The sequence below is a fragment of the Teichococcus aestuarii genome (assembly GCF_003116135.1).
Classification (GTDB): Bacteria; Pseudomonadota; Alphaproteobacteria; order Acetobacterales; family Acetobacteraceae; genus Pseudoroseomonas; species Pseudoroseomonas aestuarii.
Genome location: NZ_PDOA01000001.1, coordinates 331,375 through 388,678 on the forward strand (window position 1 = coordinate 331,375; position 57,304 = coordinate 388,678).

Annotated in this window: 46 protein-coding genes (1 of these 46 cut by a window edge); 15 read left to right on the forward strand and 31 right to left on the reverse strand. The window is 71.7% G+C overall.

From position 1 onward, the window contains the following. Positions 1-237: 237 nt before the first annotated feature. Both secF and secD read right to left on the reverse strand, forming a co-directional pair. On the reverse strand, positions 238-1,215 hold the full coding sequence (gene secF / locus CR165_RS01615; RefSeq protein ID WP_109515199.1) for a protein translocase subunit SecF: 978 nt from the start codon (positions 1,213-1,215) through the stop codon (positions 238-240). Between the two features lie 13 nt (positions 1,216-1,228). Next, positions 1,229-2,815 carry a protein translocase subunit SecD gene (gene secD / locus CR165_RS01620; protein WP_109515200.1) on the reverse strand — a complete coding sequence of 529 codons (1,587 nt, stop codon included), beginning with the start codon at positions 2,813-2,815 and terminating at the stop codon, positions 1,229-1,231. A gap of 129 nt (positions 2,816-2,944) precedes the next feature. On the opposite strand from secD, the gene CR165_RS01625 reads away from it, so the two are divergent. The 3 genes from CR165_RS01625 (at position 2,945) to CR165_RS01635 (ending at position 5,547) form a co-directional block, all read left to right on the forward strand. Then, on the forward strand, positions 2,945-3,898 hold the full coding sequence (locus tag CR165_RS01625) for a Gfo/Idh/MocA family protein (RefSeq protein ID WP_109515201.1): 954 nt from the start codon (positions 2,945-2,947) through the stop codon (positions 3,896-3,898). Positions 3,899-3,987: 89 nt separating this feature from the next. Further along, on the forward strand, positions 3,988-5,346 hold the full coding sequence (gorA, locus tag CR165_RS01630) for a glutathione-disulfide reductase (protein WP_109515202.1): 1,359 nt from the start codon (positions 3,988-3,990) through the stop codon (positions 5,344-5,346). Positions 5,347-5,358: 12 nt separating this feature from the next. Further along, positions 5,359-5,547 (forward strand): hypothetical protein, encoded by a 189-nt coding sequence (locus CR165_RS01635; protein ID WP_109515203.1) that lies wholly within the window; start codon positions 5,359-5,361, stop codon positions 5,545-5,547. Positions 5,548-5,622: 75 nt separating this feature from the next. Here the strand turns inward: CR165_RS01635 and CR165_RS01640 are convergent, their stop codons facing one another. After that, positions 5,623-6,450, reverse strand: a complete 828-nt coding sequence (locus CR165_RS01640; protein WP_109515204.1) for an RNA methyltransferase — start codon at positions 6,448-6,450, stop codon at positions 5,623-5,625. Positions 6,451-6,533: 83 nt separating this feature from the next. Further along, positions 6,534-6,923 (reverse strand): CopM family metallochaperone, encoded by a 390-nt coding sequence (copM, locus tag CR165_RS01645; protein ID WP_109515205.1) that lies wholly within the window; start codon positions 6,921-6,923, stop codon positions 6,534-6,536. Between the two features lie 191 nt (positions 6,924-7,114). Here copM and CR165_RS01650 point away from each other — a divergent pair, with 191 nt between their 5' ends. Beyond that, positions 7,115-7,990: a protein-methionine-sulfoxide reductase heme-binding subunit MsrQ gene (locus CR165_RS01650; RefSeq protein WP_109515206.1), complete on the forward strand. Its 876-nt coding sequence runs from the start codon at positions 7,115-7,117 to the stop codon at positions 7,988-7,990. A 3-nt stretch (positions 7,991-7,993) separates the two neighbouring features. Here CR165_RS01650 and cysS read toward each other — a convergent pair whose 3' ends face one another. The 3 genes from cysS to CR165_RS01665 form a co-directional block, all read right to left on the reverse strand. After that, positions 7,994-9,427: a cysteine--tRNA ligase gene (gene cysS / locus CR165_RS01655; RefSeq protein ID WP_109515207.1), complete on the reverse strand. Its 1,434-nt coding sequence runs from the start codon at positions 9,425-9,427 to the stop codon at positions 7,994-7,996. Between the two features lie 106 nt (positions 9,428-9,533). Further along, positions 9,534-11,426, reverse strand: a complete 1,893-nt coding sequence (locus CR165_RS01660; RefSeq protein ID WP_109515208.1) for a putative bifunctional diguanylate cyclase/phosphodiesterase — start codon at positions 11,424-11,426, stop codon at positions 9,534-9,536. An 82-nt stretch (positions 11,427-11,508) separates the two neighbouring features. Beyond that, positions 11,509-12,408 carry a LysR family transcriptional regulator gene (locus tag CR165_RS01665; RefSeq protein ID WP_109515209.1) on the reverse strand — a complete coding sequence of 300 codons (900 nt, stop codon included), beginning with the start codon at positions 12,406-12,408 and terminating at the stop codon, positions 11,509-11,511. 130 nt (positions 12,409-12,538) lie between these two features. On the opposite strand from CR165_RS01665, the gene CR165_RS01670 reads away from it, so the two are divergent. The 7 genes from CR165_RS01670 to CR165_RS01700 all read left to right on the forward strand — a co-directional run bounded on the left by CR165_RS01670 (position 12,539) and on the right by CR165_RS01700 (position 19,237). Then, positions 12,539-13,492, forward strand: a complete 954-nt coding sequence (locus tag CR165_RS01670; RefSeq protein WP_109515210.1) for an N-carbamoyl-D-amino-acid hydrolase — start codon at positions 12,539-12,541, stop codon at positions 13,490-13,492. A gap of 5 nt (positions 13,493-13,497) precedes the next feature. Continuing rightward, positions 13,498-14,346, forward strand: a complete 849-nt coding sequence (locus CR165_RS01675; protein WP_109515211.1) for an amino acid ABC transporter permease — start codon at positions 13,498-13,500, stop codon at positions 14,344-14,346. After that, positions 14,343-15,110: an amino acid ABC transporter ATP-binding protein gene (locus CR165_RS01680; protein WP_109515212.1), complete on the forward strand. Its 768-nt coding sequence runs from the start codon at positions 14,343-14,345 to the stop codon at positions 15,108-15,110. Before CR165_RS01675 ends, CR165_RS01680 begins: the two co-directional genes overlap by 4 nt. Before the next feature lie 13 nt (positions 15,111-15,123). After that, the gene (locus CR165_RS01685) at positions 15,124-15,948 is read left to right on the forward strand and encodes an ABC transporter substrate-binding protein (protein WP_109515213.1); all 825 of its coding nucleotides are present in this window, start codon (positions 15,124-15,126) and stop codon (positions 15,946-15,948) included. Next, positions 15,935-16,834, forward strand: a complete 900-nt coding sequence (locus tag CR165_RS01690; protein WP_109515214.1) for a polysaccharide deacetylase family protein — start codon at positions 15,935-15,937, stop codon at positions 16,832-16,834. The genes CR165_RS01685 and CR165_RS01690 overlap by 14 nt, the downstream gene beginning before the upstream one ends. A gap of 64 nt (positions 16,835-16,898) precedes the next feature. Continuing rightward, positions 16,899-17,756, forward strand: a complete 858-nt coding sequence (locus CR165_RS01695; protein ID WP_109515215.1) for a transporter substrate-binding domain-containing protein — start codon at positions 16,899-16,901, stop codon at positions 17,754-17,756. Positions 17,757-17,839: 83 nt separating this feature from the next. Continuing rightward, positions 17,840-19,237 carry an amidohydrolase family protein gene (locus CR165_RS01700; RefSeq protein ID WP_109515216.1) on the forward strand — a complete coding sequence of 466 codons (1,398 nt, stop codon included), beginning with the start codon at positions 17,840-17,842 and terminating at the stop codon, positions 19,235-19,237. A gap of 93 nt (positions 19,238-19,330) precedes the next feature. On the opposite strand, the gene CR165_RS01705 is transcribed toward CR165_RS01700, so the two are convergent. The 17 genes from CR165_RS01705 to CR165_RS01780 all read right to left on the reverse strand — a co-directional run bounded on the left by CR165_RS01705 (position 19,331) and on the right by CR165_RS01780 (position 47,925). Then, the gene (locus tag CR165_RS01705; protein WP_109515217.1) at positions 19,331-20,317 is read right to left on the reverse strand and encodes a Bug family tripartite tricarboxylate transporter substrate binding protein; all 987 of its coding nucleotides are present in this window, start codon (positions 20,315-20,317) and stop codon (positions 19,331-19,333) included. A gap of 92 nt (positions 20,318-20,409) precedes the next feature. Beyond that, positions 20,410-21,498, reverse strand: coding sequence for an ABC transporter ATP-binding protein (locus CR165_RS01710; RefSeq protein WP_109515218.1), 1,089 nt, complete (start codon positions 21,496-21,498; stop codon positions 20,410-20,412). 23 nt (positions 21,499-21,521) lie between these two features. Beyond that, complete coding sequence (locus tag CR165_RS01715; protein ID WP_109515219.1) at positions 21,522-22,355, reverse strand: carbohydrate ABC transporter permease; 834 nt, start codon at positions 22,353-22,355, stop codon at positions 21,522-21,524. Next, positions 22,352-23,281, reverse strand: coding sequence for a carbohydrate ABC transporter permease (locus CR165_RS01720; protein ID WP_219929658.1), 930 nt, complete (start codon positions 23,279-23,281; stop codon positions 22,352-22,354). The genes CR165_RS01715 and CR165_RS01720 overlap by 4 nt, the downstream gene beginning before the upstream one ends. A 17-nt stretch (positions 23,282-23,298) precedes the next feature. Beyond that, entirely contained in the window at positions 23,299-24,576 is a 1,278-nt protein-coding gene (locus CR165_RS01725; protein ID WP_109515221.1) for an ABC transporter substrate-binding protein, read from the reverse strand. A gap of 295 nt (positions 24,577-24,871) precedes the next feature. Beyond that, positions 24,872-25,048: a hypothetical protein gene (locus CR165_RS24815; protein ID WP_181377961.1), complete on the reverse strand. Its 177-nt coding sequence runs from the start codon at positions 25,046-25,048 to the stop codon at positions 24,872-24,874. A 489-nt stretch (positions 25,049-25,537) separates the two neighbouring features. After that, positions 25,538-27,634, reverse strand: a complete 2,097-nt coding sequence (locus CR165_RS01730) for an ELWxxDGT repeat protein (protein WP_109515222.1) — start codon at positions 27,632-27,634, stop codon at positions 25,538-25,540. 435 nt (positions 27,635-28,069) lie between these two features. Then, entirely contained in the window at positions 28,070-28,861 is a 792-nt protein-coding gene (locus CR165_RS01735) for an SDR family oxidoreductase (RefSeq protein ID WP_109515223.1), read from the reverse strand. Positions 28,862-28,951: 90 nt separating this feature from the next. Next, the gene (locus CR165_RS01740; RefSeq protein ID WP_109515224.1) at positions 28,952-29,206 is read right to left on the reverse strand and encodes a hypothetical protein; all 255 of its coding nucleotides are present in this window, start codon (positions 29,204-29,206) and stop codon (positions 28,952-28,954) included. Between the two features lie 241 nt (positions 29,207-29,447). Then, a complete protein-coding gene (locus CR165_RS01745; RefSeq protein ID WP_109515225.1) occupies positions 29,448-30,482 on the reverse strand; it encodes an extracellular solute-binding protein in 1,035 nt (344 codons plus the stop codon). A 135-nt stretch (positions 30,483-30,617) separates the two neighbouring features. After that, the gene (treY, locus tag CR165_RS01750; RefSeq protein WP_109515226.1) at positions 30,618-33,290 is read right to left on the reverse strand and encodes a malto-oligosyltrehalose synthase; all 2,673 of its coding nucleotides are present in this window, start codon (positions 33,288-33,290) and stop codon (positions 30,618-30,620) included. Continuing rightward, positions 33,287-35,329 (reverse strand): 4-alpha-glucanotransferase, encoded by a 2,043-nt coding sequence (gene malQ / locus CR165_RS01755; protein WP_109515227.1) that lies wholly within the window; start codon positions 35,327-35,329, stop codon positions 33,287-33,289. The genes treY and malQ overlap by 4 nt, the downstream gene beginning before the upstream one ends. After that, on the reverse strand, positions 35,326-37,092 hold the full coding sequence (gene treZ / locus CR165_RS01760) for a malto-oligosyltrehalose trehalohydrolase (RefSeq protein ID WP_109515228.1): 1,767 nt from the start codon (positions 37,090-37,092) through the stop codon (positions 35,326-35,328). The genes malQ and treZ overlap by 4 nt, the downstream gene beginning before the upstream one ends. Beyond that, positions 37,089-39,221 carry a glycogen debranching protein GlgX gene (gene glgX / locus CR165_RS01765; RefSeq protein WP_109515229.1) on the reverse strand — a complete coding sequence of 711 codons (2,133 nt, stop codon included), beginning with the start codon at positions 39,219-39,221 and terminating at the stop codon, positions 37,089-37,091. The genes treZ and glgX overlap by 4 nt, the downstream gene beginning before the upstream one ends. Positions 39,222-39,225: 4 nt before the next feature. Continuing rightward, positions 39,226-41,391: a 1,4-alpha-glucan branching protein GlgB gene (gene glgB, locus CR165_RS01770; RefSeq protein WP_109515230.1), complete on the reverse strand. Its 2,166-nt coding sequence runs from the start codon at positions 41,389-41,391 to the stop codon at positions 39,226-39,228. 3 nt (positions 41,392-41,394) lie between these two features. Continuing rightward, positions 41,395-44,679 carry a maltose alpha-D-glucosyltransferase gene (gene treS / locus CR165_RS01775; RefSeq protein WP_109515231.1) on the reverse strand — a complete coding sequence of 1,095 codons (3,285 nt, stop codon included), beginning with the start codon at positions 44,677-44,679 and terminating at the stop codon, positions 41,395-41,397. Between the two features lie 3 nt (positions 44,680-44,682). Then, positions 44,683-47,925 carry an alpha-1,4-glucan--maltose-1-phosphate maltosyltransferase gene (locus CR165_RS01780; protein ID WP_219929659.1) on the reverse strand — a complete coding sequence of 1,081 codons (3,243 nt, stop codon included), beginning with the start codon at positions 47,923-47,925 and terminating at the stop codon, positions 44,683-44,685. Positions 47,926-48,145: 220 nt separating this feature from the next. On the opposite strand from CR165_RS01780, the gene egtB reads away from it, so the two are divergent. Beyond that, entirely contained in the window at positions 48,146-49,342 is a 1,197-nt protein-coding gene (egtB, locus tag CR165_RS01785) for an ergothioneine biosynthesis protein EgtB (protein WP_245906046.1), read from the forward strand. Positions 49,343-49,347: 5 nt separating this feature from the next. Next, positions 49,348-50,295 (forward strand): L-histidine N(alpha)-methyltransferase, encoded by a 948-nt coding sequence (egtD, locus tag CR165_RS01790; RefSeq protein WP_109515233.1) that lies wholly within the window; start codon positions 49,348-49,350, stop codon positions 50,293-50,295. A gap of 58 nt (positions 50,296-50,353) precedes the next feature. On the opposite strand, the gene CR165_RS01795 is transcribed toward egtD, so the two are convergent. From CR165_RS01795 to CR165_RS01810, 5 genes are all read right to left on the reverse strand, one after another. Next, positions 50,354-50,992: a PA2169 family four-helix-bundle protein gene (locus CR165_RS01795; RefSeq protein ID WP_181377962.1), complete on the reverse strand. Its 639-nt coding sequence runs from the start codon at positions 50,990-50,992 to the stop codon at positions 50,354-50,356. A 205-nt stretch (positions 50,993-51,197) separates the two neighbouring features. Then, positions 51,198-51,500, reverse strand: coding sequence for a hypothetical protein (locus CR165_RS24370; RefSeq protein WP_146201809.1), 303 nt, complete (start codon positions 51,498-51,500; stop codon positions 51,198-51,200). A gap of 19 nt (positions 51,501-51,519) precedes the next feature. Continuing rightward, positions 51,520-51,732 (reverse strand): hypothetical protein, encoded by a 213-nt coding sequence (locus CR165_RS01800; RefSeq protein WP_109515235.1) that lies wholly within the window; start codon positions 51,730-51,732, stop codon positions 51,520-51,522. A gap of 62 nt (positions 51,733-51,794) precedes the next feature. Further along, entirely contained in the window at positions 51,795-52,085 is a 291-nt protein-coding gene (locus CR165_RS01805) for a con-10 family general stress protein (protein ID WP_245906048.1), read from the reverse strand. Positions 52,086-52,269: 184 nt separating this feature from the next. Further along, a complete protein-coding gene (locus CR165_RS01810) occupies positions 52,270-52,473 on the reverse strand; it encodes a hypothetical protein (protein ID WP_109515237.1) in 204 nt (67 codons plus the stop codon). Positions 52,474-52,636: 163 nt separating this feature from the next. Here CR165_RS01810 and CR165_RS01815 point away from each other — a divergent pair, with 163 nt between their 5' ends. After that, positions 52,637-53,044 (forward strand): PRC-barrel domain-containing protein, encoded by a 408-nt coding sequence (locus tag CR165_RS01815; protein ID WP_109515238.1) that lies wholly within the window; start codon positions 52,637-52,639, stop codon positions 53,042-53,044. A gap of 85 nt (positions 53,045-53,129) precedes the next feature. Here CR165_RS01815 and CR165_RS01820 read toward each other — a convergent pair whose 3' ends face one another. Further along, a complete protein-coding gene (locus CR165_RS01820; protein ID WP_109515239.1) occupies positions 53,130-53,699 on the reverse strand; it encodes a sigma-70 family RNA polymerase sigma factor in 570 nt (189 codons plus the stop codon). Between the two features lie 214 nt (positions 53,700-53,913). Between CR165_RS01820 and CR165_RS01825 the strand changes: the two genes are divergently transcribed. After that, positions 53,914-54,873 (forward strand): crotonase/enoyl-CoA hydratase family protein, encoded by a 960-nt coding sequence (locus CR165_RS01825; RefSeq protein WP_109515240.1) that lies wholly within the window; start codon positions 53,914-53,916, stop codon positions 54,871-54,873. A gap of 63 nt (positions 54,874-54,936) precedes the next feature. Here the strand turns inward: CR165_RS01825 and CR165_RS01830 are convergent, their stop codons facing one another. Further along, positions 54,937-57,304, reverse strand: the 3' portion of a protein-coding gene (locus tag CR165_RS01830) for an ATP-binding protein (protein ID WP_109515241.1). The gene runs 206 nt beyond the window's last position; 2,368 of the gene's 2,574 nt are visible here — the last part of the coding sequence; the start codon falls outside the window, past its right edge — the gene reads right to left on this strand; its stop codon occupies positions 54,937-54,939.

A 57,304-nucleotide genomic window follows, 5' to 3' on the forward strand; every position in this document is an offset into this window, starting at 1 on the left:
GGGAGAAGGCACCAATTCAGCGCCCATTGCCGGGGGGGTGCCCCCCGGCCCACCCGCGCCGTGCAGGTTGCGCGGCCGGATGCCGGAGCGGCGGGGCTGGCGCTCGAGGAAGGGGCGAAGGCGCCGGCGTGCAGGGCGCCGGCGCTGTCCGGCTCGGGGCGGATCGAAGGGCAGGGTGTGCCCGCCGCCGTTGGCCCCGGCAGGGCCAGCGGCGGCGGGTACGCTGCGGGCGCTGCCTCAGCGGCGCGGGGCGGCGCCCGGCGGGGCTGCCGGCGCCGGCGCCTCGGTGCCCCGCCGCAGCCGGTTCTCGCCCAGGAAGAGCAGGATCGGCGCGGCGATGAAGATGGAGGAGGAGGTGGAGGCGATGATGCCGAACACCATCGTCCAGGCGAAGCCGGAGAGCGCGTCGCCGCCGAACAGCGCCAGCGGCAGGGCGGAGAGCAGCAGCGTCATCGAGGTGCCGACGGTGCGGTTCAGCGTCTCGTTGATCGACTTGTCGATCAGCTGGCGCAGCGGCATCGTCTTGTACTTGCGGAGGTTCTCGCGCATCCGGTCGTACACCACGACCTTGTCGTTGATCGAGAAGCCGATGATGGTCAGCACCGCCGCCACCGTGGTCAGGCTGAACTCGATGCGGGTGATGGCGAGGAAGCCCACCACCTTGGTCGTCTCCAGCACCAGGGTGACGATGGCGCCGACGGCGAACTGCCACTCGAAGCGGAACCAGATGTAGACCAGCATCGCCAGCATCGACATGCCGAGGGCGATCAGGCTGTTGGCGAACAGCTCGGCCGAGACGCGGTTGCCCACCGCCTCGGTGCGCAGGATGCGCGCGCCCGGCGCCGCCTGCTCCAGCGCGCCGCGCACGGCGTTGACGGCGGCCTGGGTGGCGCCCTCCTCGCCCTCCTGGCCCTGCACGGGCAGGCGCAGCAGCACGGTGCTGTCGTCGCCGAACTGCTGCAGCCCGACATCGCCGAGGTCGAGGCCGCCCATGGCGCCGCGCAGGGCGCCGAGGTCGGCCGGCCCCTGGGTGCGGATCTCCATGATGATGCCGCCGCGGAAGTCGATGCCCTTCTCCAGCCCCGGATAGAAGGCGAGGCCGAGGGAGAGCACCGAGAGCAGGGCGGAGAAGGCGATGCCCAGCACGCGGCCGCGCATGAAGGCGATCTGGGTGTTGTCCGGGACGATCCGGAACAGCGGGCGGGAGAGGAACATGGGGCGCGTCTCCTCAGACCGGCAGGGTCTTGGGGCGGCGGGAGCGGTACCAGGCGGAGACCATCAGCCGCACCAGCACGGTGGCCGACCACATCGAGGCGATGGTGCCGATGGCCACCGTGACGGCGAAGCCGCGCACCGGGCCGGAGCCCAGCACGTAGAGGCAGGCCATGGCGATCAGGTTGGTCAGGTTGCTGTCCATGATGGTGCCGGAGGCCTTGGTGAAGCCGGCCTCGAGCGCGCTGATCGGCGGCCTGCCTGCCTTCACCTCCTCGCGGATGCGCTCGTTGATCAGGATGTTGGCGTCCACCGCCGTGCCCAGCGTCAGCACGATGCCGGCGATGCCGGGCAGGGTGAGGGTGGCGCCGAGCAGCGACAGGGCGGCCACCAGCAGCAGGATGTTCACCACCAGCGCCAGGTTGGCGAACCAGCCGAACAGCCCGTAGGCGAAGCCCATGTAGCCGATGACGAAGGCGGCGCCGACTGCCAGGCTGAGCAGGCCGGCGCGGATCGCGTCCGCCCCCAGCTCGGGGCCCACGGTGCGCTCCTCCACCACGGTGAGCGGGGCGGGCAGCGCGCCGGCGCGCAGCAGCACCGCCAGGTCGTTGGCGCCCGCCGCGTTGAAATTGCCGCTGATCTGGCCCCGCCCGCCGGTGATCGGCTCGCGGATGACGGGGGCGGTGATCACCTTGTTGTCCAGCACGATGGCGAAGGGGCGGCCGACATTCTGCCGGGTGATGTCGGCGAAGCGGCGGGTGCCCACGGAGTCGAAGGTGAAGTTCACCACCCATTCGCCGTTGCGGCTGTCCTGGCCGGCGCGGGCGTCGGAGAGGTTGGCGCCGTCCACCTCGATGCGGCGGCGGACGGGGTAGCGCGTGCCCGGCTGCTCGCCCTCCAGGAACTCGACGCCCGGCGGCGGCACGGCGGCCTGCAGATTGGCGTTCTCGTCCAGCAGGCGGAAGGTCATGCGGGCGGTGCGGCCCAGCAGCTCCTTGATCCGGTTGGGATCCTCGACGCCGGGGAGCTGCACCAGGATGCGGCTCTGGCCCTGGCGGGCGATCAGCGCCTCGGCCACGCCCGTCTCGTCGATGCGGCGGCGGACGATCTCGATGGACTGCTCCACCGCGCCGCCGGCCCGCGCCCGCAGCGCGGCCTCGCTGAGCGTGGCGGTGATGGTGCCGTCCGGCTGGCTGGCCAGCTCCACATCGGGGGCGGTGGCGCCGCCGCCCACCGGCACCGGGTTGGCCAGCTCGCGCAGCGCAGCGAGCGCCGCCTGGGTCTGCGCCGGGTCCCGCACGCGCAGCGTCAGGCTGTTGGCGGCGGGCTGCGCCTGCAGGTTCAGGTAGCCGATATTGGCCTGGCGCAGCCGGGTGCGGGCGCCATCGGCCAGGCTTTCCAGCCGCTCGCGCACCACCGCGTTCAGGTCCACCTCCAGCAGCAGGTAGGAGCCGCCGCGCAGGTCGAGGCCAAGCGAGATCTGCCGCGCCGGCAGCCAGGACGGAATGGCCGAGCGCGGCACGACATTGGGCAGAGACAGCAGAACACCCAGCAGGATGACGCCGAGAATGGCGGCGACCTTCCACCGCGCGAAGTACAGCATGGCCGAGAAGGCCCCCCAAGCTAGAGGGTGCGGAAAATGCTGCCCCGCCGCCGCCGATGCAACCCACCATGCATCGGCGGCAACTCTCTGCTACATCCCGCCGCCTCGGACAGAGGGATCGGGCAGGGCATGCGGCTGAAGCTGGGCGTCATCGGGGCGGGGCATTTCGGGCGGTTCCACACGCTGAAGGCGGCCGGCGCGTCCCGCCAGGAATTCCCCCGCGTGGAGTTCCTGGGGCTGGCCGACGCCGACCCGGCGCGCGCTGCCCAGGTGGCGGCCGAGGCCGGCACCCGCGCCTGGGAGAGCGCCGGGGCGCTGATGGCGGCGGCCGATGCCGTGATCATCGCCGCCCCCACCGCCTTCCACCACGGACTCGGCATGGCGGCGCTGGCGGCGGGCTGCCACGTGTTCATCGAGAAGCCGATCGCCGCCACGCTGGCGCAGGCGGACGCGCTGGTGGCCGAGGCGGCGGCACTCGGCCGCGTGCTGCAGGTGGGGCATGTGGAGCGCTACGGCGCCGGCATGGCCACGCTGCGCGGCAGCGGCGGCGTCGGCCGGCCGCTCTACATGGAGGCGGTGCGCGTCGCCCCCTTCCGGCCGCGTAGCCTGGACATCACCGTGATCCTGGACCTGATGATCCACGACCTCGACCTCGTGCTCTCGCTCGCGGGCGCCGACCTCGTGGGGGTGGAGGCCTTCGGCGCCACGATGGTCTCGGAGCGGACGGATTTCGCCAACGCCCGGCTGCGCTTCGCCAATGGCGCCCAGGCCACCATCACCGCCAGCCGCGCCAGCCTGGCGATGGAGCGGCGGCTGGTGGTGCATGGCACCGAGGGCGTCGCGCGGCTGGACTTCCTGGCGCGCGAGATGACCCTGGTGCGCAAGGGGCGGGGCGCGCCGCTGGAGCAGCTCCCCGGCCACGGCATCGAGACCCTCTCCTGGCAGGACCACGACAACCTCGAGGCCGAGCAGGCCGCCTTCGTCGCCGCCTGCCTCGACGGCGCGCCGGTGGTGGTGGACGGCGTGGCCGGGCGCGCGGCGCTGGATGCGGCGCTGCGCGTGGAGGCGGCCTGCGCGGGGTGAACGGGCCAGCCCCGCGTGCGGGAACGGGTTGACGCGGGCGCCGGGGCGCCCCTTCTTGCAGCGGCAGCATGGCAGAGGGGTCCCGCCGCATGAGCGCCTATGATTTCGACCTGTTCGTCATTGGCGGCGGCTCGGGCGGCGTCCGGTGCGGCCGCATCTCGGCCGGGCACGGCGCCCGGGTCGGCGTGGCGGAGGAGCGCTTCTGGGGCGGCACCTGCGTCAATGTCGGCTGCGTGCCGAAGAAGATCATGGTGCACGCCGCCGAATACGGGCAGTGGGCCGAGGAGGCCCCCGCCTTCGGCTGGCGGAACCAGAAGGGCGAGCACGACTGGGCCACGCTGGTGGCGGCGCGCGACGCCGAGGTGGCGCGGCTGAACGCCATCTACGCCCGCCTGCTGGGCAATGCCGGCGTCACCACCTTCAATGCCCGCGCCACCTTCCTCGACCCGCACACGCTGGATGTGGGCGGGCAGCGCATCACCGCCGAGCGCATCGTCATCGCGGTGGGCGGGCGGCCGCAGCGGCCGGAGATCCCCGGCGCCGAGCTGGGCCTGGTCTCGGACGATCTGTTCACCCTGAAGGAGCGGCCGCGCCGCATCGTGGTGGTGGGCGGCGGCTACATCGCGCTGGAATTCGCCTCGCTGCTGCGCGGCCTGGGCTCGGAGGTGGACCTGCTCTACCGCCAGCCGCTGCCGCTGCGCGGCATGGATGGCGACCTGCGCGAGGCGATGGCCGAGGCGCTGGGCCACCAGGGCATCCGCCTGCACCCCGGCCAGATGCCGGCGCGGCTGGAGAAGGCGGGGGAGGGCGTGCGCCTGACCATGGAGGACGGGCTGGTGCTGGAGACGGACCAGGTGATGTTCGCCACCGGCCGGGTGCCGCACACCGACGGGCTGGGGCTGGAGCGCGCCGGCATCGCTCCCGGCCGCTCGGGCTGCGTGCCGGTGACGCTGGAGCAGGCCACCGCCCAGCCGCACATCTTCGCCATCGGCGACGTGACGGACCAGCTGAACCTGACCCCCGTGGCCACCGCCGTGGGCCATGCCCTGGCCGACACGCTGTTCGGCGGCCACCCGCGCACCGCCAGCTTCCAGAACGTGCCGACGGCGATCTTCACCTCGCCCCCCGCCGCCACGGTGGGGCTGAGCGAGGAGGCCGCCGCCGCGCAGGGGCCGATCGACGTCTATGTCGCCCGCTTCACGCCGATGCGCCACACCATCAGCAAGGCGGCGCGCAAGACGCTGATGAAGCTGGTGGTCTCCCGCCGCACCCGCCGCGTGCTGGGCGCCCACATGCTGGGCGAGGATGCGGCGGAGATCATGCAGGGCATCGCGGTCGCCATCGTCGCCGGCGCGACGAAGGAGGATTTCGACCGCACCATCGGCATCCACCCCACGGCGGCGGAGGAGTTCGTCACGCTCCGCACGATCACCCGCCAGGTGGGGTGAGGGGCCGCGGCCGTGGACCCGCTGACACGGCTGCTGTTCTTCCTCTCGCGGCTGGTGCGCCGCCCGCCCTCCCGCCGCGTGGCGATGGTGATGCTGGCGGCCCTGGCGCTGGCGGTCGGGCTGGTGCTGGTGGAGCGGCTCTGGAGCTGGCCCGCGGCGCTGACGACGGAGCGCGTGCCGATCCGCCGCCTCGGCGGCTAGAGCAGCCATGTTTTCTAGAGCAAGAAATCCGACTGGAGGATTCCATCAAGTCGGATTTCTTGCTCTGGGGCGGCCCTATTCCGCCCCGGCCCAGGGCAGCGGCGGGTCCTGCTCGGCCGGGCGGCCGCGCTTCATCCGCCCGCGCGAGAGTTCCGTGACCACGCCGTGCAGGGTGCGCAGCTCCTGCTCCGTCACCTCGCCGCGCTGGAACCAGTGGCGCAGGTTGCGCACCATGCCGGGGCGCTTGGGCAAATTGTCGAGGAAGCCGCAGGCATCCAGCTCGGCCGTCAGCCGGCCGAGGAAGCCCTCCAGCTCGCCCTTGGTGGCCACGCGGGTCTCGTTGGTCATCAGCTGGCGGGGCGGCGTGCGGTCCACCGCCGCGTTCCACCACTCATAGGCCAGGATCATCACCGCCTGCGCCAGGTTGAGCGACATGTGCTCCGGGTTCAGCGGGTAGCGCACCAGCGTGTCGGCACAGGCCATGTCGTCATTCTCGAGGCCCGCGCGCTCGGGGCCGAACAGCACGGCGCTGCGTAAGGCGCGGCCCTGGCAGATCTCCACCAGCTCCTCCGCCGCGCCGCGTGCCGTGCGGACCGGGATGACGACGTGGCGCGGCCTGGGGCAGGTGGCGAAGACGCGGTGGCAATCGGCTACCGCGTCGGCCACCGTCTCGTGCACCGTGGCGGCGTCCAGGATGCGCTGCGCGCCGGAGGAGACGAACCAGGCCCGCTCCTGCGGCCAGCCGTCGCGCGGGGCGACGAGGCGCAGGTGGAACAGCCCGCCATTGGCCATGGCGCGCGCCGTGCTGCCGATGTTCTCGGCCAGCTGCGGGCGCACCAGCACGATGATCGGGCTCTCGCCCGGCATGGGCTTCAGGTCGGCGCCACCGTCGCGGCCGGTCATGGGCGGGTCATCCTTCGGGTCTCGCGCGCTTCGCGCACAGGGCGCCCCCGATAGCCGCCCACGGCCCGCCGCGAAAGGGCCGATCAGCGGCGCGGCGGGTCCACCATCGTGCGCAGCAGGGCGATCTCCCGACCCTGCTCCTGGATGATCTCCTCGGCCAGCCGGCGCAGCACCGGGTCCTTGCCGTATTGCAGCTGCACCCGGGCCATGTCGATGGCACCCTGGTGGTGCGGGATCATGGCGCGGGCGAAATCCTTGTCCGGGTCGCCGCTGTACGGGATGTCCATGTCCTTGTGCATCTTCGCGTTCGCCGCCTTGAGCGCGGCGGTGGCGGGCGAGTCCGCCGGGGCAGGGGCAGGGGCGGCGGCGGCACCGTGCTGGTGGGCGTGCTGCGCCAGGGCGGGAGCGGTGAGGATGGGGCCGGCGGCGAGCAACGCGGCCAGGGCGGGCAGGAGGAGGGAAAGGCGGGGCATCGGCTGGGTCACTCCGGCAGGGAATCCTGCCGCAGAGATGGGGGCTTCCCCCCATGGGAAGGCAAGAGGCGCGCCGATCAAGCCAGCTGGCGCGGCGCGTGGCACTCCGTGACAGGCCGATACACCGCCGCAGGCTGGCGGCGTGCCCGGCCATGCCCACATGCTGCCGGCACCCCAGCGCCGGAGCCCGCATGAGCAGCCTCGCCCCCGCCTTCTCCCCGCCCTGGCAGGACCGCCAGGGGGCCTTCTCACCGCTGAAGGCGGCGGTGCTGGCGGCGCTGTTCCTGCCCGGGCTGTGGCTGGCGGCGCAGGCGGCGCAGGGCGCGCTCGGCGGGCGGCCGATCATGGAGGCGATCCACACCACCGGGCTGTGGGCGGTGCGCATCCTGTGGCTCTCCCTGCTGGTGACGCCGCTGCGGCAACTGTTCCGCTGGCCGCGGATCATGCTGGTGCGGCGCATGGTGGGGCTGGGGGCGCTGGCCTATGCGCTGCTGCACCTGGTGCTCTACGCCGCCGAACTGAAATGGGACCTGCCGAAGCTGGCGAGCGAGATCGTGCTGCGCATCTACCTCACCATCGGCTTCGTGGCGCTGCTGGGGCTGGCGGTGCTGGGCGTCACCTCCACCGATGGCTGGGTGCGGCGCCTGGGCGGGCGGCGCTGGCAGGCGCTGCACCGGGTGGTCTATGCCCTGGCGGCGCTGGCGGTGGTGCATTTCGCCCTGCAATCCAAGATCGACGTGACCGAGGCGGTGCTGATGGCCGGGCTGCTGCTCTGGCTGCTGGGCTACCGGCTGCTGGCGCCGAAGGGCGGCGCGCCGGGGCTGGGGCGGCTGGCGCTGCTGGCGCTGGGTGCTGCGCTCGGCACCGCGCTGGTCGAGGCGGGCTGGTACGCAGTGGCCACGGGCGTGCCGCCGCTGCCGGTGCTGCAGGCCAATCTCGACATCGATTTCGGCCTGCGCCCGGCGCTGTGGGTCGGCATTGCCGGGGCGGGGGCGCTGGCGCTGCGGGCGTTGTTCCGGCTGCGCGAGCGGCTGGCGCCGCCGCGGCCGGCCCGCCGCGGCGCCTGAGACTCAGGCGCGGCGCCAGGTGGTGCCGCCGGGCCCATCCTCCAGCACCACCCCCTGGGCGGCGAGGGCGGCGCGGATGCGGTCCGCCTCCGCCCAGTCCTTCGCGCGGCGCGCGGCGAGGCGGGCGGCGATGGCGGCCTCGATCGCCGCCGTGTCGTCCGCCGCGCCGCCCTGGCGCCAGGCCTGCGGGTCGGTGCCGAGCAGGCCCAGCACCCCCGCCGCCGCGCGCAGCGCCGCCGCCGCCTGGCCGGAGCCCGGCTGCCAGGTCCGCCCGATGCGCGAGAGCAGGTTGGTGGCCGAGCCGCCCACCGTCGCCACATTCTCCAGCGTGCGCAGGTCGCGCAGGCGGGTGATGGCCAGCGGGGTGTTCAGATCGTCGGCCAGAGGTTCGAGCGCCCATTCGGCCATCTCGGCCACCAGCGCGTCGTCCTCTTCCGGGGCGGGCAGGTCGCGGGCGAGGAGGGCGTAGAAATCGTCCAGCTCGGCGCGGGCCTCGTCGAGCCGCTCCACCGTGTAATCCAGCGCGGCGCGGTAGTGGGTCTTGAGCAGCAGCAGGCGGAACGCCTCGCCGGCCCAGGCGCCGCGCTCCAGGATGTCCCGCACCGTGCGGAAATTGCCGAGCGACTTCGACATCTTCTCGCCATCGACGAGCAGCATGCCGTTGTGCAGCCAGTATTTCGCGAAGCGGCTGCCGGGGAAGGCGCAGACCGACTGCGCCAGCTCGTTCTCATGGTGCGGGAAGAGCAGGTCGTGCCCGCCGCCATGGATGTCGAACTCCGTGCCGAGATAGCGCCAGGACATGGCGGAGCACTCGATGTGCCAGCCCGGGCGGCCGCGGCCCCAGGGGCTGTCCCAGCCCGGCAGGCCATCGGTGGAGGGCTTCCAAAGCACGAAATCGCCGGGCTCGCGCTTGTAGGGGGCCACTTCCACGCGGGCGCCGGCCAGCATCTCCTCGGTGGAGCGGCCGGACAGCGCCCCGTAGCCGAGATAGCTGGAGACGGAGAACAGCACGTGCCCTTCCGCCGCATAGGCATGGCCGTTGGCGATCAGCCGCTCGATCAGCGCCACCATGCGGTCGATGTTGTCGGTGGCGCGCGGCTCCTCATCGGGCGGCAGGCAGCCCAGCGAGGCCATGTCCCGGTGGAAATCGGCGGTGGTGCGGGCGGTGATGGCCGAGATCGGCTCGCCGCTCTCCTGGGCGCGCGCGTTGATCTTGTCGTCCACGTCCGTGATGTTGCGGACATAGGTGACGCGCGGGTAGCGCCGGCGCAGCAGCCGCGTCAGCACGTCGAACACCACGACGGGCCGCGCATTGCCCAGATGCGCCAGGTCATAGACCGTGGGCCCACACACATAGAGGCGCACATGCTGCGGGTCGAGCGGGGCGAAGATCTCCCGCCGGCGCGTGGCGCTGTTGTGGAAGGCCAGTTCGGTCATCACTCTGCCTTATCGGGGCTGGTTATGGGAAAGCGTAGGGGGAAGCCGTGGGGCTGTGCGCCAGATCGGCGCCCCGCGTCAACCTTCCTGCCTCTCCTCCGGCCGCTCAGGCGGGGCGGCGGAGCCGGGCATGCAGGGCGGCGAACTGCTCCGGCGGCATCGGCCGGCCGAAGAGGTAGCCCTGCACCTCGGCGCAGCCCTCCTGCCGCAGCACCTCCGCCTGCTCGGCATTCTCCACCCCCTCGGCCAGGGCGCGGATGCCGAGGGTCTGGCTGATGTTCACCACGGCGCGGATCACGGCCTTGGCGTTCGGATCCTGCGCCATGCGCTGCACGAAGCTGCGGTCGATCTTGATCTTGTCGAAGGCGAAGTGGTGCAGGTAGCTCAGGCTGGAATAGCCGGTGCCGAAATCGTCCATGGCAATGCGGACGCCGATCTTCCGCAGCCGCTGCAGGGTGGCCAGGGTTTCCGGCGTGTCGTGCAGCAGCACGCTTTCGGTAATCTCCAGCTCCAGCCGGTGGGCGGGCAGGCCGGAGGAGCGCAGGGCACCCTCCACCGCCTCGCAGAGGCCGGGCTTGCGGAACTGGATGGTGGAGACGTTCACCGCCACGCTCATCCGCGCCGGCCAGCGGGCGGCCTCGCGGCAGGCGGTCTCCAGCACCCAGGCCCCGACCGGCACGATCAGCCCGGTTTCCTCCAGGAGGGGGATGAACAGGTCTGGCGGCATGTTGCCGTGGCCGGGGCGGTGCCAGCGCAGCAGGGCCTCGCCGCCCGAGACCTGCCCGCTGCCAAGGTAGACGAGGGGCTGGTAGTCGAGGCGGAACTGCTGCTGCGCATGCGCCTGCCGCAGATCCTGTTCCAGCAGGCGGCGCTCCCGCAGCTTGCGGCTCAGCGCGGGCGAGTGGAAGTGATAGCCGCCCGCGCGTGACTGCTTCGCCTGGTACATGGCCATGTCGGCGTCGTGCACCAGCTGCGCCGGCTCGGTCGCGCCGCCGGCCCGGCTGAGGGCGATGCCGATGCTGAGCCGCACCGGACGGGCCCGGCCTTCCAGCATGATGGGCTCGTTCATCAGAGTGAGCAGGCGGCGCGCCAGCCCCTCGGCCGCCTGCGGCTGATGGCCGGCGGTCTGGATGATGGCGAATTCGTCGCCGCCGATCCGGGCCAGGGTGTCGCTGGCGCGCATCCCCTGGCCCATACGCTGCGCCACCTCCCGCAGCAGCCTGTCGCCGGCGGCATGGCCATGGGTGTCGTTGACCTCCTTGAAGTCGTCGAGGTCGATGACCAGCAGCGCCACCACCCTGCCTTCCCGGTGCGCCGCCAGCAGCGCGTGGCTCAGCCGGTCCTGGAAGGCCAGGCGGTTGGAAAGGCCGGTGAGGGTGTCATGCGTGGCGAGGTAGGAGGCGTGGCCGAGGGCCTGCCGCAGCATCCACATCGGCAGCAGGCGCAGCAGGACGAAGATCATGCCGCCGAGCAGCAGGCAGAGCAGCAGCAGCAGCGCCGCCTTTTGCAGGGCCGGGCGCAGCGAGCGCGTCACCTCCACCTCGGCCTGCGGCCCGGAATCCCTCGGCACGGCGGCACGCCTGGTCAGGAGAGGGCGCGCCAGCGGCTCCAGCGGCGTGGCCTCCGCCAGCAGGCTGCCATCCGCCTGCAGCAGGCGCACATGCTCCGCGGCCATGGATGGGCTGGCATTCTGGCGCAGGATGCCAAGCGCGCCGCGATGATCCTCCTGCTCGATCAGCCAGGAGCGGCGGGCCAGCTCGTTGGCCAGATAGCCGGCCCGCGTCTCCAGCCGGCCGGCCTCGTGCGCCTGCAAGGCCAACAGGTAGCTGGCTGGCGGCACCAGGGCCACCGCCAGCGCCGCCAGGGCGGCCAGGGCCAGCATCAGGCTCAGCAGCGGGCTCGTCTCGTCGGCGCTCCGCGGCGGAAGTTCCAGGGAGTGGCGGCGCCGGGTCCGGATGCGCAGGCGCTGCAGCAGAGGCAGGGCGGAGCTGTACTGCACGGCATCATCCTGTTGCCGGCGCCGGCGAAGGGAGAGCAGGGCGCCCGGTGGATGAGTGTTGAGCAATTCGCTGAACGAACTATTAACCGGCGGCGCCGTCACCGGTATTCCCCAGCATGGCGTGAAGCTCCTGCAACAGCCCCTGCGCCGTCTGGGAAAGCGGCAGGCCCACCGCCCAGAAGGCGAGGGCCCGGGCCGGGACCGCCGGCTCGAAGGGCAGCACGGCCAGGGGGCGGTGGCGGCTGCGGGCGGAAAAGGGATCGACCACCGCCACGCCCACGCCGGCTTCCGCCATGGCGCAGGCGGTGTCCGCGTAGCGCACCTCGACGGCGGCGGAGAAGGGCTCCCGCGCGGCCTGGAAGGCGGCGCGCACCGCGCGGCCCATGCGCGTGCCGCCTTCCAGCGCGATCAGCGGCCAGGCGCGCAGCAGGCCCGGGGTCACCAGGCTTTCGCGCGCCAGCGGGTGGTCCGGCGGGCAGACGCAGACCATGCGCGCCTCGGCCAGCAGGCGCGTGGAGAGGCCCGGCCGCTCCTCCAGGCTGAGGCCGAAGCCCAGCTCGGCATCGCCGCCTTCCACCCCTTCCACCACCTCGTCCAGCCGCCGCACGTCGAAGGTGATGCGCAGCCCGGGCTGGCGCGCCAGCATCCGCCGCATCGCCCGCGGCACCACCCCGTGCCCCAGCGGCGGGGTGGAGAGCAGCCGCAGCCGGCCCCGCTTGTCCTGCCGCAGCGCGCGCAGCCGTGCCTCCAGCGCCGCGTGCTGGGCGAAGAGCGGCTCGGATTCGGCATGGATCACCCGCGCCGCCTCGGTGGGGAAGAGGCGGTTGTTGACGCGCTCGAACAGCGGGAAGCCGAGCTGCGCCTCCAGCTGCTTCACCGCGTTGCTGACGGCGGGCTGCGACATGCCGAGCAGCCGGGCCGCCGCCATGGTGGTCTGGTGCCGGATGACGGCGCGGAGGATCTCGAGCTGGCGCAAGGTCATGGTTTGGGCAGTGTATAACCAGGATGAATAGATCGGCGCGATTCATCATAATCCAGGCGATTGCGCTGCCTTAAAAGCGTGCGACGATGCCGGCCATCGCCGCTTTGCGGCCCCCCGGATGAGGTTCCCGATGCCCCGTATCCTGCGCGTCGCCGCCGCCCAGATGGGCCCCAACCAGCGCGCCGACAGCCGCGCCCAGATCCTGGCCCGGATGATCGCTCTGCTGGAGCAGTCCGCCGCCCAGGGCGCCCAGCTGGTGGTCTTCCCCGAGCTGGCCTTCACCACCTTCTTCCCGCGCTGGCTGCTGAGCGAGGCGGAGCTGGAGGCGTATTTCGAGAGCACGCTGCCGGGCCCAGACACGCAGCCCCTGTTCGACCGCGCGCGCGAGCTCGGCGTCGGCTTCTATGTCGGCTACGCGGAGCGCACGGCCGATGGCAAGCGCTTCAACAGCGCCGTCACCGTCGGGCCGGATGGCGCCATCCTGGAGAAGTACCGCAAGGTGCACCTTCCCGGCTCGGTGGAGCCGCGCGAGGGCTCGCGCTTCCAGCAGCTGGAGAAGCGCTACTTCGAGTATGGCGACCTGGGCTTCCCCGCCTTCCACGGCCCCGATTCCTGGGGCGCGCCGGTGCTGGGGATGCTGGTCTGCAATGACCGCCGCTGGCCGGAGGCCTGGCGCGTCTATGGCCTCCAGGGGCTGGAGATGCTGCTGGTCGGCTACAACTCCGCCGCCTACGACCCGAATGGCGGCAACACCGAGGATGCCGGGCTGCGCACCTTCCACTCGCAGCTCGCCGCCCAGTCCAACGCCTACATGAACGCCGCCTGGGCGGTGGCCGTGGCCAAGGCAGGGGATGAGGACGGCTCCGGCCTGATCGGCGGCTCCTGCATCGTCGACCCCAATGGCCGCATCGTCGCCGAGGCGAAGACGCTGGGCGACGAGGTGGTGGTCGCCGATTGCGACCTCGACCTCTGCGCCCAGGGCAAGGAGAAGATGTTCAACTTCGCCCAGCACCGCCGGCCGGAGATGTACGGGCTGATCACCAGCCGCACCGGCGCCGTGCCGCCCGCTCGCAAGGCGGGCTGACGCCGATGGCGCAGGGACGGCCTCCCTCCACGCTGCCCGACATCGCCCACTACACCCATGTTCCCAACCGCCACTGGGGGCGCTGGGCGGCGGTGGCGGTCATCGTGCTGCTGCTGGCCGGGCTTGCCCGCGCCTTCGCGGTGGGCGACATCGAGTGGCGCTTCGTCGGCAGCTTCTTCACGGCGCCCGCCATCATGGCCGGGCTGTACAACACGCTGTGGATGACCTTCGGCGCCATGGCGCTCGGCATCGCGCTCGGCGTCGTCACCGCGGTGATGCGGATGTCGCCCAACCCGGTGCTGCAGGGCGTGGCCATGGGCTACACGTGGCTGTTCCGCGGCACGCCGGTCATCCTGCAGCTGTTGCTCTGGTTCAACCTGGCGCTGATCTTCCCGCGCCTCGGCTTCGGCGAGTTTTCCGTCCGCACGGTGGACGTGATGACGCCGGCGCTCGCCGCGCTGCTCGGCCTCGGCATCAACCAGGGCGCCTACACCTCCGAGGTGATCCGCGCCGGCATGCTCTCCGTCGATGCCGGTCAGTATGAGGCGGCGAAGGCGATCGGCATGACGCGGCTCAGGGCGCTGCGCCGCATCATCTTCCCGCAGGCGATGAAGGTGGTGATCCCGCCGCTCGGCAACGAGTTCATCGGCATGGTGAAGCTGACCTCGCTGGCCAGCGTCATCCAGTTCGCCGAGATCCTGCACGCCGCGCAGAACATCTACTACGCCAATTCCCGCGTCATCGAGCTGCTGATCGTGGCCGCGCTGTGGTACCTGATCATCGTCTCGGTCCTGACGCCCTTGCAGATGCTGCTGGAGCGCCGCTTCGCCCGCGGCACCGGAGGCACCCGATGAGCCCGCCCCTCGTCTCCATCGTCGATGTCCGCAAGAAGTTCGGTGACTTCCAGGCGCTGGACGGCGTCTCGCTCGATGTCCAGGCCGGGGAGGTGCTGTGCATCATCGGCGCCTCCGGCTCCGGCAAGACCACGCTGCTGCGCTGCGTCAACCAACTCGTCACCATCGACAGCGGCGCCATCTGGGTCGATGGCGCGCTGACCGGCTGGCGCATCGAGGGCACGCGGCTGCACGCCCTGCCGGAGAAGGAGATCGCGCGGCAGCGGCTGGCCACCGGCATGGTGTTCCAGCGCTTCAACCTCTTCCCGCACATGACGGCGCTCGAGAACATCATCGAGGGGCCGGTGCAGGTGCAGGGGCGCAACCGCGCCGAGGCGGTGCGCGAGGCCGAGGCGCTGCTGGCCCGCGTCGGCCTGGCCGACAAGGCCGGCGCCTACCCGGCCAACCTCTCGGGCGGGCAGCAGCAGCGCGTCGCCATCGCTCGCGCCCTGGCCATGAAGCCCAGGCTGATGCTGTTCGACGAGCCGACCAGCGCCCTCGACCCCGAACTGGTGGGCGAGGTGCTGGCGGTGATGAAGGAGCTCGCCGCCTCCGGCATGACCATGATCGTGGTGACCCACGAGCTGGGCTTCGCCCGCGAGGTGGCGGACCGCGTGGTGTTCATGGACCGTGGCGCCATCGTCGAATCCGGCCCCGCCGCCGAGGTGCTGGGCAACCCGAGGGAAGCCCGCCTCAAGGCCTTTCTCTCCGCCGTCATCGCCTGAAGGAACAGAGCGCATGTTCAAGAAGCTTCTGCTGGCCGCGACCGTGCTGGCCCTTCCCGTGGCGGCGCAAGCCGCCGAGCTGCCCGCGCGCATCAAGTCGCGCGGCGCCATCATCGCCGCCATCGTGCCGAACTACCCGCCGCTCGAGATGCGCGACCCGCAGACCAACCAGCTCACCGGCTTCGACGTGGAGCTGGGCAACGCCCTGGCCGAGAAGCTGGGCGTGAAGATGCAGTGGCAGGAGACCAGCTTCGACCAGATGCTGGCCTCGGTGCGCACCGGGCGGGTGGACATCATCCTCTCCGGCATGTCCGACCTGAAGTCCCGCCAGGAGACGGCGACCTTCATCGACTACCTCCGCTCGGGCAGCCAGTTCTTCACCCAGGCCAGCCGCGCCGCCGAGTTCCCGAACGCCGAGGCGCTCTGCGGCAAGCGGGTGGGCGCCAGCCGCCGCACCGCCCTGCCCAACGACATCAAGGGCTTCAGCGACGCCAATTGCGTGGCCAAGGGCAAGCCGGCCATCGAGTACGTGCCGACCGAGGGCTCGGCCGATGCGCGCACCCAGCTCCGCCAGGGCCGCATCGACGCCGCCATGCAGGGCGGCGAGACGCTGCCCTACATCATGGGCCTCGAGCCCAACACCTACGCGCCGGTGGGCGAGCCGGTGCGCTACACGCTGATGGGCATCGCCACCGGCAAGGAGGAAACCCAGCTCCAGCAGGCGCTGGCCGAGGGGCTGCGCGGCCTGATGGCGGACGGCACCTACGCGAAGCTGGCCGAGAAGTGGCAGCTTTCGCCCTCGAAGATCCCCGAGGTGCAGATCAATGGCGGGGAGTGACGCGGCGCTGAAGGCAGGGCTCGACGCCCTGCCGCTGCTGCCGGCCAACCGCGCGCCGCTGGCCCCCGAATACCCCTGGCCGGGGGCCCAGGCGGCGGCAATGTTCCTCTCCTTCGACGTCGATGCCGAGAGCGCCTGGACCGCCAAGGACCCCGCCCGCTACGGCGAGTTGGTGACCATGTCCTTCGGCGGCTACGAGGCGCGCATCGGCACGCCGAAGCTGCTGGAGATGCTGCGGGGCCTGGGGCTGAAGGCGACCTTCTTCATCACCGGCTGGTCGGTCGAGGCGCACCCCGCCATGTGCGAGGCCATCCTGAAGGATGGGCACGAGATCGGCCACCACGGCTTCCACCACCTCATGCCGCAGCCGGGCGACCCGATGCTGGTGGAGGAGGTGGATCGCGGCCTGGAGACCCTGAAGCGCCGGCTCGGCGTGGTGCCCAAGGGCTACCGCGCCCCCTCCGGCGAGTTCTGCGAGGAGCTGCGCGTCCTGCTGAAGGCGCGCGGCCTGCTCTACACCTCCTCCTTCCGCGACGATGTGCGGCCCTACCGCCACCTGCTGGCCGATGGCACGCCGGGGCTCGTCGAGCTGCCCGTCACCGCCAGCTACGACGACTGGCTGCTGGGCCTGTCGCAGCGCTACAGCCGCCACACCATCCAGCCGCGCGAGGCCGTCTTCTCCATGTGGAAGGACGAGCTGGACGAGATCCGCGACTGGGGCGGCATGGTGACGACCGTGCTGCACCCGCAATGCAGCGGCCGCCCGATGCGGCTGCGCCTGCTGCGCGAGTTCCTGCAATACGCGCAGGGCTGCGGCGATGTCTGGATCACGACCGGCGAGGAGATCGCCGCGCATTTCACCGCCTGCGAGCAGAAGGCCGGCTGAACCGGCCTCCTCGCCACCACGCTTTCGCCAGCCCCACGGCAGACCCCCACTCCGGAGACTTCGCATGAATTCCTTCAAGCGTATCCTGGCGGCGGGCCTGGCCCTGGCGTTGACGGGGGCGCTGGCGGGGGTGGCCCCCGCCTTCGCGCAGAGTGCCCCGCTGCCGGAGGCCATCCGCGCCGCTGGCGCGCTCCGCGTCGGCATCGAGGCCACCTATCCGCCGATGGCCTACAAGGACCCCGCCACCAACGAGCGGCGCGGCGTCAATGTCGATCTGGTCACCGCCATCGGGCGGGATCTGGGCCTCGAGATCCGCTGGGAGGAGATGTCCTTCGAGCAGATCATCAACTCGCTGACCACCGGCCGCATCGACTTCAGCGGCACCTCGATGACCGACCTGCCGGCGCGGCGCGAGAAGCTCAGCTTCGTCGACTACATCACCACCGGCGGGCAGCTCTTCACCACCCGCGCGCTCGCCGCCTCGATCCGCGAGGCGACGGATTTCTGCGGCAGATCCGTCTCCACGCCGCGCTTCACCAACTACTTCCCCTCCGGGCAGGCCTGGAGCGAGAAAGCCTGCGTGGCCGCCGGCAAGCCGCCCATGCAGGTGGTGGGCAGCAACGGCGCCACCGCCTCCCGCACCGACCTGCGGCAGGAACGCACCCAGGGCGCCATCCTCGGCGCCGAGTTCGTCGCCCACCTCCAGCGCACCGAGCCGGAGAACTGGGCGGCGGTCGGCAAGCCCATCACCGACAACCTCTCGGGCCTTGCCTTCCCGAAGGATGCCACCACGCTGCGCGATGCCATCGCCGCCTCGCTCCAGCGGCTGATCGACAACGGCACCTATGGCGAGATCCTGAAGAAGCACGGGATCGCGGCGCAGGCGATCAGCCGCGTGTCGGTCGATGCAGGGCAGCCGTAAGGGCAGGGGGCGCCGCCCCCTGCAACCCCCGCCGGGGTGACAGGGTCACCCCGGACCCCGCCATCAGTTTTTGGAACCCCGCCATGGACCTGCTCGTCACCAACGCCGCCATCGTCACCTGCGATGAGGAAAGGCGGGTCCTGGGGCGGCACGCCATCCTGGTCCGGGGCAACCGCATCGAGGCCCTCGGGCCGACTGAGGCGCTGGAGGCGGCGCATCCCGAGGTGGAGCGCTTCGACGCGCGCGGCCTCGCGGTGCTGCCGGGGCTGGTCAACGCCCACACCCACACCGTGCTCACCGCGCTCCGCGGCTCGGTGGAGGACTGGGAGGGCGACATGATCTACGGCTACATGTCGCCCATCTCCTACACCATGACCGACGAGGAGCGGGCCGTGATGGCCATGCTCGGCTGCGTCGAGGCCATCCGCAGCGGCAGCACCACGCTGGTCGATCCGTTCCGCCACGTGCTGTCCTATGGCAAGGCGATGGCTTCCACGGGGCTGCGCCTCTGGCTCTCCGAGAGCTGCGCCGATATCGACACCCGCCGCATCCGCCATGGCGACTACCGCGAGGACCCGGCCTTCGGCGCGCAGTTCCTGGAGCGCGCGGAAGCCATGATCGAAGCGCTGCACGGCAGCCACGGCGACCGCGTGCGCTGCCAGGTGGCCGCCCACGCGCCGGACAACTGCTCCCCCGCCATGCTGCGCAGCCTGCTCGACCTGGCGGCGAAGCACGGGCTGACGCGCACCGTCCACCTCTCGCAGAGCCCGGGCGAGGAGAAGGCCGTGCAGGCGGCGCGTGGCACCAGCTCGGCCGGCTATCTCGACCGCGAGGGCTTCCTCGGCCCCGACCTCACCGCCGCGCACTGGACCTTCTGCACGCGGCAGGACATCGAGACCCTGGCGGCGCGCGGCGTCACCATGGCGCACACGCCGGCCAGCATCTCCCGCCGCCGCGGCATGCACCGCGCGCTGCTCGGCCCGATCCGCGATGCCGGCGTGCGCGTCGCCTTCGGCACCGACAACATGACCGAGGACATGTTCCAGGCCATGACCATCGGCTCCATCCTGCACCGCACGGGGCGCGGCCGCGCGGAGGAGGGCGGCGTGCTGCCGGGGCCCGATGCCATCCTCGACGCGGTGACGCGCGACGCGGCGGCGAGCGTCGGCGCGGGCCATGAGATCGGCCGCATCGCGCCGGGCTGGAAGGCGGACCTGACCTTCCTCGACCTGAACACCCCGGCGCTGCGGCCGGTGATCCGCCTCGTCTCCAACATCGTGCATTACGGCCATCCGGGTGCGGTGCACTCGGTGATGGTGGATGGCGCGTTCGTCCTGCGCGACCGCAAAATCCTGACGGTGGACGAGCCCGCCCTGCTGGAGGAGGCCGAGGCCGTCACCCGCCGTGTCTGGGCGCGGATGATCGCGCAGAACCCGGACCTCGCGCGCCCGGCCTCGGAACTGCCCTGGCTGGAGTTATGAGGAAGGTTCTTTGAGGCGCTGCGCCCTCGCTGATGGCGCAGCGCCAAACGAACAAAGTCTTTTTGCTTCTTTTTCTTCAGAAAAAGAAGATTCTCAATCCGCTCGCGCGCCGGAGGCCTGCACCACCTGCTTCCACATCGGCCGCTCGCGGTTGGCACGGGCGGCGGCTTCCTCGGCGGTGCTGGAGAGTGCCAGCGCGCCGCCCTGGATGAAGCGCTTCTGCATCGCCTCGTCCTGCGCCACCTGCCGCATGGCGCCGTTCAGCCGCTCGATGATGGCGGGCGGCGTGCCGGCCGGCGCCACGAAGGCGCCCCACACGGTGATGACGAAATCCGGAATGCCGGCTTCCGCCATGGTGGGGATGTTCGGCAGGGTGGGCCAGCGCGTGGCGCCCGTCACCGCCAGCCCGCGCATCCGCCCTTCCTGGATCAGCCCGATATGCGAGGCGAGGTTGTCGAGCGCGATGTCCACGTCGCCGGCTAGCAGGGCGGGCACCGTCTGCGCCGCGCCGCGATAGGGCACATGCGTGGCCTTCACCCCCGTGCGGCTGAACAGCATGCTGCTGGAGAGGTGGGTGGTCTGGCCGATGCCGGTGGAGCCATAGGTGATGCCGTCCGGCTTCTTCTTCGCCCAGTCGATGAACTCGGCCAGGGTCTTCGACGGATTCTTCTCCGGCGAGAGGACGGCCACGTTCGGCGTCTCCCAGGCCAGGCCGATCGGCACCAGATCCTTCTCCGTGTCGAAGGGCATGCTGCGGAACAGGAACTGGTTGATGGCCATGATGCTGGCGGTGACGGCGCCGATGGTCAGCCCGTCCGGCGCCGCCTTGGCCACGGTGTCGGTGCCGAGGTTGCCGCTGGCGCCGGCGCGGTTCTCCACCACCACCGGCTGGCCGAGCGAGGCGCTCATGCGCTCCGCGTAGAGGCGGCTGATCACGTCGGTGGAGCCGCCGGGCGGGTAGGGCACGATCAGCCGGATCGGGCGCTGGCCCGCGAGGCCCTGCGCCAGGGCTGGGGTGCAGAGGGCGGCGGCCGCCGGCACGGCCAGGGTGGCGCGCAGCAGGCTGCGGCGTAGGGTCATGGTCTGTCTCTCCCGTTCCACGCCGTTCGTTGCGGCGCTCTGCGGAGAGGATCGGCCAGGGGCGGCGCTCCGTCTACCCCTCGGGCCAGCCTTCAGTCGCGGCGGGGCAGGGCGGTGCCGTCCTCGCGGAACAGGTGGCAGGCGGCGGGCGGCAGGTGGAAGCGCCCCGGCTGGCCCTCGCGCAGCCGCGCGCCCTCGGGGATGCGCGCCGTCAGCAGCGTGCCGTCCGGCGCGCGCAGATAGGCGAGCTGCTCGTCGCCCAGCTCCTCCACCACCTCGACGGGGCCGGCGAGGGCGGCACCCTCGCCCTCCAGCCGCACATGCTCGGGGCGGATGCCCAGCGTCAGCGCCTCGCCCGGCCGCGCGCCGGCGCCGGCCACCGGCACGTCGAGCCGCGCCCCGCCCGGCAGGCCGACCGTGACCACCCCCGCCGCGCTGCCCTCCGCGCGGACAGGCAGAAAGTTCATGCGCGTGCTGCCGATGAAGCCGGCGACGAAGAGGTTGCGCGGGTGCCGGTACAGCTCCACCGGCGCGCCCGTCTGCTCGATGCGCCCGGCATTCAGCACCACGATGCGGTCGGCGAGCGTCATCGCCTCCACCTGGTCGTGCGTCACGTAGATCATGGTGGTGCGCATCGACTGGTGCAGCCGGGCGATCTCGATGCGCATCTGCACCCGCAGGCTGGCGTCGAGGTTGGAGAGCGGCTCGTCGAACAGGAACACCTGCGGCTCCCGCACGATGGCGCGGCCGATCGCCACCCGCTGCCGCTGGCCGCCGGAGAGCTGCTTCGGCAGGCGGTCCAGCAGCGGCGTCAGCTCCAGCGTCTCCGCCACGGCGCGCACCTTGGCGTCGATCTCGGCGCGGCGGGCGCGGCCCATCTCCAGCCCGAAGGCGATGTTCTGGTGCACCGTCATGTGCGGGTAGAGCGCATAGGACTGGAACACCATGGCGATGCCCCGCTCGCGCGGCGGCTTCGCCGTCACGTCCTCGCCGCCGATGTGGATGGAGCCGGCGCTGACGCTCTCCAGCCCCGCCACCAGCCGCAGCAGGGTGGACTTGCCGCAGCCCGAGGGGCCGACGAAGACGCAGAACTCGCCATCGCCGATGCGGAGGTCGACATCGCGGATCACCGTCGTGCGGTCGAAGCGTTTCTGGACGTTGCGCAGCTCCACGGAGGCCATGCGGGGGGATCCTTCTGTGCTGGTCATCCCTTCACCGCGCCGGCGGTGAGGCCCGAGACGATCTTGCGCTGGAAGGCCAGCACGAGCAGCACCACGGGGATGGTGACGATGACGGAGGCGGCCATCACCAGCCCCCAGGGCAGTTCCTGCCGGCTGCCGCCGCTGAGCAGCGCGATGGCGACGGGCACGGTGCGCGTCTCGGCCGAGAGGGTGAAGGTGAAGGCGAACAGGAACTCGTTCCAGGAGACGATGAAGGCCAGCAGCGCGGTGGGCGCCATGGCCGGCCACAGCAGCGGCAGGAACACCCGGCGGATGACCGTGAGCGGCGAGGCGCCATCGGCATAGGCGGCCTCCTCCAGCTCCTTCGGCAGCTCGCGCATGAAGGTGGTGAGCACCCACACGGTGAAGGGCAGGGTGAGCACGAGGTTGGCCAGCATCAGCCCCGGCAGCGTGTCGTAGAGGCCGAGGGCGCGGATCAGCTCGAACATGCCGGAGAGCACCGCCACCTGCGGGAACATGGAGACGCCGAGGATGGTCAGCATCAGCGCGCCACGGCCGCGGAAGCGCACCCGCCCCAGCGCGTAGGACGCCGTGACCGCCAGCAGCAGCGACAGCCCCACCACGGCGGCGGCCACCAGCACCGAGTTCAGGATGGTGCGGCCGAAATTGAGCTGGGTGAAGACCTGCACGTAGTTGGAGAGGTCCAGAGTCTCCGGCCACAGCGCCGGCGAGAACAGTTCCGTGCCGGAGCGGAAGGAGGTGACCACCGCATGATAGAAGGGGAACAGCGCGAAGGCGCCGATAGCCAGCAGCAGCAGCGCGAAGCCGCCGCGCGCGAGGAGGGCGCGGCCGTTCATCGGGTGCTCTCCCCGCCGAGCCGCAGCCGCCCCAGCAGCACCACCGAGAGGGTGAGCAGCGCGATCACCAGGAACAGCAGGGTGGAGGCCGCCGAGCCGTAGCCGACATCCTGGAAGTCGACGAGCTGCTGCCGGGCATAGACCGACATGGACTGGGTGCCGGCGGCGTTGGCGGTCAGCACGTAGATCAGGTCGAACACCCGCAGCGAATCCAGCGCGCGGAAGATCAGCGCCACGATCAGGGCCGGGCGGATCAGCGGCAGCGTGACGCGGAAGAACACGCGCACCGGGTGGATGCCATCCACCCGCGCCGCCTCGTAGCAGTCGGCGGGCAGCATCTGCAGCGCGGCCAGGATCAGCAGCGCGACGAAGGGCGTTGTCTTCCACACATCGACGATCACCACCGCCCACATGGCGAGGTCCGGGTCGGCCATCCACGCCACCGGCTCGGAGAGGATGCCGAGGCCGAGGAGCGCGTGGTTGATGACGCCGAACTGGTCGTTCAGCATCCAGGCCCACATCCGCGCCGAGACGATGGTGGGGATCGCCCAGGGGATCAGGATGGCCGCGCGCACCAGCCCGCGCAGCGGGAAGCGTGCATTCAGCGCCAGCGCCACCACCATGCCCAGCACCGCCTCGATCGAAACGGAGACGAGGGCGAACCAGACGGTGCGCCACACCGCCCGCCACCATGCGGGGTCGGCCAGCAGGCCCAGCCATTCGCCCTCGTAGTATTCGAGGTAGTTGGCGAAGCCGATGAAGCGGTAGTTCTCCAGGTCGATCAGCTCGGCATCGGTGAAGCTGAACCAGATGGTGCGCAGCAGCGGCCACCCGGCCACCACCGCCAGCACCGCCAGGGTCGGCGCCAGGAACAGCCAGGCGGCGCGCACGCGCAGCCTCGCCAGGCCGAGATCGTCATCCCTCATGCGGGCCATGCCTCCGCTCACCAGCCGCGCCGGCTGAGGCGCCGCAGGTCGCGCCGCAATTCACCGAGCGCCGGCGCGGCCTGCTCGCGGCCGGAGAGCACGGCGTGCACCCGCGTCCAGAAGGCGTGCGAGACGCGGTTGTACTTGGTGCCCGTGGCACGCGAGGGCCGCGCCACCGCGTTGCTGAAGGTGCCGTAGAGCGCCCGGAAGAAGGGGTTGGCGGCGATCACCTCGGCATCCTCGTAGAGCGCCGGGCGGGTCGGGTTGTAGGCGGCCACCACGGCGCGGCGCTTCTGCTCGGCCGCGCCGGTGAGGTACATCACCAGCGAGGCGGCTTCCTCCGGGTGGCGGGAATAGCGCGAGACGCCGAGGTTCCAGCCGCCCAGCACGCCCGTCTGCTCGCCCTGCGCGCCATGCGGCAGGGCGGCGATGCCGACCTTGCCGCGCACCGGGCTGTCCGCGCCCTGCGCCAGCGCCCAGGCATAGGGCCAGTTGCGCATGAACACCGCGTTGCCGGACTGGAAGATGCCGCGCGCCTCCTCCTCCGTGTAGGTCAGCGCGCCTTCGGGCGCGATGCGGCCGATCCAGCCGGCGGCGCGGCCGATGGCCTCGGCGGCGCGAGGGTTGTCGATGGTGATGCCGCCCTCGTCGTCGATGATGGTGCCGCCGCCGGAGCTGGCCACCCATTCCAGGGCGTTCACCGTCAGCCCCTCATAGGCGCGGCCCTGGAACACGTAGCCCCAGAGGCCGTTGCCACCCGCCGCGCGCTCGGCCTCCTGGATGGCGCGCGCCGTCTCCTCCATCTCCGCCCAGGTGGCGGGGACGGGGCGGCCGTGCTTCTCCAGCAGGTCCTTCCGGTAGAACAGCACGCCGGCATCGGTGTAGAGCGGCATGGCGATCAGCCGGCCCTCCACCGTGTTGTTCTCGATGATGGCCGGGAAATGCGCCGCCTCGGCGCCCTGGCTGTGCGGCTTCAGGTCGATGAAGTGGGTGGCGAGGATGCCGGGCCAGACCACGTCGAGCTGGTAGATGTCGATCTGCGAGGCGCCGCCGGCCAGCATCATCTGGTAGAGCGCCAGCCGCTCGCTGGCGGAATTGGGCACCGAGACGGTGCGTACCGTGTGGCCTGTCTGACGCGCCCAGGCCTCGGCGCCATCCCGGCACAGCTCCAGCTCCTGCCCCAGCGCGCCGCAGGAGATGGTGATCTCCACCGCCCGCGCCTGGGGGGAGAGGGGGCCGAGCCCGCCCAGCAGGGCCAGCAGGGCGATGATTCGCGACGCCCGGTTCAGGCGCATGACGGTGTCCTCCCAGCAAGGATCGGCGGGGCAGGCACCGGGCGGGGCACGAGGGCTGAAGCGCGGTGCCATCTTCCCAGGACCACGCGGCAGGCCGCGCGACGGGTTCCGGACAGGGCCCGGCCGGGCATTGGCCGCGGCAGGGGGCAGGAACCGCTACCTGCGCGAGCCGGAGGATGCAACCCACCGCCGGGAAGAAGCCGGTGCGGGAATGTCGGCGCCCAGCCGGGCTGGCATGAAAAAACCCGGCTCAGGGCCGGGCTCTCTCAAGAACGAACGGGTATGGAAGACGGGCTTACCAGCGGCCCGTGGCGCCCAGCGCGAAGGGGCTGCGCTCGCCCCAGGAATTCCAGGCGGCATACAGGCCAGGCGCCTCGTCGCGCCAGGTGTCGTCGCGGCGGCCCTCAACCGGGGCGGCGGCCTGGCGACGATCGGCGGCCGTGTCGGCGATGATCTTGGTACGGTCCATCATGGCTGCCCTCCTCTGATGAGGACACAATTAAGGCGAGGTGCTGCCTTATTCCAGCCCTAATTTGGCAAGGCGCGTCACGATCGCGCCATAATTGGGCGGAAATGGAGCCGATGAGGCTGCCCATTGAGGCGCAAACGCCTGTTTCAGCGCCTTCCGCAAAGGAAAATATTAGTGGAAACAATGGTCTGGGATTGATGTGCCCAATATGGCGCAGCTGCCACATTTTTCCGGGAGGAAATGGAACCGGCCGCACGCAGAGCGTGTCATCGCTCTCAATCATCAACTCATGGATGATCATTCTTTCGGGGGAGAGCGCGTGGGTTGGCCTTCGATGAGCGCGGCCACATTTCACCCTCCGCGGAGCGCGGCTGGCGGCCGTGCAAACGCCCTCGAGGCGGCGGAGGATTGTGACGCCCCGGAGGCGTGTCATGTTCCGGAGGCCAGTGGCCGCCGGCGTGGCCCCGCCTGTCCCGGCGGGGCCGCGGGTTGTCAGGCCGGGAAGACCTCGCGCCCCTCAGCGGCGCCATGCAGGAGGTAGTGCATCAGCGGGTTCAGCCCGGCGGCGGTGACATCGGGGTTCGCCGCCAGATACGCATCCGTGCCGAAGGCCGCCCCGGGGTCACGCCCCTCGCGCCAGCCATTCTCGGCGTAGTGCCGCAACGGGTCGACTCCGGCCGCCGCCACATCCGGGTTGGCTTCCAGATAGAAGCTGCTGTCGAAGAAGGCATTCGGGTCGCGGCCCTCGCGCCAGCCGAAGGCATGGTAGTGGCTGCTGGGGTCCTGGCCGGAGGCTGCCACATCCGCATTGCCGGCGAAGTAGAAGCCGGCATCCACCAGCGGGTCCTGCGGCCCGGTGGCATGGGGGGTGGCGGCGGTGATGGCCCGGCCCTCGGCCTGGCCGAATTGCAGGTAGTGCAGCAACGGCTCCAGCCCGGCGGCGGCGACATCGGGGTTCGCCGCCAGATAGGCGTCGCTGTCGAAGCCCAGGCTGGGGTCGCGCCCCTCCCGCCAGCCGGAGGTCGTGTAGTGCGCCAGCGGCTCCACCGCCGCGGCGGCGACGTCGGGGTTCTGGTTGAGGTAGTACTCGACGCTGAACAGCGTGTTGGGATCGCGCCGCTCGGCCCAGCCGAAGGCCTGGTAGTGGCTCAGCGCATCGGCGCCGGCGGCCAGCACGTCGGGGTTCTGCGCCAGGTAGAAGGCGGGGTCGAAGCCGGAGGCCAGGATCGGCGGCTCCCGGTCCACGGTCATGGCCGCGGGCAGGGCGGTGAAGCCGCCGGGAAAGGCGCCATCCTTGCCGGGGGCGATATCGGCCACCAGGCGCGTTCCGGCCGTGGTGCCGTCGGTGAACCACATCTCCCGCCCCGCTTCCTCGGTGACGGCGGAGAACAGCGCGCCGCCATCTCCCGTCGGCACCATGTCGGCGGCGAAGCGGGCGCCGGCGGGCAGGGCGATCAGCAGGCTGGTGCCCTCGGCCGTGCCGTCCGTCACCCACAACTCGCCCGAATCCTCCAGCGCCTGCTGCGCGGTGAACAGCATCCGCCCGTCGCCCAGGGCCTTGAAATTGGCGGGGGCGGAACTTTGGGCGCCGGGCATGATGTCGCGCAGCAGGCCGGTGCCGGCCGCCGTGCCATCGGTGATCCAGGCCTCGATGCCGTGCTCGGCGTCGCCGGCGGCGAAGATGGCACGGCCATTGCCCAGCGCCGTCAGCTCCTGCGGCCCCTGGCCGCTGTAGCCCGAGCCGAACTGACGCAGCAGGCCGGTGCCGCCCGGCGTGCCATCGGTGCCCCAAAGGGCGCGGCCTTCGGTGCCGTTGTCGGCGTAGAACACGGCCCGGCCGCCGCCGAGCGGCGTGAAGTCCGGGCTGCCGTAAAAGGGAAGCTCACCGGGCGGCAGGCCGATGAGGCGGCTGGTGCCCTCGGCCGTGCCGTCGGTGACCCAGATCTCGGTTTGCGGCAGCGGGCCGGAGCCTTGGAACAGGATGCGCCCATCGCCCAGCGCGGTCAGGCTGAGTGGCTCCGAGATGCCTTCGGCATTGGGGGTGGTGGCGATGGGACGGGTGCCGTCGGTCGTGCCGTCGGTGATCCAGAGCTGGCCGCCGGCCGCCGGGTCATAGGCGGTGAAGACGGCGCGGCCATCGGGCAGGGGCGTGAAGGCGCCAGGGAAGGAGCCGACCGTCCCCGGCACCAGCTCCTTCAGCAGCCGGGTGCCCTCGGCGGTGCCGTCGCTCCGCCACAGCTCGGCGTTGAAATCCTCGCCCTGGGCGCTGAACAGCACGCTGCCATCGGCCATGGTGAAGAAGCCGAAGGGCGAGCCGCTGGCCGCGCCGGGCAGGATGTCGCGCAGCAGGGTGGTGCCCGCCTGGGTGCCATCGGTCACCCACAGCTCCTGGCCATGCGTACCGTCATCGGCGGCGAAGAGCAGGCGTCCATTCAACGTGGAGGTCAGCGACAGCGGAAAGGAACCTGCCGGCCCCGGTCGGATGTCGCGCAGAAGGACCGTGCCCTCGGCCGTGCCGTCGGTGCGCCAGAGCTCGGTACCATGATCAGTGTTGCCGGCCTGGAAAACATAACCGTCACGCAGGGGCATGCGTCGCTCCTCACTCTTGCCGTGCGGGGCAGGGGCGGCGTCCACGCAGCCGGCTCGCCTCCGCCTCTGCGCGCTTCTCCGCAGGATCGGCCGCCCGGGTCAACGACGGCGAAAGCGCAAGCTTGGGCGGCGGGCGGTGGTTGCCGGGCGAGCGGCAAGGGCGGTGCGTGGCCGGGAGGGAACCCCAGCGGCCCTTGCGGCGCAACGCCTGCGGGCGGTTCAGGCGCTTCCGCCGTTGCGCGGCCGCGCACCAATAAGGCGCCGGAGGGGGGAGAATACTCCCCCGTTCATCGCCAAGATTTGCACAAGAGCCGATTTTGTTTCGCGCCGCAATAACAACGCGCGGTTTCAGGCGATTCTTCTTTGTCTGCTGTGGTTGTGGAAGGAGGCGGCAAATCGCCAGGTCCAGCCTGGCCGATTCGCGCGCCGCAGGTATCAGGTGATGGGGCAGCTGCCGCCATCGACGTTGATCGCCGTGCCGGTGATGTAGGAGGCGGCGTCGGAGGCGAGGAAGCAGGCGGTCTGGGCGAATTCCTCGGCCCGGCCGACGCGGCCGAGCGGCACGCCGCGCCCCATCTCGGCCAGCAGCGCCTCCAGCGGCTGGCCGGCGGCTTCGGCGCGGCGGCGCCACTGGTCGCTCTCGATCAGCCCCACCAGCAGCGCGTTGACCAGGATGCCGTGCGGCGCGCCCTCGCCGGCCAGGATCTTGGTCAGCGCCAGCCCGGCGGCGCGGCTGACGGCGGTGGGCGCGCTGCCGGCGCGCGGCGCCTTGGCGCCGGTGTTCAGCACGTTGATGACGCGGCCCCAGCCGCGCTCGCGCAACTGCGGCCACACCAGGCGCGTCAGCCGGATGGCGGCGAACAGCTTGAGGTCGAGATCCTCCTGCCAGACGGCATCCGTCACGGTCTCGAAGGCGCCGGTGCGGGAGATGCCCGCATTGTTCACCACGATGTCGATCCGCCCCAGCGCCGCCATGGCGCCGTCATGCCCCGCCTGGATGCCCCCGGCGGTGGCGACGTCGCAGGCGACCGTCGCCACCCGCCCTTGTGTTCCCGCTTCCCGGGCGGCGGCGCGGATCTCCTCCGCCGCGGCCTCCAGCGCCGCCTGCCCGCGCGCCAGGATGGCGACATCGGCACCCGAGGCGGCGAAGCGCCGGGCCATGGCGAGGCCCAGCCCCTTGCTGCCGCCGGTGATGACCGCCGCGCGGCCCCGCAGACTGATCTCCATGATGCTCTTTCCTCCCGTTGTCGTCCCGCAGCCTGCCGCAGCGCGGCCGGTTGCGCCAGCGGGCGGGCCGGCGCCTCAGAGGGCGGCGCCTCAGAGCACGTCGAGGAAGGCCATCAGCCCCCAGGCGGCGGCCCCCAGCATGGCGACCCCCGCCACGTAATCCGCCACCTCGCGCCACAGCGGGTTGGGGGCGGCGGGTGGGGCGGGGCGCTGGCTGGGCTTGCGGCGGGTGCCGCCCTTGGGCGTGGCGGCCTTCGGGCGGCGGGGCGCCTTGGCGGCGGCCGTCTCCTGGCTCTTGGGGGAGCGCCGCCGGGGCGCGGGCCTGGAGGGCGTGCCGCCGGTCATGCCGCGTCTCCGGGCCGGGAGCGCGGAAGGGGAGAGAAAAACAGGGGAAGCGGCGAAGCGGACATGACGACCCTGAACGCTGGCAAGGAGAATGCGCGACAGGGTGGGAACAGATCAGGCCCGCCCCGTCAACCTTGGGCTTGGCCATAAGAAAAGGGCGCCCCCGAAGGAGCGCCCTGTTCATCGAGCGGAAAAGGAAGGGGAGGGGGGAGATCCCTCGCCCGGCCGCGTTACTTTTCCCTCAGTTCCAGCCGGCGCGCTGCATGATCTGCAGGGCCTCGGGCGTCTTGTCGAGATTGCCGGCCGCGTTCACCGGCTCGGCGCGGAACTTGCCCATGGCGGCCAGCGCCGGGTGCAGCGGCGTATCGGCCACCACCGGATACTCCATGTTGCCGAGGGCGAAGGCTTCCTGCGCCTTGTGCGTGGTCATGAACTCCAGGAAGTGGATGGCGTTGGCGCGGTTCGGCGCCGACTTCACCAGCCCGCCGCCCGAGATGTTCACATGCGTGCCGCGGTCGCCCTCCCCCTGGTTGGGGAAGATGACGCCGATGCGCTTGAACAGCGCCTGGTCCTCCGGCTTGTCGGAGCGGCCGTACTGGCCGAGATAGTAGCTGTTGGCGATGGCGATGCCGCACTGGCCGGAGGGGATGGCGCGGAACTGGTCGCGGTCGCCGCCCTGCGGGGGGCGGGCGAGATTGGCCACCACGCCGCGCGCCCATTCCTCCGTCTTCTGCGGCCCGTCGGCCATCAGGACCGAGGCGCCGAGGCTGGTGTTGTAGGGATGCGCGCCGCTGCGCGTGCAGAGCATGCCCTTGAAGCGCGGGTCGGCCAGATCCTCGTAGCGGTTGAGCCCCTCGGGGCGGCCCTTCTCGCGGTCGTACATGATCAGGCGGGCGCGCTGGCTGAAGGCGAACCAGAGGCCCTGCGGGTCGCGCAGCCCGGCGGGCACCCGCTCGTCGATCACCGCGGAGCCGTGCGGCGCCAGAATGCCGGCCTGGGCGGCGCGGGCGAGGCGGGCGGCATCAACGGTGAGGAACACATCGGCCGGGCTGTTGGCGCCCTCGTTGCGGATGCGCTCGATCAGCTGGTCCGCCTGGCCCTCGATCAGCCGGACGCGGATGCCGGTCTCCTGGGTGAAGGCGTCGTAGAGGGCGCGGTCGGTGTCGTAGTGGCGGGCGGAGTAGAGATTGATCTCCCCCGCGTTCTGCGCCCGCACCGCCGCGGGGGCGGCAAGGGCGAGCACCGACAGGGCAGCGAGAATCTTCCGGCGGAGCATGGCGGTTCCTCGTGGTTCCGTGTTGCCGCGATGCCTATTTGAATTGCGAAGGGTTCGCAAGAAAATCCGGAGGCCGCGACCGGCCTCCCGGCGCGGACTGGGGAAGCCGGGGCGGTGGCGCCCCGGCTTCCGGGCTCAGCCCGCGGCGCGCAGCACCCGCAGCGGCAGCGGATGGCCGGCGAGCGGCAGCGCATCCCCGGCGGGCACGGAGGCGCCCGTCAGCAGGCAGCGCCAGGAGCGGCCGGAGAGCGCCGGGGGCAGCACCAGCCGCGTGTCGCCCCAGACGCTATCAGGCACGGAAAGGGTCTCCCCGCGGCCCAGCAGCGGCACGGAGAGGCGCGGCACCGCCACCAGCAGGGCCTCGCCCGCCTCCTGGCGCAGGAAGGCCAGCATCGCCCCCGCCTGCGCCCCTTCCAGGGGCAGCGGGGTATAGTGCCCGGCGGTGAACAGCGCGGGTGCCTCGGCCCGGGCGAGCAGGAGACGGTGGATCAGCGCCTGCTTCACCGTGCCCGAGGCCCAGTCGGCCAGCAGGCCAGCCGGCTCCGCATTCCGCGCCAGCGCGGCGCGGCGGGCGGCGTAGTCCACCGGGCGCCGGTTGTCCGGGTCCACCAGGGATTCGTCCCAGAACTCGGTGCCCTGATAGACATCCGGCACGCCGGGGCAGGTCAGGCGCAGCGTCGTCTGCGCCAGGCTCTTCAGCGCCCCCGGCAGGGCGATGCGCGCGGCAAAGCCCTGCAGCCCCGTGGCCAGGGCGGGGTGGGCCGCCACGTCCAGCACGCCGCGCAGGAAGCCGGCGGTGGCCTGCTCGTAGGCCTCGTCCGGCATGGCCCAGCCGGAGCGGCGCTTGGCCTCGCGCATCGCCTTCTGCAGCCAGCCGGAAAGCCGCTCCACCCAGGCCCCGATGCCGGCGCGGTCCGTCACCGGCAGGCCCAGCGGCCAGGAGGCGACGACCATCTGCAGCAGCATCACCGCGTCGCCGGGCGTGGGCGCCGGGCCGTCCGGCAGGTCCTGCACCAGCGCCCGGCTCTCGGCCAGGAAGCCGCGCAGCGCCGCCGCCCAATCGTCGGGGATCTCGGACAGCACGGCGAGGCGCATCCGCACATCCTCGCCCCGCTTGTGGTCGTGCGTGGCGGTGGCGAGCAGCGCATGCGGCCACTCCGTGGCGCGCGCCGCCATCAGGGCGTGGAAGGTCTCCGGCGGCATGGCGAAGTGGCCGGGGTTAGAGCCCACCTCGTTGCGCGAGAGCAGCCTGCCGTAGCGGTAGAAGGCCGTGTCCTCCACCGACTTGGCGGCGGTGGGGGAGGAGAGCTGCTGGAAGCGCGTGCGCGCCACCAGCAGGGCGCGGCGGCTCTCGCCCGGCGGCCGCTCGCGCACCGGCTCCTCGGCCAGCCAGTAGAGCAGGTGGCTCAGCGCCGCGTGGTCGGTGGGCTTGAGGCTGGCGCGGGCGGCCTCGGCCGCCTGGCGCAGCACCGCCGCATCCTGCGCCGTCGGCGTGCCGTGGCGCACATAGACACGGTAGACGGGGAAGTGGACCAGGAGCTGCGCCAGCACCCGGCGGATGGCGTTGAAGGAGAAATCGCGCGAACGCAGATGGCCGCGCGCCAGGTGGTGCAGGGCGCGGGCGCAGCCATCCAGCTCGGCGGCCAGGCTGTCGCGCAGGATCTGCTTGCGCGCCTGGAACTCCTCGGCGTGGAAATCGGCCTCGCTGCCGCTGGTCTCGCGCCAGAGGGCGGAGAGCGGCGCCTCGCCGGCCGTATCGTGCAGCACGGCGGAGACCTGGTCCATGAAGTCGTAGCCGGTGGTTCCGTCGGTCTGCCAGCGCGTCTCCAGCCGCTCGCCGGGGGCGAGGATCTTCTCGATCAGGATGTAGGGCGGGCCGGACGGCGCTCCGGCCGGGCGGCGGTGCCCGGCGCTCTCCATGCGGCGGCGCAGCTTGCGGCAATAGCCGCCAGGGTCGGCCAGGCCGTCGACATGGTCGATGCGCACGCCGTCGATCAGCCCCTCGGCGTAGAGGCGCAGGATCAGCTCATGCGTGGCGTCGAACACCTCCGGCTCCTCGGCGCGCAGGCCGGCGAGGCCGGTGACGTCGAAGAAGCGGCGCCAGTTGATCTCGTCCGTCGCGGTGCGCCACCAGGCGAGGCGGTAGTTCTGCCGCTCCAGCAGCGCGTGCAGGCGGGCGGCGCCGGTCAGGCTCTTCGTGTCGTGCTCCGCCAGGCCGTCCCGGTCCTCCAGGATGCTCTCGGCGTCGCGCGGGGCGATGGGGAAGCGGTTGTCGAAATAGGCGACCGCGAGGCCGGTGGGGCCTTCCTTCACCAGGCGCAGCTCGCCTTCCGCCAGCGCCTCGCCATAGGGGCGGCCGAGGAAGGGGGCCAGCATGCGGCCCTTCAGCGTCGGGTCGTCCGAGTTCCAGTCGATGTCGAAGAAGCGGGCGTAGGCGCTGTCCGTCCCCTTGGCCAGCACATCCTGCCACCAGGCATTGTGCGGGCCGTCCACCCCCATGTGGTTGGGCACGATGTCGAGCAGCAGCCCCATGCCCTCGGCGCGCAGCGCGGCCACCAGGCGGCGCAGCGCCGGCTCGCCGCCCAGGGCGGGGTTGATCGCGTCATGCGCCGTGATGTCGTAGCCATGGGTGGAGCCGGGCGCGGCCGGCAGCAGCGGCGAGGCATAGAGATGGCTCACCCCCAGCCGCGCCAGGTAGGGGACGATGGCCACCGCGTCATCCAGCGTGAAGCCGGCTTGGAACTGGATGCGGTAGGTGGCGCGGGGGTGGGTGGTGGCGGCCGGGTGGGGCTGCGCGTGGTCGCTCATGGGGCTCTCCGCGCCCGGGCGAGGCCCCGCAGGCGCTGTTCGATCGCGGGGTCGTGGAACAGGCGCTCCACCGGCGGGTCCAGCCGGCGGCGCCAGTTGGGGTGCTCGTCAATGGTGCCGGGCATGTTCGGCTGCTCCACCGCCGCCACGGCGTCCTCCAGCGGCAGCAGGGCCAGGGCGCAGCGGGCGCGGCCGATATAGGCGGCGGCGGCATTGGCCACCCGCGCGCCATCCTCCGGGCCGGGCACCGGCCCCTCGGCCACGCCGGCCTTGCGGAAGGCCTCCCACAGCTTCGGCCGTTCCGCCGCGCGCGTCTCCGCCTGGCCTTCCAGTGTGGTGCCGAGCGTCTCGCGCCAGAGCAGGTCGCGCCCTTCCCACCAGCCGGCGACGGTGGGCAGGTCGTGGGTGGAGGTCATGGAGACGGCCTCGCGCGTCCAGCGCGCCGGGTCCTTGAAGGACTTGCCGCTCTGCTCGAACCACATCACCCGCATGCCGGCGAGGCCGGCATTTTGCAGCTTCGGCCGGAAGCCCTCCGGCACGGTGCCGAGGTCCTCGCCGATGGCGATGGCCTTGTGGCGGTGCGATTCCAGCGCCACCAGCCGCAGCATGTCCTCCAGCGGGTAGCGCAGGTAGCAGCCGGCGGCGGGGCCCTCGCCCTGCGGCACCAGCCAGAGCCGGCGCAGCCCCAGCACATGGTCCAGCCGCACGCCGCCCGCGTTACGGAAGGCGGCGCCCAGCATCTCGCGGAAGGCGGCGAAGCCGTTGGCGGTCAGCCCGTGCGGCGAGTAGGTGGTGATGCCCCAGCTCTGGCCCTTCGCGTTGAAGATGTCGGGCGGGGCGCCGATCTCGACGCCGGAGAGGAACTCGGTCTGCCGCGCCCAGGCATCGGCGCCGCCGCCATCGACGCCGATGGCGAGGTCGGCGATCAGCCCGATGCGTGCGCCGCCCTCCCGCGCCGCGCGCTGCGCCGCCGAGAGGCCACGGTCGGCCAGGAACTGCGCGAAGGCATGGAACGCCACCTCCTCCGCCTGCGCCTCGGCGAAGGCGGCCACCTCCGGGCTCTCGGGGTCGCGCAGTGCGGCGGGCCAGTCGCGCCAGTGCCAGCGCGCCGGGCCGGCGGCGAGCTGCGCGGCGTGCAGCGCCTCGAACCGGGCATGGCGCGTGAGCGAGGTGCCGCCCTTGGCCAGGAAGCGCGCGAAGGCCGTATGTGCCTCGCCGGGCGGCGCCTCGCGGAAGGCGCGGTGGACCTGCCGCAGCCGGGCCAGCCGGGCGGCGGCCACGGCGGGCCACTCCACCATCGGCAGCGCCTCCAGCCGCGCCCATTCGGCGGCCAGCTCCGCGCCGAAGGGCGGCAGGCCGGGCAGCAGGTCCTCGCCATCGGCGTGGCGCACATCGAGCCAGAGGCGGCTGGAGGGCGCATAGGGGCTGCTGCGGCTGGGGTCGGCGCTGAACTGCGCGTGCACGGGCGAGATCGCGACGGCATCGGCCCCCTGCGCCGCCGCCGCGGCGGCGAAGGTGCGCAGCGCGGCGTAGTCGCCGACGCCGCCATCGCCGCTGCGCTTCAGCGAGTAGAGCTGCACCGCCAGCCCCCAGGCGGCCTGGCCCTCGCAGGCATCCTCGATGCGGTGGCCATGCGCGGGCGCCACGGCCAGGGTCAGGGCCTGGCCGGAGAGTTCCAGCGTGTAGTAGCCGGGCAGGGCGGGGGCGGCGAGGCGCGCGCCGCCCGGCGCGGCCTCGGCCATGCCTTCCACCTGGGTGCCATCCTCAGCGGTCAGGCTGTAGCGTCCGGGCGGCAGCGGCAGGCGGATGTCGATGCCGGGCTCGGCCGTGCGCAGCGGCGGCAGGGCGCGGTGCGCGGCGCGGAACCGGGCGGCGCTGTCGCGCAGCGCGCCCTCGCCATCGGCCGGCAGGCCCAGCGCGCCCAGCACGCTGCGCAGCGTCTCCGGCGTGGTCTGGTGCCTGCGGCCGTTGGCGTCCTCCCAGTCGATCATCAGCCCGACGGCGCGGGCCAGACGCCGCAGGGCAGGGTCCTGGCTCATGCCGCGGGCTCCTGCAGCCAGGCGATGGCGGCGCGGGGCCCGATGCCGTTCTCGGCCACCGCGGCGCCGAGGCCGGGCAGCGATTCCGCCAGCAGCGTGCCGGGGCCGGGCTGGGCGGGGATGGCGGTGTCGCCGAACTGCGCCAGGATGGTCAGGAGCGAGCCGTCGCCCAGCCGCCACTGCGCCCGCACGCCATGGGTGCCCAGCGCCTCGGCGCCAAGCGAGCGTGCCTCGGCCAGATACGGGGCGAGGCGGCGGGCGCGCAGCTTCAGCAGGTCGGTGACGAAGCGCTCCGCCTCCGCCTGGGCCGGCTTCTCGCGCTCCGAGAGGTCGAGGCGGCTGGCCTCGAAGGTGCCGGGGGCGTTGGGGTCGGGGATGCGCTCGCGCTTCTCCGGGTCGGCGAAGGCGGCGAACTTGGCGAATTCCTTGCGGCGCCCCTCGCGCACCGCCTTCGCCAGATCCTCAGAGGGGAAGCCGGTGAAGAACAGGAAGGGGCGCTCGGAGAAGAACTCGTCGCCCATGAACAGCATCGGCACCTGCGGCGCCAGCAGCTTCAGCAGCAGCGCGGCGCGCACCGCATCGGCAGGGGCCAGGGTGTAGATGCGGTCGCCGAAGGCACGGTTGCCCACCTGGTCGTGGTTCTGCAGCGCATTGACGAAGGCCGAGGGCGGCAGGTGGCCGCTCGGCTTGCCGCGCGCATGGCCGAGATTGGCCGATTCCTCGCCCTGGTAGACGAAGCCCTCCGCCAGCGAGCGGGCCAGGTGCCCGGCCGGGCGGTCGGCATAGTCGGCGTAATAGGCATCCTTCTCGCCGGTCAGCAGCACGTGCAGGCAGTGGTGCGCGTCGTCGTTCCACTGCGCGTCGAAGTCGTGCTCCAGCAGCGTGGCGTCGTTGTTCTCGTTCTCCAGCACCAGATAGACGCGGCGGCTGCCGGCGGCCTCGCGCACGCGGCGGGACAGCTCGGGCAGGAAGCTGGCATCCGGGATGGCGTGCACCGCGTCCAGCCGCAGCCCGTCGAAGCGGTACTCGGTCAGCCAGAAGATGGCGTTCTCGATGAAGAAGTCCCGCACCGGCGTCTCGCGGAAGTCGATCGCGTCGCCCCAGGGGGTGCTGACATCCTTGCGGAAGAAGTCCGGCGCGATGCTGTGCCAGTAATTCCCCGACGGGCCGAAATGGTTGTAGACCACGTCCAGCATCACCGCGAGGCCATGGCCATGCGCGGCATCGACCAGCGCCTTGAGGTCGTCCGGCGTGCCGTAGGTCTCGTCCGGCGAGTAGGGCAGCACGCCGTCATAGCCCCAGTTGCGGCTGCCGGCGAAGTCGTTCACCGGCATCAGCTCGATGGTGTTGACGCCGAGCGCCGCCAGGCGCGGCAGCTGCGCCATGATGCCGCGGAAGCCCCCCATGGCCCCGGCGTGCAGCTCATAGACCACGCTCTGCGGCCAGGGGTGGGTGCGCCAGTCGCCCTGCTTCCAGCGATAGGCGAAATGGTCCACCACCACGCTCCAGCCATCCACGTCGCCATCCTGGGCGTGCGAGGCGGGGTCGGGCACGGTGGGGCCGTTGCCCAGGGCATAGCGGTAGCGGGTGCCGGGCGGCGCCGGCACGGTGCATTCCCACCAGCCATCGTCGGCGGCCTGCATCGGCACCGGCTCGGCGTCGCGGCGTTCCAGGGTGACCCCCGGCTGACCGGGAGCCCAGAGGCGGAAGCCGGTCTGCCCGCCGGCATCGGGCGAGGGGCCGTAGGAGAAGCGTCGCGTCATCCGGGATGATCCTCAAGGGGCGGCAATGCCACCAGCAGACGGGCGGAACGTGCGGCCAGACGCAGGGTTGCGCCGCCCACCGGATGGCCGGGCGCCTCCGGCTCGGCGCTGTCGAGCACCGAGATCCAGGCCAGGGCGGGGGAGGGCAGCGTCACCACCCGGTCCCGCCCGGAGGCGTTCAGCAGCAGCAGCGTCACTTCCACCCCCTCGCTCTCCGCCCCCTCGCCGCGGGCCGGGCCGGCACGCCGCAGCAGCAACACGCGGCCCTCGGGATCGTTCCAGCGCTCCGGCGTCATCGGCGCGCCATCGGCGTCGAACCAAGCGGTGTCGGGCATGCCGGGCAGGGGCTCGGTCTGCCCGTGGCGGAAGACGGGGCTGCGCAGGGTGGGGTGCTGGCGGCGCAGCGCGGCGGCGCGGGCGGTGAAGGCGGCCAGCTCCTGCCCCGCCGGGGTGGCGGCCAGCGCCCAGTCGAACCAGGACACCTCATTGTCCTGGCAATAGGCGTTGTTGTTGCCGCGCTGGGTGCGGCCGAACTCGTCGCCGCCGAGCAGCATGGGGGTGCCGTGCGCGGCGAGCAGCGTCAGCAGCATGGCGCGCTTCAGCCGGCCGCGCAGCTCCAGGATGTCGGGGTCGTCGGTCGGGCCTTCCACGCCCCAGTTGGCGCTGAAATTCTCGCCATGCCCGTCGCGGTTCTCCTCGCCATTGGCCTCGTTGTGCCGCTCCGCGTGGCTGACGAGGTCCTCCAGCGTGAAGCCGTCATGCGCGGCGACGAAGTTGACCGAGGCCCAGGGGCGGCGGCGGCGCTTCTCGAACAGGTCGCCGGAGCCGGAGAGGCGGGCGGCGAGATCGGGGCGCAGCCCCGCATCGCCGCGCCAGAAGCGGCGGACCCCGTCGCGGAAGCGGTCGTTCCATTCCGAGAAGCCGGGGGGGTGGTGGCCGAGCTGGTAGCCGCCCGGCCCGATGTCCCAGGGCTCGGCGATCAGCTTCAGGCGGGAGAGCACCGGGTCCTGGCGGATGGCGTCGAAGAAGCCGGAGCCGGGGTCGAAGCCGTTGTTGCCCTCCCGCCCCAGCGTGCTGCACAGATCGAAGCGGAAGCCGTCCACGCGGTAGGCGGTGGCCCAGTGGCGCAGGCTGTCCATCACCATCTGCAGCACGCGCGGGTGGGCGAGGTTCACCGTGTTGCCGCAGCCCGTCTCGTCGATGTAGCGCCGTTCCTCGCCGGGCTGGAGGCGGTAGTAGCTGGCATTGTCCAGCCCCCGCCAGGAGAGGGTGGGGCCGAGCCCATCGCCCTCGCAGGTGTGGTTGTAGACCACGTCGAGGATCACCTCGATGCCGGCGGCGTGCAGCCGGCGGATGGCGACGCGGATCTCGTCCAGCCCGCCGCTGGCGAGATAGGCGGGCTCCGGCGCGAAGTAGGAGAGGGGGGAGTAGCCCCAGTAGTTGCGCAGGCGCTTCTCCACCAGGAAGCGGTCCTGCAGGAAGGCCTGCACCGGCAGAAGCTCCACCGCCGTGACGCCGAGCTTCAGCAGGTGCTCGATCATCGGCGGGCTGGCCAGGGCGGCGAAGGTGCCACGCTCGCGGGGCACCAGATCCTCCCGCCGCATGGTCAGGCCACGCAGATGCGCCTCGTAGATCACCGTGCGGTCCCAGGGCACGGCGGGGGGGCGGTCGTCGCCCCAGTTGAAGGCGTCGTCCACCACCACGCCCTTCGGCATGGCGGCGGCGCTGTCCCGCCGGTCGAAGCTGAGGTCGGTGCGGCCGGGGCCGTGGCGGTGGCCGAACAGCGCGTCCGACCAGCGCAGGGTGCCGGAGAGCTGCCGCGCATAAGGGTCGAGCAGCAGCTTGTTCGGGTTGAAGCGGTGGCCCTGCTCCGGGTGGTAGGGGCCGTGCGCGCGGTAGCCATAGATCAGCCCGGGGCGTGCCTCGGGCAGGTAGCCGTGCCACACCTCGTCCGTGCATTCCGGCAGGGGGAGGCGCGCCATCTCCTTGCGGCCCGAGGGATCGAAGAGGCACAGCTCCACCCGGGTCGCATGGGCCGAGAAGACGGCGAAGTTGATCCCCAGCCCGTCCCAGGTGGCGCCGAGCGGGTCGGGACGGCCCGGCAGCAGCCAGTCGGGGAGCAGGGGCAAGGGATCAGCCCTCCGGCGTCAGCACCAGCGTGGACAGGCCCGGCAGTTCCAGCGCCAGCGAGGCCTCGAAATCGTGCGAGGCGATCGCCTGCGCCTGCACGCGGCCGCCATTGCCGCCATTGGCGCCGCCATAGATGGCCGCGTCCGAGTTGAACACCTCGCGCCAGGCGCCGTCCAAGGGCACGCCGAGGCGGTAGGCCGTGCGGTTTACCGGCGTCAGGTTGCAGACCACCAGCGCCGGCGCGCTGCCCTCAGGCCCCAGCCGCAGGAAGGCCAGCACGCTGTTCACGGCATCGTCCATCACCACCCAGCGGAAGCCGGCCGGGTCGCAATCCAGCGCGTGCAGGGCGGGCAGCGTGGCGTACAGGCGGTTGAGGTCGCGCAGCAGGCGTTGCAGGCCGGCATGGCGTGGGTCGTCCAGCAGGTGCCAGTCCAGCGAGCGGTCGTGGTTCCACTCCCGCACCTGGGCGATCTCGCCGCCCATGAAGAGCAGCTTCTTGCCCGGATGCGTCCACATGAAGGCCAGGTAGGCGCGGAGATTGGCGAATTTCTGCCACTCGTCGCCCGGCATCTTGCCGATCAGCGAGCCCTTGCCGTGCACCACCTCGTCATGGCTCAGCGGCAGCATGAAGCGCTCGGAATAGGCGTAGACCATGCCGAAGGTCATGCTGCCATGCTGGTACTGCCGGTAGATCGGGTCGCGCTCCATGTAGTGGAGCGTGTCGTGCATCCAGCCCATGTTCCACTTGAAGTCGAAGCCGAGGCCGCCCTCGCTGGCCTTGCGGGTGACGCCGGGAAAGGCGGTGCTCTCCTCGGCGATCAGCAGCCTGCCCGGGCAGCGCTCGGCGACGACGTTGGAGAGTTCCTGGAGGAAGGAGATGTTCTCCAGGTTCTCCCGCCCGCCATGGATGTTCGGCACCCACTCGCCATGCTTGCGGCTGTAGTCGCGGTAGAGCATCGAGGCCACGGCGTCGACGCGCAGCGCGTCCACCCCGTAATGCTCCAGCCAGTGCAGCGCGCTGCCGATCATGAAGTTCCGCACCTCGCGCCGGCCGAGGTTGTAGATCAGCGTGTTCCAGTCCTGGTGGAAGCCCTCGCGCGGGTCGGCGTGCTCGTAGAGCGCGGTGCCGTCGAAGCGGGCCAGGCCGTGCGTGTCGGTCGGGAAGTGCGCCGGCACCCAGTCGAGGATCACGCCGATTCCGGCCTCGTGGAAGCGCTCCACGAGGCGCGCGAAATGCTCCGGCGGGCCGAAATCGCCCTGCGGCGCGAACTGCCCGAGCGGCTGGTAGCCCCAGGAGCCGCCGAAGGGATGCGCCATGACGGGCAGGAACTCGACATGGGTGAAGCCCATCTCCCGCACATAGGGGATCAGCTTGTCGCCCAGCTCCTCCCAGGAGAGGGGAGCATTGCCCTCGCCGCGCATCCAGGAGCCGGCATGCACCTCGTAGACAGCCATGGGGCGCGTCGCCGGGTCGCCGGGCGGGATCTCGCGCGGCGCCGCGCGGATGGCCGCGGTATCGGCCACGATCGAGCCGGTGGCGGGGGCGGGCTCGGCCTGCCAGGCCACGGGGTCGGCCTTCAGCGGCAGGATGCTGCCATTCGGGTCCAGCAGCTCGAACTTGTAGACGGCACCGACGCCGAGGCGGGGGATGAAGATCTCCCACACCCCGCATTCCTGGCGCAGCCGCATCGGGTTGCGGCGGCCATCCCAGCTGTTGAAATCACCCACCACCGAGACACGCTTGGCATTGGGCGCCCAGACGGCGAAGCGCACGCCGGGCACGCCCTCCACCTCCATCGGGTGGGCGCCAAGGCAGCGGGCGATATCCTGGTGGGTGCCCTCCTTCAGCAGGTGGATGTCCAGCTCGCCGAGGAGCGGGCCGAAGGCGTAGATGTCTTCCGCCTCCTGCACCACGCCGCCCCAGTCGATGTGCAGCCGGTAGTTCCCGGCCGGCACCGGGCCCTCGAACAGGCCGGTGGCGTGGAGCGGCGTCAGCGGATGCAGGGTGCCATTCTCCGCCACCGCCGAGACGGCGGTGGCGCCGGGCAGCATGGTGCGCACCACACGCCCTGCCGGGGTGTCATGCGGGCCCAGCGCGGCGAAGGGGTCGCCATGGCGGCCCTCCGCCAGGGCGTGGATGGCCTCGGGGGGCAGCGTGGTCTCGGCCATGCGTCAGTCCTTCGCCGGGAGGCGCTGCGCCAGCTCATCCAGCCCGCGCATCGGGATGCGCAGCCAGGCGGGGCGGTTGGCGGCCTCGTAGCAGATTTCGTAGGCGGCCTTTTCCAGCAGGAAGAGGTCGAGCAGCGCCGTCTCCGCCTCCGGCCGCACCCAGGGGCGCGGCGTCTCGGCATGCACGGCGCGGTAGGCGTCGAGGAAGGCGGCGCTGGCGCGGCTGTGGAACTCCTCCAGCAGCACCGCCGGGCGGCCATCGCCTTCCGGCGCGGCAGCCTGCAGCTCCGGCATCACCGTGGCCACGGCATAGTCGAAGGAGCGCAGCAGCCCGGCCACGTCGCGCATCGGCGAGGATTTGGCGCGGCGCTGCGCCAGGGTCTTGGCCGGCTCGCCCTCGAAGTCGATGATGCAGGCATCGCCCTGCACCACCAGCACCTGGCCGAGATGGAAGTCGCCATGGATGCGCGTCTTGAGCGCGCCCTCGGCGGCGGCGGCGAGGCCATCGACCGAGGCCAGCAGCGCGGCCTTGCCCTCCAGCAGCCGGGCGGCGCGCTCGGCATCCTCGGGGCTGGCCCAGTCCTTCACGCCGCCGATGGCGCGCAGCGCCGCCTCGATCTGGGTGCGGGCGCCCTTGGCCCAGCCGCGCGCATCCTTCTCCGTGGCCGGCTCCGGGTTGAAGGCGGCGTCCTCGCTCTCCTCGGCCAGCAGCGCGTGCATCTCCGCCAGGCGCCGGCCGAGGGCGGTGGCGAACATGGTGTAGTTGGAGAACACGTCCTCCTGCTCGCCCGCCGGCCCCTCGGTCATGGCGATCTGGCCGACGGTGCGGGTCAGGTAGTCGGTGGTCCAGCCCCAGCCATCGCCCTGGTTGCGGACGAAGCCCTGCACGACCACGAGGGTGCGCGGCGTGCCGTCCGGCGTCACCCGCACCACCTCGCCCAGCAGCGGCGCGGTCTGGCCGAACCCCTTCTCGGTGAGATGGCGGGTCATCTCCGTCTCGGGGCTGATGCCTTCGGTGACGCGGCGGACCAGCTTCAGCACCGCGTGCTCGCCGATGATCAGCGAGGAGTTGGACTGCTCGGCCGAGAGGCGGCGGATCTCCGCATCCTGCGGAATGTCCATCCCCTCCAGCAGGGAGGTGGGCAGGAAGCGGATCTCGCCTTCGGAGAGCGGCATCACCGCCTTCTCGCGCAGGCCGCGCAGCACCGACCAGGGCAGGACGTCGAGCGCGAAGGCATCCGTCAGCACGCCGACGCGGCGGCCGCGGCGGATGCGGGCGAGCGCCAGCTGCTGCGGCAGCGCGGCGCTCGTCTCATCCTCCCAGGCGATGCCGAGGGGCAGCAGGTAGCGCGCCTGGCCCTCGCCCTCGGGCACCTCCACCTCGGCCAGCAGCACCTCGACGGTGCGGCCGGCGAGCGCCTCGGCGAAGGCGAGGCGCGGCTGCAGCGCGCCGCCGCCATCCTTGCCGGCGAACCAGCGGCGCTTGGCGAGGTACTTGGGCAGGGCGTCCTGCTCCAGCACCTTGCGGGAGGCGGGTGCCAGCACCTCGTTGAGGCCGCTGCGCATCACCAGCGTGGAAAGCTCGGTCATGGGTTCGGGGGCCGGTGTGTGCCAGGTGGGCATAGCGGCTTCCGTGGCCAGCACGAACCAGTAGAAGCCATAAGGGGGAAGGGTCAGCAGGTAGGTGAGCTGCCCGATCGGCGGGAAGGAGGTGCCGCCGAGCAGCTCCACCGGCACGCGCCCGGCGAATTGCGAGAGGTCGAGCTCCACCGCCTGCGCGCTGCGCGAGAGGTTGCAGACGCAGAGGATGGTCTCCCCCTCATACTCGCGCAGATAGGCCAGCACCTTGCGGTTGCCGGGATACAGGTAGCCGAAGCTGCCGCGGCCGAAGGCCTGGTGGCGCCGCCGCACCGCCAGCATCCGCCGCGTCCAGTTCAGCAGCGAATGCGGGTCGGCCGACTGCGCCTCGACGTTGACGGCCTCGAAGCCATAGACCGGGTCCATGACGGCGGGCAGTACCAGCTTGGCGGGGTTGGCGCGGGAGAAGCCGCCATTGCGGTCGGGCGACCACTGCATGGGGGTCCGCACGCCGTCGCGGTCGCCGAGATGGATGTTGTCGCCCATGCCGATCTCGTCGCCGTAATACATCACGGGCGTGCCGGGCATGGAGAGCAGCAGCGAGTTCATCAGCTCGATGCGGCGGCGGTCATGCTCCAGCAGCGGCGCCAGGCGGCGGCGGATGCCGAGGTTGATGCGCGCGCGCTTGTCGGAGGCGTAGGTCTCCCAGAGGTAGTCCCGCTCCTTGTCGGTCACCATCTCGAGCGTCAGCTCGTCATGGTTGCGCAGGAAGATCGCCCACTGGCAGTTCTCGGGGATCTCGGGCGTCTGCCGCAGGATGTCGGTGATCGGGAAGCGGTCTTCCTGCGCCATCGCCATGTACATGCGCGGCATCAGCGGGAAGTGGAAAGACATGTGGCATTCGTCGCCATCGCCGAAATACTGCTGCGTGTCCTCCGGCCACTGGTTGGCCTCGGCCAGCAGCATGCGGCCTGGCGCATGCGCGTCGAGCGCCGCCCGAATCTTCTTCAGGACGACATGCGTCTCGGGCAGGTTCTCGTTGTTGGTGCCGTCCCGCTCGATCAGGTAGGGGATGGCGTCCAGCCGCAGCCCGTCCACGCCGGCATCGAGCCAGAAGCGCATGACGGAGAGCACTTCCTTCATCACCTGCGGGTTGTCGAAGTTCAGGTCCGGCTGGTGGCTGTAGAAGCGGTGCCAGAAATAGGCGCCGGCCACCGGGTCCCAGGTCCAGTTCGACTTCTCCGTATCCAGGAAGATGATACGGGTGCCGTCGTACTTCTTGTCGGTGTCGGACCACACGTAGTAGTCGCGATGCGCGGAGCCGGGCTTGGCGCGGCGCGCGCGCTGGAACCAGGGGTGCTGGTCCGAGGTGTGGTTGATGACCAGCTCGGTGATGACGCGGATGTTGCGCGCATGGGCCGCGGCGATGAACCGCTTGATGTCGGCCATCGAGCCGTATTCGGGATGGACGGCCTTGTACTCGGCGATGTCGTAGCCGTCGTCGCGCCGCGGCGAGGGGTAGAAGGGCAGCAGCCAGACCGCGTCCACGCCGAGGGAGGCGATGTAGTCGAGCTTCGCCATCAGGCCGGGCAGGTCGCCCACGCCGTCATCGTTCGAATCGAAGAACGACTTGATGTGGAGCTGGTAGATCACCGCATCCTTGTACCAGAGCGGATCTTCCGGCATGTGCGGCTTGTCGTTACGCGGCATGGATCAGGCCTTGTCGGCGGCGCGGAGGCGCCAGATGGCGAAGGGCATGGCGTGCGGGTCGAGGCGGAGACGGCGGTGGGTGCCCTGCCACACCTCCTCACCGCCCTGCATCAGGTTCTCGGCGACGAGGCCGGCGCCGTTCGGCAGGCCTATCGCGTACTGGGGCAGCTCGATATGGCTCTCCAGCGCCTGGTGCGGGTCCATCGAGACCGCGACCAGGACGACGTTCTCCCGCTCCGGCGTCATCTTCACGTAGAGCAGGATGCCCTCGTGGTTGGAGCGCAGGAAGGTGACGCCGAGATGCGAGTGCAGCGCCGGATTCTGCCGGCGGATGCGGTTCAGCGCGGTGATCTCGCCGGTGATGTTGCCCGGGCGGTCATAGTCCCACACCTTGATCTCGTACTTCTCGCTGTCGAGGTACTCTTCCTTGCCCGGCACGGGCCGCGCCTCGCACAATTCGAAGCCGTTGTAGACGCCCCAGAGGCCGGAGAGGGTGGCCGCCAGCGCGGCGCGGATCAGGTGCCCGGGCCGGCCGCTGTTCTGCAGGAAGACCGGGTTGATGTCGGGCGTGTTGACGAAGAAATGCGGCTTGAAGAAGTCGCGCACCGGCGGCTGGTTCAGCTCCTCCAGGTACTGCTGCATCTCCCAGGCGGTGTTGCGCCAGGTGAAGTAGGTGTAGGATTGGCCGAAGCCCACCTTGGCCAGCCGGTACATCACCTTCGGCCGCGTGAAGGCCTCGGAGAGGAACACCACCTCCGGATCGCGCGCCCGCACCTCGCCGATCATCCACTCCCACAAGGGCAGGGGCTTGGTGTGCGGGTTGTCCACGCGGAACAGCTTGACGCCCTCGCCCACCCAGAACAGCACGATGTCGCGCAGCGTCAGCCACAGGGCCGGCATGGCGCCGGGCTTGTAGAAATCGACGTTGACGATGTCCTCGTACTTCTTCGGCGGATTCTCGGCGTAGCGGATGGAGCCGTCCGGGCGCCACTCGAACCATTCCGGGTGGTCGCGCAGCCACGGGTGGTCGGGCGAGCACTGGATGGCGAAGTCCAGCGCCAGCTCCAGCCCGTGCTGCGCGGCGGCGTCCCGCAGGCGGCGGAAATCCTCGATGGTGCCGAGCTCGGGGTGCACGGCGTCGTGCCCGCCCTCCTCGGAGCCGATGGCGTAGGGGCTGCCCGGATCGTCCGGCCCCGGCGTCAGGGTGTTGTTGCGCCCCTTGCGGTTCTTCTTGCCGATCGGGTGGATGGGCGGGAAGTAGAGCACGTCGAAGCCCATGTCGCGCACCCGGGGCAGGGCGCGGATCACGTCGTCGAAGGTGCCGTGGCGGTTGGCGTCGCCGCTCTGCGAGCGCGGGAAGATCTCGTACCAGGAGGAGAAGCCGGCGGCGCGGCGCTCCACATCCAGCGGCAGCGGGGCCTCGCGCACGCGGAAGGGGCGGTCATCGGCCAGCGTCATCAGCCGCACCGTCTCGGGCGCGGTGAACAGGGCCACGGCCGTCGCGTCGTCGGCGCTGCGGAGCTGCGCGACCAGCCCGGCCAGCGCCTCCGCCTCGGCGCCGGAAAGGCGCGGCTGCGCCTTCTCCAGATGGATCAGCCCCTCCTGCCGCTCCAGCGCGATGCGCACGCCGGCGGCATGCTTCTTGGTGATCTCGTCGCGGAAGGCGGCGTAGTGGTCGACCCAGGCCTCCACCGTGTATTCGTGCCGGCCCACCCGCTCGGGCACGAAGGCGGCGGTGTAGATGTCGTTCACCGTGTGCACCATCGGCACCTCGCGCCAGCCCTCGGCGTCGGCGGCGCGCCAGAGCAGGCGGACGGCGATCTTGCCGTGCCCCTCGGTGAACACGTCGGCGGTGACGATCACCGCCTGGCCCACCGGGCGCTTCACCGGGAAGCGGCCCATGTCCACGGCCGGCTGCATGGCCTCGATGGCGATGCGGGGCGCCGAGATGGCCTGGCCGACGGCCTCTCCCTCATCGGCCAGAGGCAGCTGGATATCGGCCACGTCGTCGATCGGCATGCTGCGGATTTCTCCCGGCGCCAGCGCAAGCCGGCCCTCGGCGGTGATGGCGTTCTGCGGCAGGCTGCCCGGCCGGGGCAGCAATCCGGTGACCTGCGCGGCGGAGAGCTTCGCGGGGTGGCGCAGGGAGGGGTTCGCCAGCACCACCATCCGGCTGTCCGCAGCCTCGCGCAGCAGCGCCACCGGCGCGTGCGGGGCGGAGAGCAGGGCTGGCGCGGCGCGGCCCTGCGCGGCGGGCAGCCGGGCACGCTCCGCATTGGCCTCGCGCACCGCCCCCGTCAGGTCCAGCCTTGGCGCGCGGCGCAGCGCGGCGAAATCGCGGGCCTCGCCAGCGCCCTGGCCCATGCGATGGATGGCGCCATACTCATAGCCCATCGGCAGCATCCAGGCCGTGCCGGAGAGGGCCGCGAAGCGCAGGGCGCGCAGCGCGGCGCGGCCAGCCTCGGCACGGTCTGCATGGCGGGTGGCGAGGCGCGGGGCGAAGGGCGCCTCCGGTGCCGCCAGCAGCGGCGCCACGGGGGCGAGGCGGCTTACCTCGTCCGGCCACCACGCGGCCGAGAAATCCCACCAGGGCAGGGAGGATGCCACGAGGTCGAAGCCAGCGCCCGCCAGCCCCGGCACCGCGCCGGCCGGCAGGCCGGGCGCCCAGGCGATGAAGGCCGTATCCGGCGCCGCCTCGCGCGTGGCGGAGATCAGCGGCTGCCAGAACGCCTTCCCCGCGCCGGGCGAAAGGCAACGGAAGCCGGCGATGCCGGCCTGCGCCCATTCCACGAGCCGGGCGGCCCACCACGACCGCAGGGCGGCCGGCGCGGGATCAGCCAGCGCCACCCCCGGCTGGCCACGCGGGTCCGGCGGCGCGTCCCGGTCGGGGTCGCCGGCCTTCCAGCCCGGGTTCTGGCGCAGCAGGACGGCGTCGCGCGCCATCCGGGCCGTGGGCAGGTCGAGGATCACCGAGAGACCCTGCGCGCGTGCCGCCTCGGCCAGCCCGCGCAGGGCCTCCAGCGCCGCGCCGCCGCCCAGCGCCGGGTGCAGCCGCGCGAGGTCGCGCGGCTGGAACAGGTCGCCCTCCAGGCCGGGCTCGAAAGGCGGCGCCAGGGCCACGCTGCCGAAGCCCAGCGCGGCGACGCGCCCAAACTCCTCCTTCCAGAGATCCATCGCTCCGGTGAGGGGTCCGACGGCAAGGGGGTTCATGTAATAGATGGCGTTGGGGAAAGCGGCATCAGGCAAGAGAGATGCGTCCTTTGTCGCCGGTGGCGTGGAAGGCTGTGGGCTCGCAACGCCGGGCGCCGCCCAAGGTTGCGTGAGGAAGGGCCGCAATCCCGCAACCTCCCGGCGCCGGCACCGTTAGCGCTCAGGCCGGGTGTGTGCCCGGCCAACCACGATGAGGGAGGGCGCCCATGCCAGACTTCCATCCCGGCCACTTCCGGCACTGGCGGAACGCATCCCGGTGCTGAGCGTCGCGGAGAAGGAGGACGTCGTCCTCGCCGCGCGCTGGCGGCGGGTCAGGCAGCACACCGACCGCCTCGCGGCCGCCCTCAGCGATGAGGATCAGTGCATCCAGTCGATGCCGGATGCGAGCCCCGCCAAATGGCACCGGGCCCACACCACCTGGTTCTTCGAGCAATTCGTGCTGGGCCCCAACCTCCCCGGCTACACCCCCTTCGACGAGCGCTTCTCCTACCTGTTCAACTCCTATTATGAACAGGTCGGGCCCCGCCACGCCCGGCCGCAGCGGGGGCTGCTCACCCGGCCCTCGGCCAGCGAGGTGGGAGAGTACCGCGCCCATGTGGACGCGGCGATGGAGCGCCTGCTGGAGCGCGGCGCGACGGCGGAGCTGGCCGATCTCGTCGAGCTGGGCCTGCAGCACGAGCAGCAGCACCAGGAGCTGCTGATCACCGATCTGCTGCACGCCTTCTCCTTCAACCCGCTGCGCCCCGCCATGATCCCGGACTGGCAGGAGCCGGCGCCCCCCTCGCGCGAGAGCGCGGCGATGCAGCCGCTGGAGGGCGGCATCGTGCGCATCGGCGCGCTGCATTCCGGCTTCGCCTTCGACAATGAGCGGCCCTGCCACGACGCGCTGGTGCCCACCGGGCGCATCGCCTCGCAGCTGGTGCGCAACGCCGAGTGGTGTGCCTTCATCGCCGATGGCGGCTACCGCCAGCCATTGCTCTGGATGGCCGAGGGCTGGGGCGCGGCGCAGCAGGGCGGCTGGGAAGCCCCGCTCTACTGGGAGAAGCGCGGCGGCCAGTGGTGCCAGATGACGCCCGGCGGGCTGCGCCCGCTCGATCCGGCGGCGCCGGTGCGGCATGTCAGCTGGTACGAGGCGGATGCCTTCGCCCGCTGGGCCGGCAAGCGCCTGCCGACGGAGGAGGAGTGGGAGGCCGCCGCCCGCCGCGGCCTGCTGGAGGATGCCGGCCGCTTCGTCTGGGAATGGACCGGCAGCGCCTACCGCCCCTATCCCGGCTTCCGCCCGCCGCCGGGCGCGGTGGGCGAGTACAACGGCAAGTTCATGATCAACACCATGGTGCTGCGCGGCGGCTCGCTCGCCACGCCGCCCGATCATGCGCGGCTGACCTACCGCAATTTCTTCCATCCCGACCGGCGCTGGCAGTTCACCGGCCTCCGCCTCGCCGAGGAGCAGTGACCCGCATGCGTGCCGTCGCCACCGCCAAGGCCAGCGCCTTCGACCCGCTGGTTGCCGAGACCGCGCTGCGCGGCCTCGCCGCCCCGCGCAAGACCCTGCCGCCGCATCTGCTCTACGATCCCGAGGGCTGCCGGCTGTTCGAGGCCATCACCACCCTGCCGGAATACTATGTGACCCGCACCGAGCTCGCGCTGCTGCGGCAGGTGGGGCCGGAGCTGCGCGCACGCATCGGGCGCGGCGCCTCGGTGGTGGAATACGGCGCGGGCTCCGCCACCAAGGCGGCATTGCTGCTCTCCGCCCTGGAGGCGCCGGCCGCCTACGTGCCGCTCGACATCGCGGAGGGGGCCGTGAAGGCCTCGGCGCGGGAGATCCGCGCGCGCTTCCCCGCCGTCGCGGTGCATCCGCAGGTGTGCGACTTCAACCGGCGCATCGCTCTGCCGCCGCTGCCGGCACCGCTGCTGGGCTTCTTCCCCGGCTCCACCATCGGCAATCTCGACACCGAGGCGGCGCTGGCCTTCCTGGGCGCGGTGCGCGCCTCGCTCGGGCAGGGGGCGCGCTTCCTCGTCGGGGTGGACCTGCCGAAATCGCCGGCGGTGCTGATCCCCGCCTATGACGACGCCGCCGGCGTCACAGCCGCCTTCAACCTCAACCTGCTGCACCGGCTGAACCGCGAGGCGGCGGCGGATTTCGACCTGGCGCGGTTCTCACACCAGGCGGTGTGGAACGTGGCGGAGAGCCGCATCGAAATGCATCTGCGCAGCGACACCGCGCAATCCGTCTCGGTGGCCGGCGAGACGATCCATTTCAGCGCCGGCGAGAGCATCCATACCGAGAACAGCTACAAGCGCGCACCGGAGGCCTTCCAGGCCATGGCGCGCGAGACGGGTTGGCGGCCCGAGGCAGTGTGGCAGGACCCGCAGGGCCTGTTCTCCCTGCACCTCCTGGCGGCCTGAGCCGCAGGAGGGGAGGCCGGCGGATGGGGGGAGGCGCTGCCTTCCCCCTGCATCCTGCTCAGCGGTAGCGGTGGGAGGAGCGGCTCCGCAGCAGCCGCGCCGTCAGCACGGACACGGCGGTGACGACGATGGCGGAGAGGATCGGGTTGCTCGTCACCGGCTGGGTCAGGCGGTTGAAGCGCGCGACCAGCCCGCTGCCTTGCAGGGCCAGCGCCTGCTCCTGCGGCTCGTCATGGTCCAGCATGGCGGCATAGCGGTCGCGCGTGGCGCGCACCTGGCGGTGCTGGCGCTGCAGCAACTGGCGTGCCTCCATCGGCAGGTCGGCGGCCAGGGCCTCGTCATACGCATCTTCCAGCGCCGCCTCGCCGCGCACCACCTCGCGCAGCACCCGCAGCCGGCCCTGGCCGAACAGCGTACCCTTCAGGTCGAGGAAGGCACGGTGCGCCGCCCCCAGCGTGCTGCCGCCCTTGCGCGGCGCCTCGTCATGCTGCCGCAGCAGGGCATCCACATCCTGCGCCATCTTCTCGCGCTTCTCCGCGAGTTCCGTGAACTCGATACGGAGGAACCGGTCATGGGTCAGGCGGCGGCCCTGGTCGTAGCCGCGGTGGCTGTCATGCAGGTAGGCGCTGAGGGTCTTGAGGGCGGAGGGCTCGATCCCGTCGGCGGCGGCGACCATCTTATCTTCGCTTGTTGTCATGCCTGTTCTCCAGCTTACAGGGCCATGCTGGGCACGGCCGCTCTGCCGGAAGAACGCCCGAGACCCGCCGATCGTTCCAGCTTGGCCGCCCACGAGCGTGATCTCGGCAGGGCCGGAGGCGGTAGAAGATGAGGCCCTGCCGGCCCGGCACCCTGCCGGCCCGGCACAGGGCATGGCCGCGGGCGCGCCTCCCCGATTCCGCTCCTCAGGGCTTGGTCGTCTCGGGGGGCGGGTTCATCGGGCCGGCCTTGCCGTACTGGGTGTCGGGCAGTTGCCGCTGCGCCCCTTCCGGCAAGGGCTTCGGATCGGGGTCCTGCTCGTGCGAGGTGCCGGGCGAGGGAGGTTCCGGGCTGGGTTCCGAGGGAGCATTGGCTGGGTCCCTCGGCGCCACGCCACCGGCTCCGGTTTCCGGCGTCAGCTGGGCCTGCTTCGCCGCGCGCTGCCCCTCCGGGGCCTCAGCCTCGCCATCGCCATGGGGCGGACGCGGCGGGGGGCGGGTGTTGGACATGTCTGGCTCCTTGCCCCGTTCAGGCGGCGCTGGCCACTTTGGCCGGCATCAGGGCCATGCCGCGGTCGCGCTCCACCTCAGGGCGCGGCCGCAGCTGCGTCAGCACGGCGCCGGCTTCCCGCGCCATCTGCCGATGCGCCGCCAGACGCTCCGCCAGCGCGGCGCGCAGAGCGTAGGAGGGGCTGTCGGCGGCGGAACGGGTGGTCAGGGGCACGATGCTGTCGATGGCCATGGAAGGCTCCTGCGGGGCCGGTTGGGGGAGGGCGGACCGGCGCTGCCGCGCCGGCCAGCGTCTCAGGTTTCGTCGGAAGGCGGGCTCTTCTGCTGCGTGCGGCCGTGCGTGGCCTGGCCGCCCTTGCGGCCCGCCTGCGCGGCGAGGGTGCGATCGCGCGAGAAGGACCGGTCGGCAGCCTGCACGGCCTGGCCACCCTTGCGGCCGGCCTCGGCGGCGAGGGCCGGATCCTGCGCGAAGCTCCGCTTGGCGGCGGGCACGCTCTGGCCGCCCTTGGAAGCAATGGTGCGCTGCTTCGCCTCATCCATTGATGCGAAGCCTTGCTTGCCACTGCCGGTGCGGGACTGGGACATGGGAAACTCCCTTCGGGAGCCGCGCGGCTTGCCACACGGCCGGAGGTGGACAACGAAGCCCGGCACCGCTTGGCCCAGGCTTGCCATCAACCGCTCCGCCGTGGCCAAGTTCCGGTTGCAGGGCCAGCTCGGCCACTCCCCCCGAAAACTTCCCTGTGATTGGTCCCGCAGCCATCGCCTTCGGTCAGCTGAAGGCGGCGGCCAGCGCGAAGGCGACGATCACCAGCACGAGCGAGATCAGCAGCACCCAGCGCATGTGGCCGAAGGTGACGCCCTGGCGTGCCTGGGTGGTGTCGATGGGCTTGTCCGGCATCGGGGCGCTGTGATGTCCCGGCGGCGGCTCGATCACCCGCTCGCGCGCGGGAGGGTCATTCTTGGTATCGGACATACCTGTGGAACTCCTCTGGCAGACGGGATGCTCCCGCGAAAGGGATGCGCCCGTGATGCTGGGAAAAAGCCTCGGCCTGGGCAGAGTTGCAGGTTGCGGTGGAACCATGAACCGGCCGCCGCGTTATTCCCCGCGAGACAAACAACCAGTGGGAGAGGTTTCCATGTCAGAACCGATCCAGAATCAGCCCGGCGCCGCTGCCCGTCAGGATCGCGCCGCGCTCATTGCCTCCGACCGGGTAGAGGGCACCGCGGTCTACGACACCTCCGGCAACCGGCTGGGCTCGATCGACACGCTGATGATCGACAAGGTGCAGGGCCGGGTCGAGTACGCCGTCCTGTCCTTCGGCGGCTTTCTCGGCTTCGGGGGCTCGCATTTTCCGCTGCCCTGGAACCAGCTCCGCTACGATGTCGGGCTGGGCGGATACGTGGTCGACGTGACGGAAGAGCAGCTGGCCGATGCGCCCTCCTACAAGGCGGGCGAGACGGTGGACTGGTCCGATGAGCTGTGGAGCGGCCGAGTGCGCGGCTATTACGGCCCCTCGCCCTACGGATCCCGTGACGGCCTCTGAGGCCGGCGGGGGACGAGGAGGGAAATGCCTCCACGCTGCCCCGGACTACCCGGGACCATGGGGGCAGACCGAAGCAGGGGAGGTTTCAGAAGCTCAGCCGGCGCTGTTCCTCGGCGGCCAGGGCGCGGGCGCTGGGACGGAGCGCCATGCGGCGCTGTGGCACGGAACGCTGGAGCTTTTCCTCCTCCAGCAATGCCAGCAGGGCGGAGCGGGCGCGGTGGACGCGGCTCTTGACGGTTCCCACGGCGCAGTTGAGCACCCTCGCCACATCTTCGTAGGGCATGTTGGAGCCGGCGACGAGGGTGAGGATCGAACGCTGGTCCTCCGGAAGCCGGTGGAAGATCCGCTGGAAATCTGAAAGCTCCAGCCCGTCCTCCTGCCGTGCCCCGACCGGCACGCGCTCCATCTCCCCTTCGTCGAACTCCCGGGTGGCTTTGCGCTTGGCGACGAATTCGTTGAGGAAGCGGTTGCGGAGGATCGTGAACGCCCAGGCCTTGAAGTTTGTTCCTGGCTGGTAACGATCGGCCGCGTGGAGGATGCGAAGCACGGCATCCTGCACCAGATCATCCGCATCATGACGGTTGCGCGTCAGAGAACGTGCATAGGCGCGGAGATCAGGGAGACAGCCGAGAAGCTCGTCGTCGATCTGAATCATTGTGACCTGTCTTGCAGCGGAGACAAACGGGAAACACCCCCCGGCGTGGGAAGTTGCGGAAAGAGGGCGAAGCTGCCGCGATGCGGCGTGGGCGCGCAGGCGCCGCACGACGCTAGGATGGCGCCAGCGAGCTTCGCCTTCACATCTGCCGGCGGTCGGCGGATGGGCGTCTCGTCCAACAGGGGCGGCACGGCCGTCCCGCAGGAGAATCCGCATGTACTTCGATCGCACCACCGCTCCGCAGGCCGACAGCAACGCCACCGGCCGCGAGGCCGCCCTGGGCGCCGCTTCCAGCCCGCTGCCGATGGAGGCACGCCTCGACAACCTCGAGCTGCGGCTGGAGGCCGGGACCCGCACCGCCTGGTGCACCATGCGCCCGCAGGGCCGCCCGAGCTACACCCTGGCCCTGATGCAGGACGTGCACCGCATGCAGGATATCATGGCCCGCTTCCACGCCGAGCACGCGGCGGCGGGGCAGGCGCCGTCCGAGTGGTTCGTGATGGCCTCGGCGGTGCCGGGCATCTACAACCTCGGCGGCGACCTAGCCCATTTCGCCGAGCGCATCCGCTCGCGCGACCATGCCTCCCTGGTGCGCTACGGCCACATCGCCGTCGAGGCCATCCACCGCAACCACATCGCCTTCGGCCTGCCCATGGTGACCATGGCGCTGGTGCAGGGCGACGCGCTGGGCGGCGGATTCGAGCACGCCCTCTCCTTCGACCTGATCGTGGCCGAGCGCAGCGCCAAGCTCGGCCTGCCGGAGATCCTGTTCAACATGTTCCCCGGCATGGGCGCCTACAGCTTCCTCTCGCGCCGGCTGGACCGGAAGCGGGCGGAGGAGATGATCACCTCCGGCCGCCTCTACGGCGCCGAGGAGCTGCACGCGATGGGCGTGGTGGACGTGCTGTCCGAGGATGGCGAGGGCGAGGCGACGGCGCGCGACTACATCGCCCGCCACAGCCGCAAGCACAACGCGCACACCACCCTCTACCGCGCCCGCCGGCGGGTGAACCCGGTGACGCTGGAGGAGCTGCGCGACGTGGTGGAGATGTGGGCCGCCGCCGCGATGAACCTCGGCGAGACGGACCTGAAGAAGATGGGCCGCCTGGTGGCGGCGCAGGAGCGGCGCCTGGGCGGGATCGGCTCCCCCGGCCTCGCGACCGCGGCGGAGTGAAGGCAACGCGCCGGACGGGCGCCCGCCAGGGTCGGTCGGGGCTGCGCGCCAGGGGAGGGGCGCTCAGCCGCGGTGACTTTGCGGGTCCACTTCCTGGAGCAAGGCGCGGCGCGTGCGGTCCAGCTCGGCCCTGGCGCGCAGCGCGAGCTCCGCCCCCTCCCGCATCAGCGCCTCCCGCCCCATCTTGCGCCACTCCTCGCACAGGCGGCACAGCGCGGCGGCGCCGATGTTGGCGGCGCTGCTGCGCAGGGCGTGCGCCTCCGCATGGAAGCGCGGCGCATCGCCGGCGATGGCGGCGGCGGAGATCGACTCGATCAGCTCCGCCGCGTCGGACAGGAAGTCCCGCGCCAGCCCGTCCACGAACTCCTCGCCGCCGAGCTTGCGGAGATTCTCCAGCGTCTCGGTGTCCAGCGCCGGGGTGGTCATGCGGAAGCGGGGATGGGAGGCGATGTCGGCCACCGGCGCCGCGGCCCCGGCCGTGCCGCCGCGCGGCGGCCGGGCATTGGCCTCGACGATCCGCAGCAATTCCTCCGGCTGCACGGGCTTGATCACATGCCCGTCCATGCCCGCCTCGGCACAGCGGCGGGCGCTTTCCTCCGTGGCGTCTGCGGTCAGCGCCAGGATAGGCAGGTGCGGCTGGCCCAGCGCCATGACGCGGAACAGCTTGGTCGCCTCGATGCCGTCCAGCCCCGGCATGTTCACGTCCATCAGCACCAGGTCGAAGCTGTCCGCCTCCTGCTCCAGCATGTCGAGCGCGGCGTCGCCATCATCGGCCAGCCGGGCCTCGTGGCCGGCGCGCTCCAGGATCTTGGCGACGACGCGCTGGTTCACCCGGCTGTCATCCGCGACCAGCACGCGCAGGCGCCGCCCCGGCAGCGCAATGGGAGCACCGGGCTGAGCCGTGCCCGGCTGGGCGGGGCCCGGCTGGGCGGAACCCGGCGCCGCCGCGCCCTCTGGCCCGGCGGCGGGAGCGGCTTCCGCCGGCGCGGCGGGGCGGGGGCTGAGCGCCAGGGCCAGGCGCAGCGCATGGGCGATCTCGTCCGGCGCGGCCTCGGGCCGCAGCGCCGTGACATGCTCGCGCCGCATCGGCTCCGGCGCCAGCCCCTGGGGCAGGGGGGTGATCAGCACGCGGGGATGCGCCGGCGTCTCGGGCGGCAGGATGTTGCCGGGGCCGTCATAGGTGAGCAGCAGGCAGCGCCCCTCCGGCCCCTCGGGCCGGGCGCGCAGCAGGGTGGCGGCCTCGGCCGGGGTGGCGGCGTGGCGAACCTCGATGCCGAGGCTGGCCAGCGTCTCGGTCAGCGCGGCGGCGCGGATCGGCGCCGGGTCCAGCAGCACCGCGGCCAGCCCCGCCAGGCTCGCGGGCGCCACCGGCTCCGCCGGGTCCAGCAACAGGTCGAAATGGAAGGTGCTGCCGAGGCCGGGGCTGGAGCGGACGCCGATCTCGCCCCCCATCAGCCGCACCAGCCGGCGGCAGATGGCCAGGCCCAGCCCGGTGCCGCCGAAGCGGTTGATGATGCTCGGATCGGCCTGGGTGAAGGTCTCGAAGATGCGCTCCTGCGCCTCGGGCGCGATGCCGATGCCGGTGTCGGTCACCTCGGCGCTCAGGCGCAGGCGGCGGCCGGTGGCATCGGCGGGGGTGGCGTCCAGCGTCACCGTCACCCCGCCGGTCGCGGTGAATTTCACCGCGTTGCTGGCCAGGTTCAGCAGCACCTCGAGCAGGTGCCGCCGGTCGCCGCGCAGCCGCAGCGGGGTGCGGGCGCTGGCATGGACGGAGAAGCGCAGCCCCTTCTCGCGGCACTGGCTGGCCATCAGGGCGCGCAGCTCGGCCAGCATCCCGGCCACCTCGAAGGGCGCGTCATCCGTCGGCATCCGCCCCGCCTCGATGCGGGACAGGTCGAGGATGTCGTCGATCAGCGCCAGCAGGGAGCGCGCGGCGCTGTCCACCGTGCGCGTCATCTCCTGCTGCTCGGCATCGAGCCTGGTGCCGCGCAGCAGGCCACCCATGCCGATGATGGCGTTGAGCGGGGTGCGCAGCTCATGGCTGACGCTGGCCAGGAAGAGGGATTTGGCGCTGTTCGCCTCCTCCGCCTGCTGCTTGGCGAGGGAGAGCTTGCGGATCAGCGTGCCGGCGTAGAGCGGCAGGATCATCAGCCCGATCAGCAGCCCGACGGCCAGGTGCGGCTGCCCGGACCAGTAGGGCGTGGCGAGGATGACCCCGCCGAAGCCGGCCAGCGCCGCGGCCATGGCAATGCGCAGCCAGCGCAGCCCGAAGCGGAAGCCGTTGCCGAACACCACCCACAGATAGATGGGCCAGAACATGGCCACCGGCTCGCCGCCCAGGAAGAGCTGCCAGGACAGGAAGCCGCAATCGAGCAGCAGGGCGGCGAGGCGGCGCGGCTGGGAGATGCCGGGGGAGACCAGGATATGCCCC

Coding starts and splice junctions, on each gene's coding strand:
- CR165_RS01825 (WP_109515240.1), top strand. CDS start 53,914: ATGTACTTCGATCGCACCACCGCTCCGCAGGCCGACAGCAACGCCACC.
- CR165_RS01665 (WP_109515209.1), bottom strand. CDS start 12,408: ATGACCTTGCGCCAGCTCGAGATCCTCCGCGCCGTCATCCGGCACCAG.
- treY (WP_109515226.1), bottom strand. CDS start 33,290: ATGAGCGACCACGCGCAGCCCCACCCGGCCGCCACCACCCACCCCCGC.
- CR165_RS01805 (WP_245906048.1), bottom strand. CDS start 52,085: ATGTCCCAGTCCCGCACCGGCAGTGGCAAGCAAGGCTTCGCATCAATG.
- CR165_RS01640 (WP_109515204.1), bottom strand. CDS start 6,450: ATGACCGGCCGCGACGGTGGCGCCGACCTGAAGCCCATGCCGGGCGAG.
- copM (WP_109515205.1), bottom strand. CDS start 6,923: ATGCCCCGCCTTTCCCTCCTCCTGCCCGCCCTGGCCGCGTTGCTCGCC.
- CR165_RS01800 (WP_109515235.1), bottom strand. CDS start 51,732: ATGGCCATCGACAGCATCGTGCCCCTGACCACCCGTTCCGCCGCCGAC.
- CR165_RS01720 (WP_219929658.1), bottom strand. CDS start 23,281: ATGAGGGATGACGATCTCGGCCTGGCGAGGCTGCGCGTGCGCGCCGCC.
- CR165_RS01695 (WP_109515215.1), top strand. CDS start 16,899: ATGAATTCCTTCAAGCGTATCCTGGCGGCGGGCCTGGCCCTGGCGTTG.
- CR165_RS01735 (WP_109515223.1), bottom strand. CDS start 28,861: ATGGAGATCAGTCTGCGGGGCCGCGCGGCGGTCATCACCGGCGGCAGC.
- cysS (WP_109515207.1), bottom strand. CDS start 9,427: ATGACCGAACTGGCCTTCCACAACAGCGCCACGCGCCGGCGGGAGATC.
- CR165_RS24370 (WP_146201809.1), bottom strand. CDS start 51,500: ATGTCCAACACCCGCCCCCCGCCGCGTCCGCCCCATGGCGATGGCGAG.
- CR165_RS01820 (WP_109515239.1), bottom strand. CDS start 53,699: ATGATTCAGATCGACGACGAGCTTCTCGGCTGTCTCCCTGATCTCCGC.
- CR165_RS01710 (WP_109515218.1), bottom strand. CDS start 21,498: ATGGCCTCCGTGGAGCTGCGCAACGTCCAGAAACGCTTCGACCGCACG.
- secF (WP_109515199.1), bottom strand. CDS start 1,215: ATGTTCCTCTCCCGCCCGCTGTTCCGGATCGTCCCGGACAACACCCAG.
- CR165_RS01740 (WP_109515224.1), bottom strand. CDS start 29,206: ATGACCGGCGGCACGCCCTCCAGGCCCGCGCCCCGGCGGCGCTCCCCC.
- treS (WP_109515231.1), bottom strand. CDS start 44,679: ATGCCGCGTAACGACAAGCCGCACATGCCGGAAGATCCGCTCTGGTAC.
- CR165_RS01680 (WP_109515212.1), top strand. CDS start 14,343: ATGAGCCCGCCCCTCGTCTCCATCGTCGATGTCCGCAAGAAGTTCGGT.
- CR165_RS01715 (WP_109515219.1), bottom strand. CDS start 22,355: ATGAACGGCCGCGCCCTCCTCGCGCGCGGCGGCTTCGCGCTGCTGCTG.
- CR165_RS01810 (WP_109515237.1), bottom strand. CDS start 52,473: ATGTCCGATACCAAGAATGACCCTCCCGCGCGCGAGCGGGTGATCGAG.
- treZ (WP_109515228.1), bottom strand. CDS start 37,092: ATGACGCGACGCTTCTCCTACGGCCCCTCGCCCGATGCCGGCGGGCAG.
- glgB (WP_109515230.1), bottom strand. CDS start 41,391: ATGGCCGAGACCACGCTGCCCCCCGAGGCCATCCACGCCCTGGCGGAG.
- CR165_RS01815 (WP_109515238.1), top strand. CDS start 52,637: ATGTCAGAACCGATCCAGAATCAGCCCGGCGCCGCTGCCCGTCAGGAT.
- egtD (WP_109515233.1), top strand. CDS start 49,348: ATGCGTGCCGTCGCCACCGCCAAGGCCAGCGCCTTCGACCCGCTGGTT.
- CR165_RS01700 (WP_109515216.1), top strand. CDS start 17,840: ATGGACCTGCTCGTCACCAACGCCGCCATCGTCACCTGCGATGAGGAA.
- CR165_RS01730 (WP_109515222.1), bottom strand. CDS start 27,634: ATGCCCCTGCGTGACGGTTATGTTTTCCAGGCCGGCAACACTGATCAT.
- CR165_RS01795 (WP_181377962.1), bottom strand. CDS start 50,992: ATGACAACAAGCGAAGATAAGATGGTCGCCGCCGCCGACGGGATCGAG.
- CR165_RS01670 (WP_109515210.1), top strand. CDS start 12,539: ATGCCCCGTATCCTGCGCGTCGCCGCCGCCCAGATGGGCCCCAACCAG.
- gorA (WP_109515202.1), top strand. CDS start 3,988: ATGAGCGCCTATGATTTCGACCTGTTCGTCATTGGCGGCGGCTCGGGC.
- CR165_RS24815 (WP_181377961.1), bottom strand. CDS start 25,048: ATGATGGACCGTACCAAGATCATCGCCGACACGGCCGCCGATCGTCGC.
- secD (WP_109515200.1), bottom strand. CDS start 2,815: ATGCTGTACTTCGCGCGGTGGAAGGTCGCCGCCATTCTCGGCGTCATC.
- CR165_RS01745 (WP_109515225.1), bottom strand. CDS start 30,482: ATGCTCCGCCGGAAGATTCTCGCTGCCCTGTCGGTGCTCGCCCTTGCC.
- malQ (WP_109515227.1), bottom strand. CDS start 35,329: ATGAGCCAGGACCCTGCCCTGCGGCGTCTGGCCCGCGCCGTCGGGCTG.
- CR165_RS01685 (WP_109515213.1), top strand. CDS start 15,124: ATGTTCAAGAAGCTTCTGCTGGCCGCGACCGTGCTGGCCCTTCCCGTG.
- CR165_RS01625 (WP_109515201.1), top strand. CDS start 2,945: ATGCGGCTGAAGCTGGGCGTCATCGGGGCGGGGCATTTCGGGCGGTTC.
- CR165_RS01705 (WP_109515217.1), bottom strand. CDS start 20,317: ATGACCCTACGCCGCAGCCTGCTGCGCGCCACCCTGGCCGTGCCGGCG.
- CR165_RS01650 (WP_109515206.1), top strand. CDS start 7,115: ATGAGCAGCCTCGCCCCCGCCTTCTCCCCGCCCTGGCAGGACCGCCAG.
- CR165_RS01675 (WP_109515211.1), top strand. CDS start 13,498: ATGGCGCAGGGACGGCCTCCCTCCACGCTGCCCGACATCGCCCACTAC.
- CR165_RS01725 (WP_109515221.1), bottom strand. CDS start 24,576: ATGCGCCTGAACCGGGCGTCGCGAATCATCGCCCTGCTGGCCCTGCTG.
- CR165_RS01690 (WP_109515214.1), top strand. CDS start 15,935: ATGGCGGGGAGTGACGCGGCGCTGAAGGCAGGGCTCGACGCCCTGCCG.